Annotated in this window: 49 protein-coding genes, 1 tRNA gene and 1 riboswitch (2 of these 51 only partly in view); of the genes, 27 read left to right on the top strand and 23 right to left on the bottom strand. The window is 69.9% G+C overall.

The features are described 5' to 3' along the window. On the bottom strand, nt 1–1,165 hold the 5' portion of the coding sequence (locus ACWD01_RS02280) for a nicotinate phosphoribosyltransferase (RefSeq protein ID WP_451157159.1). Its footprint begins 164 nt before the window's first position; only the first 1,165 of its 1,329 coding nucleotides appear in the window; the start codon lies at nt 1,163–1,165; its stop codon lies off the left edge, out of view. Nucleotides 1,166–1,310: 145 nt separating this feature from the next. Here ACWD01_RS02280 and clpS point away from each other — a divergent pair, with 145 nt between their 5' ends. The 8 genes from clpS (at nt 1,311) to ACWD01_RS02240 (ending at nt 7,297) form a co-directional block, all read left to right on the top strand. Continuing rightward, nucleotides 1,311–1,607 carry an ATP-dependent Clp protease adapter ClpS gene (gene clpS / locus ACWD01_RS02275; RefSeq protein WP_356890206.1) on the top strand — a complete coding sequence of 99 codons (297 nt, stop codon included), beginning with the start codon at nt 1,311–1,313 and terminating at the stop codon, nt 1,605–1,607. After that, a complete protein-coding gene (locus tag ACWD01_RS02270) occupies nt 1,607–2,200 on the top strand; it encodes a DUF2017 domain-containing protein (RefSeq protein ID WP_356889382.1) in 594 nt (197 codons plus the stop codon). The genes clpS and ACWD01_RS02270 overlap by 1 nt, the downstream gene beginning before the upstream one ends. Nucleotides 2,201–2,599: 399 nt before the next feature. Beyond that, nucleotides 2,600–4,147, top strand: a complete 1,548-nt coding sequence (locus ACWD01_RS02265; protein ID WP_451157157.1) for an alanine/glycine:cation symporter family protein — start codon at nt 2,600–2,602, stop codon at nt 4,145–4,147. A gap of 223 nt (nt 4,148–4,370) precedes the next feature. Then, nucleotides 4,371–4,793 (top strand): Mov34/MPN/PAD-1 family protein, encoded by a 423-nt coding sequence (locus ACWD01_RS02260; RefSeq protein ID WP_451157155.1) that lies wholly within the window; start codon nt 4,371–4,373, stop codon nt 4,791–4,793. 88 nt (nt 4,794–4,881) lie between these two features. Then, the gene (locus tag ACWD01_RS02255) at nt 4,882–5,004 is read left to right on the top strand and encodes a putative leader peptide (RefSeq protein ID WP_451157153.1); all 123 of its coding nucleotides are present in this window, start codon (nt 4,882–4,884) and stop codon (nt 5,002–5,004) included. A 104-nt stretch (nt 5,005–5,108) separates the two neighbouring features. Continuing rightward, nucleotides 5,109–5,396, top strand: a complete 288-nt coding sequence (locus ACWD01_RS02250; protein ID WP_356889390.1) for a MoaD/ThiS family protein — start codon at nt 5,109–5,111, stop codon at nt 5,394–5,396. A 6-nt stretch (nt 5,397–5,402) separates the two neighbouring features. Continuing rightward, nucleotides 5,403–6,353: a PLP-dependent cysteine synthase family protein gene (locus ACWD01_RS02245; protein WP_451157151.1), complete on the top strand. Its 951-nt coding sequence runs from the start codon at nt 5,403–5,405 to the stop codon at nt 6,351–6,353. 191 nt (nt 6,354–6,544) lie between these two features. After that, entirely contained in the window at nt 6,545–7,297 is a 753-nt protein-coding gene (locus ACWD01_RS02240) for an MBL fold metallo-hydrolase (RefSeq protein WP_451157149.1), read from the top strand. Nucleotides 7,298–7,393: 96 nt separating this feature from the next. On the opposite strand, the gene ACWD01_RS02235 is transcribed toward ACWD01_RS02240, so the two are convergent. Both ACWD01_RS02235 and ACWD01_RS02230 read right to left on the bottom strand, forming a co-directional pair. After that, on the bottom strand, nt 7,394–8,662 hold the full coding sequence (locus ACWD01_RS02235) for a PTS transporter subunit EIIC (RefSeq protein WP_451157147.1): 1,269 nt from the start codon (nt 8,660–8,662) through the stop codon (nt 7,394–7,396). Between the two features lie 258 nt (nt 8,663–8,920). After that, the gene (locus ACWD01_RS02230) at nt 8,921–10,192 is read right to left on the bottom strand and encodes a PTS transporter subunit EIIC (protein ID WP_451157145.1); all 1,272 of its coding nucleotides are present in this window, start codon (nt 10,190–10,192) and stop codon (nt 8,921–8,923) included. A 154-nt stretch (nt 10,193–10,346) separates the two neighbouring features. Between ACWD01_RS02230 and ACWD01_RS02225 the strand changes: the two genes are divergently transcribed. From ACWD01_RS02225 to rdgB, 4 genes are all read left to right on the top strand, one after another. Continuing rightward, nucleotides 10,347–10,679 carry a glucose PTS transporter subunit EIIB gene (locus ACWD01_RS02225; protein WP_451157143.1) on the top strand — a complete coding sequence of 111 codons (333 nt, stop codon included), beginning with the start codon at nt 10,347–10,349 and terminating at the stop codon, nt 10,677–10,679. Between the two features lie 94 nt (nt 10,680–10,773). Beyond that, on the top strand, nt 10,774–11,508 hold the full coding sequence (gene rph, locus ACWD01_RS02220; RefSeq protein ID WP_451157141.1) for a ribonuclease PH: 735 nt from the start codon (nt 10,774–10,776) through the stop codon (nt 11,506–11,508). Between the two features lie 132 nt (nt 11,509–11,640). Further along, nucleotides 11,641–12,027, top strand: a complete 387-nt coding sequence (locus tag ACWD01_RS02215; protein WP_451157139.1) for a hypothetical protein — start codon at nt 11,641–11,643, stop codon at nt 12,025–12,027. Between the two features lie 8 nt (nt 12,028–12,035). Then, on the top strand, nt 12,036–12,638 hold the full coding sequence (rdgB, locus tag ACWD01_RS02210) for an RdgB/HAM1 family non-canonical purine NTP pyrophosphatase (protein WP_451157137.1): 603 nt from the start codon (nt 12,036–12,038) through the stop codon (nt 12,636–12,638). A 61-nt stretch (nt 12,639–12,699) separates the two neighbouring features. On the opposite strand, the gene ACWD01_RS02205 is transcribed toward rdgB, so the two are convergent. After that, nucleotides 12,700–12,772 (bottom strand) — tRNA-Leu (locus ACWD01_RS02205). Nucleotides 12,773–12,920: 148 nt separating this feature from the next. Continuing rightward, nucleotides 12,921–13,388: a thioredoxin-dependent thiol peroxidase gene (bcp, locus tag ACWD01_RS02200; RefSeq protein WP_451157135.1), complete on the bottom strand. Its 468-nt coding sequence runs from the start codon at nt 13,386–13,388 to the stop codon at nt 12,921–12,923. Between the two features lie 144 nt (nt 13,389–13,532). Between bcp and ACWD01_RS02195 the strand changes: the two genes are divergently transcribed. The 3 genes from ACWD01_RS02195 to ACWD01_RS02185 all read left to right on the top strand — a co-directional run bounded on the left by ACWD01_RS02195 (nt 13,533) and on the right by ACWD01_RS02185 (nt 14,736). Next, nucleotides 13,533–13,853 (top strand): DUF3618 domain-containing protein, encoded by a 321-nt coding sequence (locus ACWD01_RS02195; protein ID WP_451157133.1) that lies wholly within the window; start codon nt 13,533–13,535, stop codon nt 13,851–13,853. Nucleotides 13,854–13,896: 43 nt separating this feature from the next. Beyond that, complete coding sequence (locus ACWD01_RS02190; protein WP_451157131.1) at nt 13,897–14,253, top strand: GroES family chaperonin; 357 nt, start codon at nt 13,897–13,899, stop codon at nt 14,251–14,253. 58 nt (nt 14,254–14,311) lie between these two features. Next, a riboswitch (guanidine-III (ykkC-III) riboswitch) is annotated at nt 14,312–14,375 on the top strand. Nucleotides 14,376–14,415: 40 nt separating this feature from the next. Beyond that, entirely contained in the window at nt 14,416–14,736 is a 321-nt protein-coding gene (locus ACWD01_RS02185; RefSeq protein ID WP_451157129.1) for a DMT family transporter, read from the top strand. Here ACWD01_RS02185 and ACWD01_RS02180 read toward each other — a convergent pair. Continuing rightward, entirely contained in the window at nt 14,730–17,315 is a 2,586-nt protein-coding gene (locus ACWD01_RS02180) for a transglycosylase domain-containing protein (RefSeq protein ID WP_451157127.1), read from the bottom strand. The genes ACWD01_RS02185 and ACWD01_RS02180 overlap by 7 nt on opposite strands. A gap of 141 nt (nt 17,316–17,456) precedes the next feature. Between ACWD01_RS02180 and ACWD01_RS02175 the strand changes: the two genes are divergently transcribed. Genes ACWD01_RS02175 through ACWD01_RS02165 form a run of 3 tightly spaced genes read left to right on the top strand, consistent with a single transcriptional unit; the run spans nt 17,457 to nt 20,017 of the window. Further along, nucleotides 17,457–18,257 carry an ABC transporter permease gene (locus ACWD01_RS02175; RefSeq protein WP_451157125.1) on the top strand — a complete coding sequence of 267 codons (801 nt, stop codon included), beginning with the start codon at nt 17,457–17,459 and terminating at the stop codon, nt 18,255–18,257. Beyond that, nucleotides 18,250–19,053 (top strand): ABC transporter permease, encoded by an 804-nt coding sequence (locus ACWD01_RS02170; RefSeq protein WP_451157123.1) that lies wholly within the window; start codon nt 18,250–18,252, stop codon nt 19,051–19,053. The genes ACWD01_RS02175 and ACWD01_RS02170 overlap by 8 nt, the downstream gene beginning before the upstream one ends. A 7-nt stretch (nt 19,054–19,060) precedes the next feature. Further along, a complete protein-coding gene (locus tag ACWD01_RS02165; RefSeq protein ID WP_451157121.1) occupies nt 19,061–20,017 on the top strand; it encodes an ABC transporter ATP-binding protein in 957 nt (318 codons plus the stop codon). Between the two features lie 82 nt (nt 20,018–20,099). On the opposite strand, the gene argG is transcribed toward ACWD01_RS02165, so the two are convergent. After that, nucleotides 20,100–21,548, bottom strand: coding sequence for an argininosuccinate synthase (gene argG / locus ACWD01_RS02160; protein ID WP_451157119.1), 1,449 nt, complete (start codon nt 21,546–21,548; stop codon nt 20,100–20,102). Nucleotides 21,549–21,680: 132 nt separating this feature from the next. On the opposite strand from argG, the gene ACWD01_RS02155 reads away from it, so the two are divergent. Next, entirely contained in the window at nt 21,681–22,382 is a 702-nt protein-coding gene (locus ACWD01_RS02155) for a DUF1707 SHOCT-like domain-containing protein (protein ID WP_451157117.1), read from the top strand. Nucleotides 22,383–22,874: 492 nt separating this feature from the next. Here ACWD01_RS02155 and ACWD01_RS02150 read toward each other — a convergent pair whose 3' ends face one another. Next, nucleotides 22,875–24,119, bottom strand: coding sequence for an SGNH/GDSL hydrolase family protein (locus ACWD01_RS02150; protein WP_451157115.1), 1,245 nt, complete (start codon nt 24,117–24,119; stop codon nt 22,875–22,877). Between the two features lie 114 nt (nt 24,120–24,233). Here ACWD01_RS02150 and ACWD01_RS02145 point away from each other — a divergent pair, with 114 nt between their 5' ends. After that, complete coding sequence (locus tag ACWD01_RS02145; protein WP_451157113.1) at nt 24,234–25,643, top strand: DUF445 domain-containing protein; 1,410 nt, start codon at nt 24,234–24,236, stop codon at nt 25,641–25,643. Nucleotides 25,644–25,931: 288 nt separating this feature from the next. On the opposite strand, the gene ACWD01_RS02140 is transcribed toward ACWD01_RS02145, so the two are convergent. Together ACWD01_RS02140 and ACWD01_RS02135 are read right to left on the bottom strand one after the other, a co-directional pair. Beyond that, nucleotides 25,932–26,234 (bottom strand): hypothetical protein, encoded by a 303-nt coding sequence (locus tag ACWD01_RS02140; RefSeq protein ID WP_451157111.1) that lies wholly within the window; start codon nt 26,232–26,234, stop codon nt 25,932–25,934. A gap of 134 nt (nt 26,235–26,368) precedes the next feature. After that, the gene (locus ACWD01_RS02135; protein WP_451157109.1) at nt 26,369–27,307 is read right to left on the bottom strand and encodes a CHRD domain-containing protein; all 939 of its coding nucleotides are present in this window, start codon (nt 27,305–27,307) and stop codon (nt 26,369–26,371) included. 231 nt (nt 27,308–27,538) lie between these two features. Here ACWD01_RS02135 and ACWD01_RS02130 point away from each other — a divergent pair, with 231 nt between their 5' ends. Next, a complete protein-coding gene (locus ACWD01_RS02130) occupies nt 27,539–28,153 on the top strand; it encodes a COG4315 family predicted lipoprotein (protein ID WP_451157107.1) in 615 nt (204 codons plus the stop codon). A 24-nt stretch (nt 28,154–28,177) separates the two neighbouring features. Here ACWD01_RS02130 and ACWD01_RS02125 read toward each other — a convergent pair whose 3' ends face one another. The 3 genes from ACWD01_RS02125 to ACWD01_RS02115 form a co-directional block, all read right to left on the bottom strand. Continuing rightward, nucleotides 28,178–29,017 carry an excalibur calcium-binding domain-containing protein gene (locus tag ACWD01_RS02125; RefSeq protein ID WP_451157105.1) on the bottom strand — a complete coding sequence of 280 codons (840 nt, stop codon included), beginning with the start codon at nt 29,015–29,017 and terminating at the stop codon, nt 28,178–28,180. A 213-nt stretch (nt 29,018–29,230) separates the two neighbouring features. Beyond that, complete coding sequence (locus tag ACWD01_RS02120) at nt 29,231–30,430, bottom strand: damage-control phosphatase ARMT1 family protein (RefSeq protein ID WP_451157103.1); 1,200 nt, start codon at nt 30,428–30,430, stop codon at nt 29,231–29,233. Nucleotides 30,431–30,490: 60 nt separating this feature from the next. Then, the gene (locus tag ACWD01_RS02115; protein WP_451157101.1) at nt 30,491–30,865 is read right to left on the bottom strand and encodes a DUF1304 domain-containing protein; all 375 of its coding nucleotides are present in this window, start codon (nt 30,863–30,865) and stop codon (nt 30,491–30,493) included. A 168-nt stretch (nt 30,866–31,033) separates the two neighbouring features. On the opposite strand from ACWD01_RS02115, the gene ACWD01_RS02110 reads away from it, so the two are divergent. Next, complete coding sequence (locus ACWD01_RS02110) at nt 31,034–31,525, top strand: GNAT family N-acetyltransferase (protein WP_451157099.1); 492 nt, start codon at nt 31,034–31,036, stop codon at nt 31,523–31,525. Nucleotides 31,526–31,531: 6 nt separating this feature from the next. Here the strand turns inward: ACWD01_RS02110 and ACWD01_RS02105 are convergent, their stop codons facing one another. Further along, complete coding sequence (locus tag ACWD01_RS02105; protein WP_451157097.1) at nt 31,532–32,869, bottom strand: tetratricopeptide repeat protein; 1,338 nt, start codon at nt 32,867–32,869, stop codon at nt 31,532–31,534. 140 nt (nt 32,870–33,009) lie between these two features. On the opposite strand from ACWD01_RS02105, the gene ACWD01_RS02100 reads away from it, so the two are divergent. Then, the gene (locus tag ACWD01_RS02100; RefSeq protein WP_451157095.1) at nt 33,010–33,669 is read left to right on the top strand and encodes an ATP-binding protein; all 660 of its coding nucleotides are present in this window, start codon (nt 33,010–33,012) and stop codon (nt 33,667–33,669) included. Between the two features lie 70 nt (nt 33,670–33,739). On the opposite strand, the gene drmB is transcribed toward ACWD01_RS02100, so the two are convergent. From drmB to ACWD01_RS02080, 4 genes are read right to left on the bottom strand one after another with little or no spacing between them, the layout of a single operon-like run. Further along, nucleotides 33,740–35,602, bottom strand: a complete 1,863-nt coding sequence (gene drmB / locus ACWD01_RS02095) for a DrmB family protein (RefSeq protein ID WP_451157093.1) — start codon at nt 35,600–35,602, stop codon at nt 33,740–33,742. Next, nucleotides 35,599–38,859 carry a helicase-related protein gene (locus ACWD01_RS02090; RefSeq protein WP_451157091.1) on the bottom strand — a complete coding sequence of 1,087 codons (3,261 nt, stop codon included), beginning with the start codon at nt 38,857–38,859 and terminating at the stop codon, nt 35,599–35,601. Before ACWD01_RS02090 ends, drmB begins: the two co-directional genes overlap by 4 nt. Next, nucleotides 38,856–40,760, bottom strand: coding sequence for a UvrD-helicase domain-containing protein (locus ACWD01_RS02085; protein ID WP_451157089.1), 1,905 nt, complete (start codon nt 40,758–40,760; stop codon nt 38,856–38,858). Before ACWD01_RS02085 ends, ACWD01_RS02090 begins: the two co-directional genes overlap by 4 nt. Next, complete coding sequence (locus ACWD01_RS02080; protein ID WP_451157087.1) at nt 40,757–45,511, bottom strand: DEAD/DEAH box helicase; 4,755 nt, start codon at nt 45,509–45,511, stop codon at nt 40,757–40,759. The genes ACWD01_RS02085 and ACWD01_RS02080 overlap by 4 nt, the downstream gene beginning before the upstream one ends. Before the next feature lie 783 nt (nt 45,512–46,294). Here ACWD01_RS02080 and ACWD01_RS02075 point away from each other — a divergent pair. From ACWD01_RS02075 to ACWD01_RS02065, 3 genes are read left to right on the top strand one after another with little or no spacing between them, the layout of a single operon-like run. Beyond that, nucleotides 46,295–48,442, top strand: a complete 2,148-nt coding sequence (locus tag ACWD01_RS02075; protein ID WP_451157371.1) for a helix-turn-helix transcriptional regulator — start codon at nt 46,295–46,297, stop codon at nt 48,440–48,442. Further along, nucleotides 48,439–49,434 carry a hypothetical protein gene (locus ACWD01_RS02070; protein ID WP_451157085.1) on the top strand — a complete coding sequence of 332 codons (996 nt, stop codon included), beginning with the start codon at nt 48,439–48,441 and terminating at the stop codon, nt 49,432–49,434. Before ACWD01_RS02075 ends, ACWD01_RS02070 begins: the two co-directional genes overlap by 4 nt. Next, complete coding sequence (locus ACWD01_RS02065; RefSeq protein ID WP_451157083.1) at nt 49,431–50,309, top strand: DUF6339 family protein; 879 nt, start codon at nt 49,431–49,433, stop codon at nt 50,307–50,309. The genes ACWD01_RS02070 and ACWD01_RS02065 overlap by 4 nt, the downstream gene beginning before the upstream one ends. A gap of 10 nt (nt 50,310–50,319) precedes the next feature. On the opposite strand, the gene ACWD01_RS02060 is transcribed toward ACWD01_RS02065, so the two are convergent. From ACWD01_RS02060 to ACWD01_RS02045, 4 genes are all read right to left on the bottom strand, one after another. Next, entirely contained in the window at nt 50,320–51,885 is a 1,566-nt protein-coding gene (locus ACWD01_RS02060) for a DNA cytosine methyltransferase (RefSeq protein WP_451157081.1), read from the bottom strand. Between the two features lie 45 nt (nt 51,886–51,930). Continuing rightward, nucleotides 51,931–52,917, bottom strand: coding sequence for a DNA cytosine methyltransferase (locus ACWD01_RS02055; protein WP_451157079.1), 987 nt, complete (start codon nt 52,915–52,917; stop codon nt 51,931–51,933). Then, nucleotides 52,910–53,356, bottom strand: a complete 447-nt coding sequence (locus ACWD01_RS02050) for a very short patch repair endonuclease (protein ID WP_451157369.1) — start codon at nt 53,354–53,356, stop codon at nt 52,910–52,912. Before ACWD01_RS02050 ends, ACWD01_RS02055 begins: the two co-directional genes overlap by 8 nt. Nucleotides 53,357–53,502: 146 nt before the next feature. Then, the gene (locus tag ACWD01_RS02045) at nt 53,503–54,522 is read right to left on the bottom strand and encodes an SEC-C domain-containing protein (protein WP_451157077.1); all 1,020 of its coding nucleotides are present in this window, start codon (nt 54,520–54,522) and stop codon (nt 53,503–53,505) included. Between the two features lie 213 nt (nt 54,523–54,735). Here ACWD01_RS02045 and ACWD01_RS02040 point away from each other — a divergent pair, with 213 nt between their 5' ends. Next, the gene (locus ACWD01_RS02040; RefSeq protein WP_451157367.1) at nt 54,736–55,440 is read left to right on the top strand and encodes a class E sortase; all 705 of its coding nucleotides are present in this window, start codon (nt 54,736–54,738) and stop codon (nt 55,438–55,440) included. 21 nt (nt 55,441–55,461) lie between these two features. Here ACWD01_RS02040 and ACWD01_RS02035 read toward each other — a convergent pair whose 3' ends face one another. Further along, on the bottom strand, nt 55,462–56,563 hold the 3' portion of the coding sequence (locus ACWD01_RS02035) for a sugar ABC transporter substrate-binding protein (protein WP_451157075.1). It continues 14 nt past the right edge of the window; the window shows 1,102 of its 1,116 coding nt (coding positions 15–1,116); its start codon lies off the right edge, out of view; the stop codon is at nt 55,462–55,464.

The raw sequence follows: 56,563 nt of genomic DNA, 5'->3' as shown, positions 1-56,563 counted from the left end.
CGAGTTCCGCAGGGAGTGCGCCGACGCCGACGACCTCGGCCTCCGCGATCCCGTCGGCGTCCCGGCGGCGGGCCGCCCACTTGCGGCCGCCGACCGACATCTTTCCGCCCAGGGACTTCTTGGCCACCGGCTCCAGCGGCGCCGCCGGATCGGCGGACCGCGCGCGGGCCACGAGCTTGTAGACCATCGAGCAGGTGGGGTGGCCGCTGCCGGTGACCAGCTGCGTGCCGACCCCGTACGCGTCGACGGGGGCCGCGGCCAGCGAGGCGATCGCGTACTCGTCGAGGTCGGAGGTGACCACGATCCTGGTGTCGGTCGCGCCCAGCTCGTCGAGCTGCTGGCGCACCCGGTGCGCGACGAGCAGGAGGTCGCCGGAGTCGATGCGTACGGCCCCGAGCTCGGGGCCGGCGATGTCCACGGCCGTACGGACGGCCTCGGCCACGTCGTAGGTGTCGACCAGCAGGGTCGTGCCCCGTCCGAGCGAGTCGACCTGGGCCTGGAAGGCGCCGCGCTCGCTGTCGTGCAGCAGGGTGAAGGCGTGCGCGCTGGTGCCGACGGTGGGGATGGCGTACCGGAAGCCGGCCGCCAGGTCGGAGGTGGAGTCGAAGCCGCCGACGTACGCGGCGCGGGCCGCGGCGACGGCCGACAGCTCGTGGGTGCGGCGCGCGCCCATCTCGATGAGCCGGCGCCCGCCCGCCGCCGCCGACATCCGCGACGCGGCGGCGGCGATCGCGGAGTCGTGGTTGAGGATGGAGAGGATCACGGTCTCCAGCAGCACGCACTCGGCGAAGGAGCCCTCGACCCGGACGATCGGCGAACCGGGGAAGTACACCTCGCCCTCCGGGTAGCCCCAGATGTCGCCGCGGAAGCGGTAGCCGGCGAGCCACTCGAGCGTGGGCTCGTCGACGATGCGCTGCTCCCGCAGGAAGCCGAGGACGCCGGCGTCGAAGCGGAAGTTCTCGACGGCGTCCAGCACCCGGCCCGTTCCGCCGACCACGCCGTAGCGCCGGCCCTCGGGCAGGCGGCGGGTGAAGACCTCGAAGACGGATCGCCGCTCGGCGGTGCCGGCCTTCAGCGCCGCCTGCAGCATCGTGAACTCGTACTGGTCCGTGAAGAGCGCGGTGGACGGCACGTCGACCGGCAGCCCAAGGTCTGCAGCGTTCATGACGCGATGCTAGCGCACATTTCGTCACTCTGACGAGATGTCGCCGCGGAGCGGGTTCCCCATCCGGTTTCTGACGGGTCGTCCCATCCGGGCCGGGCCGTTTGTGCGATGCGGCCCCCCGGGTGGCAGCATGGGTTGAGTGACGATGCCCGTAGAGATCGAACGACCGGAGTCGGCGGAGGAGACGCATGTCGTCCCCGAGCCCGATGTGCCCTGGGTGACGCTGGTGCACAACGACCCGGTCAATCTGATGAGCTATGTCACCTACGTCTTCCAGGCTTACTTCGGCTACTCGAAGGACAAGGCGCACAAGTTGATGCTCGACGTCCATCACAAGGGACGCGCCGTCGTCTCCAGCGGCAGCCGCGAGGAGATGGAGCGTGACGTGCAGGCGATGCACGGATACGGACTGTGGGCGACGCTCACCCAGGACCGCGGCTGATGAGCTCTCACTTCGAGCCGCTCGACGGCGGCGGGGCGGCCGTACGCCTGGACGAGGTCGAGGTCGCGATCCTGCGCTCGCTGGCCGTCCAGCTCCTGGAGCTCATCGGGCCCGGCGACGAGCCCGCGGAGGGCGAGGACCCGCTGGCCGCCCTCTTCGCAGAGGGGCCGAGCGAGCCGCCCTCCGACCCGGCTCTCGCCCGCCTCTTCCCTGAGGCCTACGCGGACCCCGAGGCCGGCGTGCCGGACGAGGAGCTGCGCGCCGCGTCCTCCGAGTTCCGGCGCTTCACCGAGAACGACCTGCGCACCCGTAAGCGCGAGGACGCCCTCGCGGTCGTGAAGACCCTGGACTCCCTGGCCCCCGTCGGCGACGACGGAGCTGTGCTGGAACTGGACTCCAACGACTGCCTCCACTGGCTCGGCGCCCTCAACGACCTGCGGCTGACCATCGGCACCCGCCTCGACGTCGGCGAGGACGACGAGAACGACGCGCTGTACCGCCTACCCGACTCCGACCCGCGCAAGCCCATGGTCATGGCGTACCTGTGGCTCGGTGCGCTCCAGGAGACGCTCGTCGAGACGCTGCTGCCCTGAGGGTCGCTTACCGGCCGCCGGCGGTCGACGCCGTCCGGAATCCGTGCATAGGGCAACTGGTGGGTCCGTTCGCTCAGCGAATGCTCAAATCCGGATAACGATCCCATCACCGCGCCCGGGTTTCTCCTGCCCACGGGCCCTTGACGCGAACATGTGTGATCTGCGTCACTAACCACTCGGCGCAGCACGTGGTAGAACTTCGCAACTTGTCCGCCCCCTCAACCTGTTCAACCGCGGACAGGTCCGAAACCCGTCGTACCAACATCCGAACCACCGGCATCCGAGTCCGCGGACGCGCCTGGTGGGCAAGGCCGCCGCCCGGACTGCGGCGTCCATTCGGAATCCGTCACCTGAACTGCTGCGCCATGCCAGCACCTCCCCCGCTCACGAGGTAGACACATGTCACTCGAGTCCATCACCACTTCGATCGACGATGCCGTCAGCGATTTCGTCGAACCGATCGCCACAGCGCTCGGGAAGATCGTCTTCTATTCCGTGAACGTCAACGGCGCGGAAGTACCCCTCATCGTCGCGTGGCTGGTTCTCGCCGGTCTCGTCTTCAGTAGCTGGTTCGGCCTGGTCCAGTTCCGCAGGTTCCGCCTGGCTGTGGACGTGGTGCGCGGCAAGTACGACGAGAAGGGGTCGGCGGGTGAGGTCAACCACTTCCAGGCCCTGACCGCCGCGGTCTCCGGCACCGTCGGTCTCGGCAACATCGCGGGTGTCGCCGTCGCCGTCTCCATCGGCGGCCCCGGTGCCACCTTCTGGATGATCCTTTGCGGTCTCCTCGGCATGGCGACCAAGTTCGTCGAGGTCACCCTCGGCGTGAAGTACCGAGAGGTGCACGCCGACGGCACCGTCTCGGGCGGTCCGATGCACTACCTGCCCAAGGGCCTCGCGGAGCGGTTCGGCTCCGGCGGCAAGGCGTTCGGCAAGGTCCTCGCGGTCCTCGCCTCGATCATGCTGCTCTTCTTCGGCCTCTTCGGCGGTAACCTCTTCCAGGTCAACCAGAGCTATGCGCAGCTGGTCTCGGTCTCCGGCGGAGAAGGTGGCGCCATCGGGTCCTCCACCGGTGCACTGATCTTCGGTGTGATCATCGCAGTGCTCGTCGGCATCGTGCTGCTGGGTGGCATGAAGTCGGTGGCCTCGGTCACCAGCCGGCTCGTCCCGGCCATGGCCATCATCTACATCGCCGCCTGTCTGGTCGTCATCCTCTTCAACGTGACGGAACTCCCCTCGGCCGTCTCCACCATCATCAGCGGTGCCTTCAGCCCCGAGGGTGTGGTCGGTGGTGTCCTGGGTGCCCTGATCCAAGGATTCAAGCGGGCCGCGTTCTCCAACGAGGCCGGCCTCGGCTCCGCGCCGATCGCCCACTCGGCCGTGAAGACGAAGCACCCCGCCAGCGAGGGCCTGGTCGCCCTGCTGGAGCCGTTCATCGACACCGTCGTTATCTGCACGATGACCGCGCTCACGATCGTCATCGCCAACCCGGCCAGCTGGGCCGAGGCGCGTGCCGGCGAGAGCGTCGGCGGCGTGGTCATCACCTCCGACGCCTTCGAGACCGCGATGCCGTGGTTCCCGTACGTCCTGACCGTCGCGGTGCTGCTGTTCGCCTTCTCCACCCTGATCACCTGGGGCTACTACGGCCTCAAGGCCTGGACGTACCTCTTCGGCCGCAGCAAGGCCAGTGAGAACACGTTCTTCCTGATCTACGCGGTGATCGCCGTCTCCGGTTCGCTGCTGACGCTGCAGACGCTGATCGACCTCGCCGACGCCGTGCTCTTCATGCTCGCCGTGATCAACATCATCGGCCTGTACCTGCTGGCACCGATCGTCAAGCGGGAGCTCAACATCTTCCTCGAGTTCGTCCGGGCCAGGCGGGCCGGTGAGCCCGAGGGCGAAGAGTCGGAGGGTGAAGAGTCGGAGGGTGAGACCGTCAAGGCCCTCTGACGCCGGCCGTACCGCTTCACCGACTCCGCCCGCGCCGGTCCCCGGCGCGGGCGGAGTCGTCTGCGCGTTTCCGTTCGCAGGCAGCCCGGCGCCGGCAGATCCAGTCGGCCGTGAACGGCGGCGCCATCGACGCCCGGCGTCCTCCTCGGAGCGGGCGGTCCACCATCCGGGCAGCGCCGTACCGCCCATCGGTACGGCGCCGGCGTCTGCTTATCCTGAGCCCATGCTGACCATCACCCAGGCCCTCTTCGACCAGATCGTCGCCCACGCCCGCGAGGACCACCCCGACGAGGCCTGCGGCGTCGTCGCCGGACCGGAGGGGACCGACCGCCCCGAGCGCTTCATCCCGATGCTGAACGCGGCCCGGTCGCCCACGTTCTACGAGTTCGACTCCGGCGACCTGCTCAAGCTCTACCGGGAGCTCGACGACCGCGACGAGGAGCCGGTCGTCATCTACCACTCCCACACGGCCACCGAGGCGTACCCGTCCCGCACCGACGTCAGCTACGCCAACGAGCCCGGCGCCCACTACGTGCTGGTCTCCACCGCCGACACCGACGACGCGGGACCGTTCCAGTTCCGCTCGTTCCGCATCGTGGATGGCGTGATCACGGAAGAGGACGTCAAGGTCGTCGAGGCGTACTGAAACACCCCTGCCCGCATACTGAGCGGCCGAGGTCCACGATGCGAGATCACACTCCGGGATGCGGACCGGGAATCGATACGATGAGCGCATGGTTCTCCCTGACGTGAGCGACAAGACGCCGAGCATGCTGCTGCTCGTTGCGCGGCTGCACGTCGACCTGTGCCGCCTCGCCAGCGCGATGTGTACGGAATTGCGCCCCGTCCGCCCGTAACAGCTCAGCCTGACGTACGAGCGCACCACCAGCCAGCACGACCCCCACGCGCGGGGGCCAGAGCCGCGCGCCCCTACGCCACCACGACAACAGGAGCCCCTGTCATGGCCATCGAGGTCCGCATCCCGACCATCCTCCGCACCTACACCGACGGCGCCAAGGCGGTCGAGGGCAACGGGGACACGCTCGCCGAACTCTTCGCCGACCTCGAGAGCCGCCACAACGGCATCGAGGAGCGCATCGTCGACAAGACCAACGGCGACCAGCTGCGCCGCTTCGTGAACGTCTACCTCAACGACGAGGACGTCCGCTTCCTCGACGGCATCTCCACCAAGCTCTCCGACGGCGACAGCGTCACCATCCTCCCGGCCGTCGCCGGCGGGATGGTCTGATCCCCGATGCGCTACGACTCCCCGCTGGCGGCCGTGGGCAACACGCCCCTGGTCCGGCTCCCGCGCCTGTCGCCCTCCGGTGACGTCCGGATCTGGGCCAAGCTCGAGGACCGCAACCCCACCGGCTCGATCAAGGACCGCCCCGCGCTCCACATGGTCGAGCAGGCGGAGAAGGACGGCCGCCTCACCCCCGGCTGCACCATCCTCGAGCCCACCAGCGGCAACACCGGCATCTCGCTGGCGATGGCGGCCAAGCTCAAGGGCTACCGCATCGTCTGCGTCATGCCGGAGAACACCTCCCAGGAGCGCCGGGACCTGCTCAAGATGTGGGGCGCCGAGATCATCCCGTCCCCCGCGGCGGGAGGCTCCAACACCGCGGTCCGCGTCGCCAAGGAACTCGCCGGGCAGAACCCGAGCTGGGTGATGCTCTACCAGTACGGCAACCCGGACAACGCGGGCGCCCACTACGCCACCACCGGCCCCGAGATCCTCGCCGACCTGCCGTCCGTCACCCACTTCGTCGCCGGCCTCGGCACCACGGGCACGCTCATGGGCGTCGGACGCTATCTGCGCGAGCACCGGCCCGACGTGAAGATCGTGGCCGCGGAACCGCGCTACGACGACCTCGTCTACGGCCTGCGCAACCTCGACGAGGGCTTCGTCCCCGAGCTCTACGACGCCTCCGTGCTGACCACCCGCTTCTCGGTCGGCTCCGCGGACGCCGTCATCCGCACCCGTGAACTCCTCCAGCAGGAGGGCATCTTCGCCGGCGTCTCCACCGGCGCGGCGCTCCACGCCGCGATCGGCGTCGGCAAGAAGGCGGTCAAGGCGGGCGAAACGGCCGACATCGTCTTCGTCGTCGCCGACGGCGGCTGGAAGTACCTGTCGACGGGCGTCTACACGGCGGAAACCACCGAAGCGGCGATCGAGACCCTGCAGGGGCAGCTCTGGGCCTGATCGCACCGGTACGCACCGGTCACAACTTCACACGAACTGCGAGATGTCACCCCTCGTCCCACCCTCGGGACGGGGGGTGACATCGCACACAACACGGGGCGGCTGAGGAGCGACCGGCCCTTTCGCGCCTTACGCTCGACGGACCGCACGACCTTCCCCCAGCCCTCCCCGTCCACGGAGGTTCCAGCTCCATGAAGCTCACCGTCGTCGGCTGCTCCGGGTCGTTCCCGTCCGCGGAATCGGCCTGCTCGAGCTACCTCGTAGAGGCCGACGGCTTCCGGCTGCTCCTCGACATGGGCAACGGCGCCCTCGGCGAGCTGCAGCGCCACTGCGGTCTCTACGACCTCGACGCCATCTTCCTCAGCCACCTGCACGCGGATCACTGCATCGACATGTGCGGGTACTTCGTCGCCCGCTACTACCGCCACGACGGCGGCCGCTGCCCCGCCATCCCGGTCCACGGCCCCGAAGGCACCGAGCAGCGGCTGACCACGGCCTACGCCGACACGCCCTCCGCCTCCTCCATGAGCGAGGTGTTCGACTTCCGCACCCTGAAGCCGGGGCACTTCGAGATCGGCCCGTTCTCCGTGCGCACCGAACGGCTGGCGCACCCCGTCGAGGCGTACGGCATCCGGCTGGAGCACGGCGGCAGGACGCTCACGTACTCCGGCGACACCGGCGTCTGCGACGGCCTGGACGACCTGGCCGCGGGCGCGGACCTGTTCCTGTGCGAGGCGTCCTTCACGCACGGCAAGGAGGACATCCCGGACCTCCACCTCAACGGCCGCGAGGCGGGCGCCTACGCGCAGCGCGCGAACGCGGGCCGGCTGGTGCTGACCCACATCCCCCCGTGGACGGACCCGAGCCGGACCCTGAGCGACGCCACGGCCGTCTACACCGGCCCGACGGACGTGGCCCACCCGGGCGCGGTGTACGAGGTCTGACGCCGCATCTTCGACGTACGAACGCCTCGGCCCCCGCCCTGTTCTCCAGGACGGGGGCCGAGGCGTTCACCAGGGGCGTTCACCAGGCCGTGCGGCCTACTTCGCCTCTGCCTTCTGCAGCTCGGCGAGCTCCTCGTCGGACTCGCGGCCCGGCGTCGGAAGGTTGAACTTGGTGATCGCGAAGCGGAACACGACGTAGTAGACCGCCGCGAAGCACAGACCGACCACGGCCAGCCCCCACGGGTTGGAGGCGATGCCCAGGTTGAGGGCGAAGTCGATGGCACCGGCCGAGAAGCCGAAGCCGTCCCTCATCCCGAGCGCCCAGGTCAGCGCCATGGACACACCGGTGAGCACCGCGTGGATCGCGTACAGCACCGGCGCGATGAACATGAAGGTGAACTCGATCGGCTCGGTCACACCGGTGACGAACGAGGTCAGCGCCAGGGAGAACATCATGCCGCCGACGACCTTGCGGCGCTCGGGACGGGCGCAGTGCACGATCGCGAGGCAGGCGGCCGGGAGGGCGAACATCATGATCGGGAAGAAGCCGGTCATGAACTGTCCGGCGGTCGGGTCACCGGCCAGGAAGCGGGCGATGTCGCCGCTCTTGCCCTCGTAGGAGCCCGCCTGCAGCCACGGGAAGGAGTTCAGCAGGTGGTGCATGCCGACCGGGATCAGCGCGCGGTTGGCGACACCGAAGATGCCCGCGCCCACGGCGCCGGAGCCGACGAGCCACTCACCGAGGTTGTGCAGACCGGTGCCGAGCCAGGGCCAGATCAGCCCGAAGACGATGCCGATGAGCAGACCCGCGAAGGCCGAGAGGATCGGGACGAGACGGCGGCCGCCGAAGAAGCCGGCCCAGTCGGGCAGCTTGGTGCGGTAGAAGCGCTGGTAGAGCAGGGCGACGACGATGCCCATGACCACACCGCCGAGGACACCGGCGTTGACCGCCTTCTCGACCATGACGATCTTGCCGTCGACGACGATCGCTTCCTCAGGAAGGCTGCCGTCGGTGAACGTCCCCAGTACGGCCTTGAAGACCAGGTAGCCGGTGACGGCCGCCAGCGCCGTCGAACCGTCCGACTTCTTGGCGAATCCGATCGCGATACCGACGGCGAACAGCAGCGCCATGTTGTCGAGGAGCGCGCCGCCGCCGGCGGACATGTACCCGGCGATCTTGTTGATGAAGTCCGGGAAGGACTCCTTGCCGAGCATGTCGGGCTGGCCGAAGCGCACCAGGAGCGCGGCGGCGGGCAGCACGGCGACCGGCAGCATCAGGCTGCGTCCGATGCGCTGCAGGACAGCCATCACCCGCGCGCCCGTCTTCTTCTTGTCCGCCTCGGGGGCGGCGCTGGCCGTGGACATCAACTTCCTCCTGTGGGCAAGGCGCCGCCGGAGGACATGACTACGGGGAGGGCGGCGTCTCAAGGGGAATGCGGCCTGTGGTCTGGACCGCATGGTCTACACCACTCAGTGGTGTAGACCTGTTGTAGCACGGTGAGGGTTAGATAAGGAACCTTCGGATTTTCCGGACCGGATAACGATCCGGACAACCCATGCGAAGACCCCCGGACCGGCACGGCCCGAGGGCCCGCTCACCTGCCCTTACGGGCGGAAAGGCGGCTACTTCGTCGCGTCGCGCTCCATCTCCTCCTGGACCTCCTCCGGCTCCCGGCCGGGCGTAGGAATGTTGAAGAAAGTGATCGCCAATCGGAAGACGACGTAATAGATCACCGCGAAACACGCGCCGATCGGCAGGATCAGCCAGGGCTTCGTACCCAGATGCCAGTTCACGATGTAGTCGATCAGGCCCGCCGAGAAACTGAACCCCGCGTGCGCGCCCAGTGCCCAGGTGATCGCCATCGACGCGCCGGTCAGCAGGGCGTGCAGCCCGTACAGCAGGGGCGCCACGAACATGAACGAGAACTCGATCGGCTCCGTCACCCCCGTCACGAACGACGTCAGGCCGACCGAGAACATCAGGCCGGCCACCCGCTTGCGGTGCTCGGGGCGCGCGCAGTGGGTGATGGCCAGCGCGGCCGCGGGCAGGCCGAACATCATGATCGGGAAGAAGCCGGACATGAACAGGCCCGCGTCGGGATCGCCCGCGAAGAAGCGAGTCAGGTCGCCCTGGACCACCTCGCCGTCCGCGCCCCGGTACTCGCCCGCCTGGAACCAGAAGAAGGTGTTCAGGAACTGGTGCATGCCGATCGGGATCAGCAGCCGGTTCGCGAGACCGAAGATCCCCGCGCCCCAGGCGCCCAGGTCGATCAGGCCCCGCGAGAAGGCGGTCAGTCCGTCGCCGACCGGGTCCCAGAGCAGGCCGAACAGCACGCCCAGCACACAGCACAGGAACGCCATGATGATCGGGACGAGCCGCCGGCCGTTGAAGAAGCCCAGCCAGTCGACCAGCTTGGTGCGGTGGAAGCGCTGCCAGACCACGGCCGTCAGCAGGCCGATCAGGATGCCGCCGAGTACGCCCGGGTTCTGCGGGGTGCCCTCCGGCAGCTCCGCGGTCACCGTGCCGTCCACCGGGAACGCCTTGAGCACGTTGTAGTAGACGAGGAAGCCGGCGACCGCCGCGAGTGCGGTCGAACCGTCCGACTTCTTGGCGAAACCGATCGCGACCCCGATGCAGAAGAGAAGGGGAAGCCCCAGGCTGCCGTCGAGAATGCCGCCCCCGCCCAGGATCAGGACCTCCGAGGTCCTGTCCCAGAAAGCCCCGTCGAGATACGCCTCGAACAGCCGGCCGAGGCTGACGAGCAGCCCCGCCGCGGGCAGCACCGCGACCGGGAGCTGGAGGCTGCGGCCGACCTTCTGGAGTCCCTGGAAGAGGCCGTTCCACCACTTCTTCGGCGGCTTCTTCCGCGGCGCGGCCGCGCTCTCGGAGCTCATCGGGGTCCTCCCGGAACTGGCCTGGTTTGGCAGGTGTTGCAGACTGGTGTAGACCAGTCGCGGTACGGTCCTGGGGCCCGGTCGCACGACAGGGCGCCGGTGATCGTCATCTTTCGGTACAAGACGGTTACTCGCCCGTGAAGATGGGCCAACCGTGCGTTACCGTGACAAACCCGGCCTACGGTGGGCCGGGGCGGCAGCCCGCGGCGGTGGGCCACGCAGCGCTCAACGCTCCGAACGCAGGGAGAAAGACATGGCCAGCAAGGCTGAGAAGATCGTCGCCGGGCTCGGCGGTATCGAGAACATCGAGGAGATCGAGGGCTGCATCACCCGTCTGCGGACCGAGGTCGCCGACCCCGCGCTCGTCGACGAGGCCGCGCTCAAGGCCGCCGGCGCCCACGGAGTCGTCAAGATGGGCACCGCCATCCAGGTCGTCATCGGAACCGACGCCGACCCGATCGCCGCCGACATCGAAGACATGATGTGAGCTGACACCTCACCCACCACACCAGCACCACGAGGGGCCTGATTCCGACCGACCGGAACAGGCCCCTCACCCGTCTGCCGATAGGCTCGGCACCATGTCTCGAATCGACGGCCGCACCCCCGAACAGCTCCGCCCGGTCACCATCGAACGCGGATGGAGCAAGCACGCCGAGGGCTCCGTCCTCATCTCCTTCGGAGACACCAAGGTCTTCTGCACCGCATCCTTCACCGAAGGCGTCCCCCGCTGGCGCAAGGGCAGCGGCGAAGGCTGGGTCACCTCCGAGTACTCGATGCTGCCCCGCTCCACCAACACCCGCGGCGACCGCGAATCCGTACGCGGCAAGATCGGCGGCCGCACCCACGAGATCAGCCGCCTCATCGGCCGCTCCCTGCGCGCCGTCATCGACTACAAGGCCCTCGGCGAGAACACCGTCGTCCTCGACTGCGACGTCCTCCAGGCCGACGGCGGCACCCGCACCGCCGCCATCACCGGCGCGTACGTCGCCCTCGCCGACGCCATCGCCTGGGCGCAGACGAAGAAACTCATCAAGGCGGGCAGGCAGCCCCTCACCGGCACCGTCGCCGCCGTCAGCGTCGGCATCGTCGACGGCACCCCCCTCCTCGACCTCTGCTACGAGGAGGACGTACGCGCCGAGACCGACATGAACGTCGTCTGCACCGGCGACGGCCGCTTCGTCGAGGTCCAGGGCACCGCCGAGGCCGAGCCCTTCGACCGCAAGGAGCTCAACGCGCTCCTCGACCTCGCCACCGGCGGCTGCGCCGACCTCGCCGCACTCCAGGTCGAGGCACTCGCCCGCAGCGCGGAGTAAAGCCGCACCGCGGAGTAAAGCCGCACCGCAGAGTAAAGAAGCAACCAAGAACGCCCTCAGGGGCGTCGTAGTACACACGGGCGCACGGGCCGAACCGTGCGCCCGGCCGTAACCCGGGGAGGACCGTTCCACATGTCTGCGCGCCGCCGTACCGCACTCACCATCGCCGCCGCTGCCCTCATCCTGCCCGCCGCCGTCGGCTGCAGCGCCCTCGACAAGGCGCTCGACTGCGTCGAGACGGCCGACGCGATAGCCACCAGCGTCAGCAAGCTCCAGGAAGCCGTCTCCACCGCCACCGAGGACCCCACCAAGGCCCGCGAAGCGCTCGACGACATCGACCGCGAACTCGACAGCCTCGGCGACAAGTCCGACAACGCCGACCTCAGCAAGGCCGTCGACGACCTCGGCACCGGCGTCGACAACGTCCGCAAGTCCATCGAGAACGGCGACGCCACCCCCGACATCAGCCCCGTCACCGACGCGGCCACCGAGATCGGCAAGGTCTGCACGCCCGGATAATCGAGCCCATGACCCGACTGATCCTCGCCACCCGCAACGCCGGAAAGATCACCGAACTCAGGGCCATCCTCGCCGACGCCGGTCTCACCCATGACCTCGTCGGCGCGGACGCCTACCCGGAGATCCCCGACGTCAAGGAAACCGGCGTCACCTTCGCCGAGAACGCCCTCCTCAAGGCCCACGCCCTCGCCAGGGCCACCGGCCTGCCCGCCGTCGCCGACGACTCCGGCCTCTGCGTCGACGTCCTCGGCGGCGCGCCCGGCATCTTCTCCGCCCGCTGGGCCGGCCGCCACGGCGACGACCGGGCCAACCTGGAGCTCCTGCTCGCCCAGCTCCAGGACATCGACACCCCCCACCGCGGCGCCCACTTCGCCTGCGCGGCCGCGCTCGCCCTCCCGGACGGCACGGAACGCGTCGTGGAGGGCCGCCTCACCGGCACCCTCCGCCACGCCCCGCAGGGCACGAACGGCTTCGGCTACGACCCGCTCCTCCAGCCCGACGGCGAGTCCCGTACCTGCGCGGAACTGACCCCGGCGGAGAAGAACGCGATCAGCCACCGCGGCAAGGCCTTCCGGGCGCTGGTCCCGGTGGTGAAGGAGCTCCTGGGCTGACGCCCGGTGCAATGCCGAGGGCCCGGTTCGCGAAACTCGCGAACCGGGCCCTCGGCATTCGTGCGCCCGGTCGGATTCGAACCGACAAACACGACCACCTAAAGATCGCCGCTCAGCCCTTGGCGTACGGGCGCATGCGCGCGCGACTACTGTACTGGGCCGTGCGGAGGTCGTTGAGTCGAACCCGTCTACGAGGTCCTCCCTCGCCCACCCCTGCACCAAGTGCTGGTGACCGCGTGGCAATTGGCCCGCCCCGCTTGTCGGGGCGGGCCGGCGGTGGGGTCAGATGCCGAGGTCCTTGATGATCTTGGCGACGTGGCCGGTCGCCTTGACGTTGTAGAGGGCGCGTTCGACCTTGCCGTCCTCGTCGACGACGATCGTGGAGCGGATCACGCCGGTCACGGTCTTGCCGTAGAGCTTCTTCTCGCCGAAGGCGCCGTACGCGGTGAGGACCTCCTTGGAGGGGTCGCCGACGAGGGTGACCTTGAGGTCCTCCTTCTCGCGGAACTTGGCGAGCTTCTCCGGCTTGTCCGGGGAGACGCCGATGACGTCGTAGCCGGCGCCGGCCAGCAGTTCGAGGTTGTCGGTGAAGTCGCAGGCCTGCTTGGTGCAGCCGGGGGTGAGGGCGGCGGGGTAGAAGTACACGATCACCTTGCGGCCCTTGTGGTCGGCGAGGGAGATCTCGTTGCCGTCGGCGTCGGGCAGGGTGAAGGCGGGGGCGGTGTCGCCGGGCTGGAGTCGCTCGCTCATGGTTCTCCTCGGTGGGGCTGCGGTGCGCGCGGTCGGAATCGGTGTACGGCGTCGAGCGTAATGGGGGTGCCGCCGGGTGCAGTCGTGGCTCAGCTGACAGACTGTCGACGAAGGATTACCGGACACGACCACGGAGGCAGCGCGGTGTCGGATGCCAGGACCCCTGCGCAGATCGAGGCGGACATCGTCCGCAGGCGCGAGCAGCTCGCGGAGACGCTCGACGAGATCGGTGTGCGGATGCACCCGAAGACGGTCATGGGTGACGCGAAGGCCAGGGTCGCCGGGGCGGTGGACCGGACGGCGGGGCGCGCGTTCGTCGCGGTGAACCGGACGGTCTCGGACGTGAAGGAGAAGTTCGTGTCCGAGGACGGGTCGCCGAGGCTGGAACGGGTGGTGCCGGTGGCGCTGGTGGCGGTCGGTCTGGTGGGTCTGCTCGCGATGTCGGCGCGCAGGCGCCGTTCGTGACCCTGGGGCGCTTCGGGGGCCGCCGGGCAGGTAAGTTCGTCGTGTGAGCGCCAACAGCCATGAGCACAGCCCCCAGCACGACAAGCTGCCCATCCGGATGCTGCACGACCGGGTCCTGGTGAGGACCGACATTCCGGAGGGGGAGCGGCGTTCCAGCGGGGGCATCGTGATCCCGGCGACCGCCGCGGTGGGCCGGCGTCTGGCCTGGGCCGAGGTGGTCGCGGTCGGGCAGAGCGTGCGGACGGTGGAGCCGGGGGACCGGGTGCTGTACGACCCCGAGGACCGGGCCGAGGTCGAGGTGCGGGGAGTGGCGTACGTGCTGATGCGGGAGCGGGATCTGCACGCGGTGGCGGCGGACCGTTTCCAGGGGTCGGAGGACTCCACGGGGCTGTATCTGTAGCAGCGGCGTGAGGGCTGGTGGCCGGGGTCACCGGCCCTTTGTGCTGCCCGGGCCGGGTGGCTTGTTACGTTGGAGGGACCCCGACGAGACGCGCCGTACCGGGCAGGCAAAGACGACGCACCTGTTGTCGTTCGCGTTGGTCCGCGTCTCGGAGGTGCCGTCATGGCCTGGGTTCTGCTTGTTGTCGCCGGTCTGCTCGAGGTGGGCTGGTCGATCGGGATGAAGTTCACCGAGGGGTTCACCCGGCTGTGGCCGAGCGTGTTCACGGGTGCCGGGATCGTCGCGAGCATGCTGCTGCTGTCGCACGCCGCGAAGACGCTGCCGATCGGTACGGCCTACGGCGTGTGGGTCGGGATCGGGGCGGCGGGTGCGGCGGTGGTCGGCATGGTGGTGCTGAACGAGCCGGTGACCGCCGCCCGGATCTTCTTCGTCTGTCTGCTGCTGGTCGCGGTGGTCGGTCTGAAGGCGACCTCGGGTCACTGAGCCCGCCCGGCGGCCACGCCGGGAGTGGACGGCGCCGGCGGTGTCGAGGCGGGTCCGGTCGGTGCGGTGCTGCCCGGGGTCCCGCCGGGTGCGGTTCCGGGCGCGCCGGGGTGCCGGCTGGTGCCGGGCCGTGCGCCGCCGGAGCCGTACGGGCCGCTGTCGCGTCCTTCGCCGGCCTGCTCGCCCGGGTCGCGGGGCCGGTAGGCCTCCTCGGGGTCGCCGGAGCCGCTCGGGTCGTTGGGGTCGTTGGGGTCGCTGGGGTCGCGCCGCTCCGGGGGCGGGTCGTCGGCGCCGGGTGCGAGCCGCAGTTCGAAGTCGCGGACCGCGGTGCCTTCGAGGGCGGCTGCGGTGTACTGCCCCCAGATCTCGGCGGGTGCGCCGCCGCCGTTGATGCGTGACATGCCGAGCGCCCCGTACAGCGATGTCTGGGTGCCGGTCTTCGGGTTCTGCCCCATGACGGCGACGACGGTGGCGAGTTCCGGGGTGTAGCCGGCGAACCAGGCGGCCCTGTCCTCCTCGGCGGTGCCGGTCTTGCCGGCAGCGGGCCGGCCGGCGGACTGGGCGGCGGAGCCGGTGCCGCCGTCGACGACGCCGCGCAGGACGTAGGTAGTGGTGTCGGCGGCCTCGCGGCTGACGGCCCGCACGGTGCGGGTCTCGGGGATCGCGACGTCGACGCCGTTCTTGGTGATCTTCTCGACGAGGGTGTACGGGGTGTGCCTGCCGTGGTCGGCGAGACTGGCGTACGCGCCGGTCATGTCGAGGACGCTTGCGGTGGCCGGGCCGAGGGCGATGGAGGGCGAGGGGCTGAGGTCCGGGGTGGTGCTGGGCAGGCCGAGGGCGATGGCGGTGCTCATGACGCGGGCGGGGCCGACGTCGACGGCCATCTGCGCGAAGACGGCGTTGACGGAGTTGTCGGCGGCCTCGCGGACGGGGATCGGGCCGTACGAGACGTCGTCCTCGTTCTCGGGGGCGTAGCGGGGGCCGTTCCAGCCCTGGACGGGGCGTTTGCTGTCGCCGACGTAGATGGCGTTGGGGGCGATGGGCCGGCCTTCCTGGGTGACGGCGTGGTTCTCGAAGGCGGCGGCGAGGACGAACGGCTTGAAGGTGGAGCCGACCTGGTAGTCGCGCCGGGTGGCGTTGTTGACGTACTGCTGGGTGTAGTCGATGCCGCCGTACATGGCGACGACCTTGCCGGTGCCGGGTTCGATGGAGGCGCCGCCGACGCGGACGTCGCGGTCGGCCTCGCGTTCGCTGTCGAGTTTCGAGATCACCCGGTCGTTGACGGCGGCGGTGAGCGCGTCCTGTCTGGGGCGCTGGAGTGTGGTGGTGATGCGGTAGCCGCCGGTGGCGAGGGTCTGCTCGTCGAGGATGCCGCGGGCGGCGAGATGGCCCTCGACGGCCTGGACGATGTAGCCGCCCTGGCCGGACAGTCCGCTGGAGGGCCTTGCCTGACGGGGCATGGGGAACGTCAGGTCCTCGCGGTCCTCGCGGCTGAGCCACTTCTCCTTGACCATGCCGCCGAGGACGTAGTTCCAGCGGGCGACCGCCGCGTCCTTCTTCTCGGGGTGGGTGGCGGCGTCGTAGGAGTTGGGCGCGTTGAGGAGTCCGGCGAGGTAGGCGCCCTGTGCGACGTCGAGGTCCTCGACGTCCTTGCCGTAGTAGGCGTGGGCGGCGGCCTGGATGCCGTAGGCGTTGCGGCCGAAGTAGCTGGTGTTGAGGTAGCCCTCGAGGATCTCGCGTTTGCTCTGGTTGCGGCCGAGCTTGATGGCGATGAAGAACTCCTTCACCTTGCGGGTGACGGTCTGTTCCTGGCCGAGGTAGTAGTTCTTGACGTACTGCTGGGTGATGGTGGAGCCGGACTGCTTGCCCTTGCCGGTGACGGTGTTCCAGGCGGCGCGGACCATGGCCTGGGGGTCGATGGCGGGTTCGCTGTAGAAGTCGCGGTCCTCGGCTGCTAGTACGGCCTGCTGGACGGGGAGCGGGATCTTGTCGAGGGAGACGTTCTCGCGGTTGATGTCGCCGTCGCGGGCGATGTGGGTGCCGTCCGCGTAGAGGTAGACGTTGGTCTGGGCGGTGGCGGCGGCGTTGGCGGGCGGGATGTCGACGAGCAGGTAGCCGGTGACGAGGGCGCCGATGCCGAGCAGCGACGCGATGAGCAGGCTGCCGACGGTGATGCGCCAGGTGGGGACGGCGCGGCGCCAGCCGGTGCGCCGGGGGCGGCGTTTGCGGGTCTTCTTGGCGCCTGCGCCTGCGCCGTCGGCCGCGGTGGTGCCGGTGGCCGGCGGCCCGTCGTCGCCTGGCCCCGATTCGGCGTCGGGGTCGTCGGCCGTGTGGGTGGCGTCGGCCGTGGCGGAGTCCTCGGGGGCGTCCGGATCGGGGTCCGGGGCCGGGTCCGCGTCGGGAGCCTCGTCCGCCTCGGCCTCGGGCTTCTTGCCCTTGGCCCTGCCGCCCTTGCCCGTATCGGGGCCCTTCTCCTCGGCCCTGTCTTCGGCCTTGTCGTCGGCCTTGTCCTTGTCGGACGGGTCGGCTGCCGTCGCGTCCCGGGGTGTCCAGCCCTGCTGCTGCGGCTCGTCGCTCATGAACACATACTGCACTTTTTCGCCCGCTGTCCCCCGTATTCGGGGGCTCCCGGCACCGGAAATCCCCTCGCGGTGGCCGACCGCGCTCGGCTAGGGTCGTGCGCTTTGGTGCCCGGGCGGTCGCGTGGAGGGGGAGTGGTCGTGCGGCTCTATGCGGTCGTCGCGGCGGGTGGGTTCCGGCGCTATGCGACGTACCGGGTGGCGACGGCGGCGGGGGTGTTCACCAACACCGTCTTCGGCTTCATCCTGGCGTACACCTATACAGCCCTCTGGGACGCGCGTCCTCAGCTCGGCGGATACGACCAGTCCCAGGCGCTCACCTATGTGTGGCTGGGCCAGGCGCTGCTGATGACCTGCGCCATGATGGGCGGCGGCTTCGAGGACGAGCTGATCGAGCGCATCCGCACCGGAGACATCGCCATCGACCTCTACCGCCCGGCCGACCTCCAACTGTGGTGGCTGGCCGGGGACCTGGGCCGGGCGGCCTTCCATCTGCTGGGGCGGGGCATCGTGCCGATGGTGCTCGGCGCGCTGGCCTTCGATCTGGCGCTGCCCGCCTCGCCGTTGACGTGGCTGGCCTTCCTGGTGTCCGTGGCGCTGGGCGTGGTGGTGAGCTTCGCGGTGCGGTTCCTGGTGGCGCTGTCGGCGTTCTGGCTGATGGACGGCGCCGGGGTGATGCAGATGTGCTGGCTGGCCGGCCTGTTCTTCTCGGGGATGCTGCTGCCGCTGAACCTCTTCCCCGGGCTGCTCGGCGAGGTGGCGAGGGCCCTGCCGTGGTCGTCGCTGCTCCAGGTCCCCGCCGACGTGTTCCTCGGTGCGTACACGGGCTGGGGCCTGCTCCGGGCGTACGCCTTCCAGGGCGGCTGGGCGCTGGCGCTGCTGGCCGCCGGGCGGATGCTCCAGACGGTGGCGACGCGCCGGGTGGTGGTCCAGGGTGGCTGACGCGCTCAGGGCGTACGGGCTGATCGTCGCGATGTGGGTACGGTCCACGATGGCGTACCGGGCGTCGTTCGCGATGACGGCGCTCGGGAACTTCGCGGCCACCGGCCTGGACTTCGTCGCGATCCTGCTGATGTTCTCGCACGTCGACACGCTGGGCGGCTACACGCTGCCGGAGATCGCGTTCCTGTACGGGACCACCAGCACCGCCTTCGGCCTCGCCGACCTGGTGATGGGGTCGATGGACCGGCTGGGGCGCCGCGTACGCGACGGGACGCTCGACACGCTGCTCGTGCGGCCGGTGCCGGTGCTCGCTCAGGTCGCGGCGGACCGGTTCGCGCTGCGCCGCCTCGGGCGTATCACCCAGGGACTGATGGTGCTCACGTACGCGCTGGTGAGCGTCGACATCGAGTGGACGGCGGCGAAGGTGGCGATGATGCCGCTGATGCTGCTCTGCGGCAGTGCGATCTTCGCGTCGGTGTTCGTGGCGGGCGCGGCGTTCCAGTTCTTCGCGCAGGACGCAGCCGAGGTGCAGAGCTCCTTCACGTACGGCGGGAACACCCTGCTCCAGTATCCGCCGTCGATCTTCGCGAAGGACCTGGTGCGCGGCGTGACGTTCGTCGTGCCGCTGGCCTTCGTCAACTGGGTGCCGTCGCTGTACGTGCTGGGCCGCGACGACCCGATCGGCCTGCCCGACTGGTTCGCGCTGCTGCCGCCCGTCGTCGCGGCGGGCTGTCTCGGGCTCGCGGCGCTGGCCTGGCGGGCCGGGCTCCGTTCGTACCGCAGTACGGGAAGTTGAGGGCACAGTGGATTTCATCGAACTCGACGGCGTCGAGAAGGTCTTCGACGTACGGCGCAGGAAGGGCCGGCTGCGCAGGGAGAGGCACCAGGTGCGGGCCGTGGACGGGATCAGCTTCACCGTCCCGCGCGGTGAGATGGTCGGCTACATCGGCCCGAACGGCGCCGGCAAGTCCACCACCATCAAGATGCTGACCGGCATCCTCACCCCCAGCGGCGGCAGGCTCCGGGTCGCGGGCATCGACCCGTCGAAGGAGCGGACCCGGCTGGCGCAGCGGATCGGGGTGGTCTTCGGGCAGCGCACCACGCTCTGGTGGGACCTGCCGCTGCGCGACTCGTACCGGCTGATGCACCGTATGTACCGCATACCCGACCCGGTGTTCCGGCGGAACATGGACCGCTGCGTCGAACTGCTGGACTTGGCTGAGCTGTTGAACGTGCCGGTGCGTCAGCTGTCGCTGGGGCAGCGGATGCGCGGCGACATCGCGGCCGCGCTGCTGCACGACCCGGAGGTGCTGTACCTCGACGAGCCCACGATCGGGCTCGACGTGATCTCCAAGGCCAAGGTGCGGGGGTTCCTGCGCGACCTGAACGCGGAGCGCGGCACGACGGTCCTGCTGACCACGCACGACCTGACCGACATCGAGCAGCTGTGCAAGCGCGTGATGGTGATCGACCACGGGCGGCTCATGTACGACGGGGCGCTCGCCGGACTGCACGAGATCGGCGAGAGCGAGCGGACCCTGGTGGTGGACCTGGAGCGGGAACTGCCGCCGATCGAGGTGGCGTCGGCGCGGACGCTGAAGGTGGAGGGGCCGCGGCAGTGGCTGGCGTTCCCCGCCTCTGCGTCGGCGGCGCCGCTGGTGGCCGAGCTGGCGCAGCGGTATCCGCTGGTGGACCTGTCGGTGCGGGAGCCGGACATCGAGGCGGTGATCGCGAAGATGTACGCGGAGCGGGCGGGGTGACGTGCGTGCGGGCGGCTCGGCTCGGCCTTGTGTGCGGACCGGCCGTGGTCCGCACACAAGGCTTGTTGACCGGGCGAGGTGCTCAGTCGGTGCCGAACTCCATCGCGGCGCGGTCGAGCATCTCCTCGTCGCCGGAGACCTCGCCGCGGGAGGCGATCGCCTCGGCGCCACCCTGCGGCATCGCGCCGATCAGTCCGGTCGAGGCCGCCTGCGCGGCGCCGACAAGCGCGGCCTGGCCGGTGCCGACCATGCCGAGGCCCGCGTACTGCTCGAGCCTGGCGCGGGAGTCGGCGATGTCGAGGTTGCGCATCGTGAGCTGGCCGATCCGGTCCACCGGGCCGAACGCCGAGTCCTCGGTGCGCTCCATCGACAGCTTGTCCGGGTGGTAGCTGAAGGCGGGGCCGGTGGTGTCGAGGATCGAGTAGTCCTCACCGCGCCGCAGCCGCAGCGTCACCTCGCCGGTGACCGCCGAGCCGACCCAGCGCTGCAGCGACTCGCGCACCATCAGCGCCTGCGGGTCCAGCCAGCGGCCCTCGTACATCAGCCGGCCGAGGCGCCGGCCCTCGTTGTGGTACTGGGCGAGGGTGTCCTCGTTGTGGATCGCGTTGACGAGGCGCTCGTACGCCGTGTGCAGGAGCGCCATGCCGGGCGCCTCGTAGATGCCGCGGCTCTTGGCCTCGATGATCCGGTTCTCGATCTGGTCGGACATGCCCATGCCGTGGCGGCCGCCGATCGCGTTGGCCTCCATCACCAGGTCGACCGGGGAGGTGAACTCCTTGCCGTTGATCGTGACGGGCCGGCCCTGGTCGAAGCCGATCGTCACGTCCTCGGCGGGGATCTCCACCTCGGGGTCCCAGAACCGCACGCCCATGATCGGGTTCACGGTCTCGACGCCCGTGTCCAGGTGCTCCAGGGTCTTGGCCTCGTGGGTGGCGCCCCAGATGTTGGCGTCGGTCGAGTACGCCTTCTCGGTGCTGTCGCGGTAGGGCAGCCCGTGGGCGAGCAGCCACTCCGACATCTCCTTGCGGCCGCCGAGCTCGGTCACGAAGTCCGCGTCCAGCCAGGGCTTGTAGATGCGCAGGTGGGGGTTGGCGAGCAGGCCGTAGCGGTAGAACCGCTCGATGTCGTTGCCCTTGAACGTCGAGCCGTCGCCCCAGATCTGTACGTCGTCCTCGAGCATCGCCCGGACCAGCAGGGTGCCGGTGACGGCGCGGCCGAGCGGCGTCGTGTTGAAGTACGCGCGCCCGCCCGAGCGGATGTGGAAGGCGCCGCAGGCGAGCGCGGCGAGGCCCTCCTCGACCAGGGCCGCCCGGCAGTCGACCAGGCGCGCGATCTCGGCGCCGTACGCCTTCGCGCGGCCGGGCACCGAGGCGATGTCGGGCTCGTCGTACTGGCCGATGTCGGCGGTGTAGGTGCACGGGACGGCACCCTTGTCGCGCATCCAGGCGACGGCGACGGAGGTGTCGAGGCCGCCGGAGAAGGCGATGCCGACACGCTCGCCGGTGGGCAGTGAGGTGAGGACCTTGGACATGGTAAGAGTATGCATGGTCTCGCATGATCATGCAATATTTGGTCGGCATGGATGGGGTCGAGGGGCTCGACGGTTCCCGCGGGGCGGCGCTCGCCCGGCGAATTTCCCGGCCGGTTTGACTAGGCTGACGGTATGACGAGCGAACTCCCCGAGATGCGTGCCTCCGATGCCGAACGGGAGCGGGTCGCCGAGCAATTGCGGGACGCCGTCGCCGAGGGCCGGCTCGACATGGACGAGTTCGATCAGCGCCTGGACGCGGCGTACCGGGCGCGTACGCACGGCGACCTGGAGCCGCTGGTACGGGACCTGCCGGCCCCGGCCGGCTCCGGCGCCACCATCGCTCCCCTCTCCGGCCCGGCGCCGGACCGCGGCTCGTGGTCCGGGCGCGTCGGCAGCCCGGCGACGTCGAAGGGCGCGTTCTCGTTCTGCGGGGGCTTCGCGCGGCGGGGTAGCTGGACGATCGGCCGGAAGTTCACCGCGTTCACGCTGATGGGCGGCGGCGAGCTGGACCTGCGGGAAGCCCGCTTCGAGGACGCCGTGACCGTGATCGACTGCATCGCGATCATGGGCGGCATCCAGGTCACCGTGCCGCCCGGCCTGAACGTGGAGGTCAAGGGCATCGGCCTGATGGGCGGCTTCGACGAACACGGCCGCGTCGACGCCGACCCGGACCCGGCCGCACCGCGCGTGATCATCAGGGGGCTGGCGCTGATGGGCGGCGTGGGTGTGGAGCGCAAGCTCACGAGAGCGGAGAAGCAGCGGCTGAAGGCGGAGCGTGAGCGGGAGCGGAAGTTGACGAAGGGGAACGACCGGAAGGAACTGGGCGAGACGTAGCCGCGCGGGTCGCGCTGCGGGTGCGTGTCCGCTGCGCGGGGCGTGTTCCCCTACCCGCCCCTTCCCGCTGTACCGAATTTGCGGCTCCGCCGCGTGGGGGCTCCGCCCCGAACCCCGCGCCTCAAGCGCCGGCGGGGCTGGATTTGCCCGGTTCCGTGCCGGGTGCGGCGGTTTGAGCGCTGGTGGGCCGGGAGGTTGCCCGTCTTGTCGGGGCGCTGCCCCGAGCCCCGCGCCTCAAACTCCCCCTACGGCCTGGCGGCCGTGGGAGGTGCCCCCAGCGAGGCTGGATGTGCCCGGCTCGGGCTGGTTGCCGCGCAGCGGTATTTGCAGCCCGGCCGGCGATTGAGGCCACCGCGCGGAGCGCGGTACCGGGCAGAGCCCGGCCCGCCCGCCGCCCGCAGGGCGGCACGGGGTCCGGGGCTTGCCCCGGTTTCGGGAAGCGGGGAGGGGAACAGCCCGCCGCAGGCGCCACGCACCCGCACCCGTCGCCCGCTACAGCGCCCCCACATCCACCACGCTCCCCATCCGCACATACCCCGCATCGCTCGGATGCAGATGATCCCCCGAGTCGTACACCGGCCTCATCCGCCCCGGCGCGTACGGATCCCGCAGCGCCGCGTCGAAGTCGACGACCGCGTCGAAGATGCCGTCCGAGCGGATCGCCGTGTTGATCTTCAACCGTTCCGCCTGCGCGGACGCCGTGCAGCGCGGGTGGCCGCCGCACGGCGTCAGGGTGGAGCCGATCACGCGCCAGCCGCGGGCGTGCGCGCGGTCGGCGAGTTCGGTCAGGCCCGCGGTCACGTTCGCCGCCGTGGGCGCGTGGGGCGCGCGCAGCACGTCGTTGATGCCGATGGCGACGATCACGGTCCGCGCGCCGGACCGGGCCAGGACGTCGCGGTCGAAGCGTTCCAGCGTGCTGGGGCCGCGCCCGTACTCGAGCAGCCGGTTGCCGCTGATGCCCTGGTTGAGCACCCCGTAGCGGCCGCCGAGCCGGTCGGCGAGGATGTCGGGCCAGCGCTGGTTGGAGCCGGGGGTCGAGAGCGCGCCGTCGGTGATCGAGTCGCCGACGGCGACGATCGCGCCGCGCGCCTGCGAGGTCAGCACGTCGACGGCGGTGATGTGGTGCCAGGAGCTGGTCCGGTCCTCGTACTCGGCGCCCGTCTCGTCCTGTGTGGCGTCGCCGTCCGCGACGTAGGACGTCTGGAGGGCGTACGGGTGGGTGGTGACCGGCCCGCCGGGCCCGGGGGTGTGGACGGAGACCAGCAGGTCGTCGTCGTACGGGATGCGCAGTACGACCGCGTCGCTGACGATCCGCCCGCCCGGGTCGACGGTCACCTCGTACGCCCCGCCGAAGGTGATCCGGCGCAGGCTGCCCTCGACGGCGGCTGGGCCGGCGCCCGCCCGCACCGCGAGCGACGCGCCGGTGATCCGCAGCGGCTCGGTGCCGTACAGGTTGGAGAAGGTGACGCGGGCGGCGGTGCCGCCGATGCTGGTGTGGACCACGTTCCGTGCGGAGCGGCCGTCGCGTCCGCTGGGCGTGCCGACCACGGAATCGGCCGGGGCGGCGTCGACGGGGCTCGCGGACCAGGTGCCGATCCACTGGGGCACGGCCGACGGGGGAGTACGGACCTCGGGCTTCTTCTTGACTGCACCGACACCGAGGTAGATTCCCCCGCATATGAGGGCAACGGTGGTCATGAGGGCTGCGAGGTTCACATACCCCTGCCGCTTGTTCATGCCCACATCATCTCGCACGGTCCGGGAACTCGATGTGCCGCCCAGGAGTACCTGAGGTAGGGACGAGTGACAGGGGCGTCATCGGATGGACGCGGTCGCGGACGGGTGGAGTAGATGGAACGAACAGAACCGGGCGAGTCGGGCGGGCCGGGCGACGGCGAACGGGCCGCCGGCACCGGCGGCGGGGGCGTGAGCACGGACGCCGTGGCCGTGGAGGCCGGCCGCCGCGGTACCCGGCCCGCGCCCTCCACCGCGCTGCCCTCGTTCGCGTACACCGAGGCCGACGAGGAGAAGCGCCGCGGCGTACGCCGGATGAAGACCACCGCGACCGCGCTGCTGGTGCTCGTCGCACTGGTCTTCGTCCTCGCCACTTGGGCGAAGAACGCGGGCCTGGGCGACTGGACCGGCTACGTCGCGGCCGCCGCCGAGGCCGGCATGGTCGGCGCGCTCGCCGACTGGTTCGCCGTCACCGCCCTCTTCCGCCACCCCCTCGGCATCCCCATCCCGCACACCGCGATCATCCCGAACAAGAAGGACCAGCTCGGCGCCTCCCTCGGCTCGTTCGTCGGCGAGAACTTCCTCTCCTCGGACGTCGTACGGGTCCGGTTGCGCGCCGTCGGCATCGGCAGCCGGCTGGGCGCATGGCTCGCGGAGCCCGCCCACGCCGACCGGGTCACCGCCGAACTGTCCACCGCCCTGCGCGGCGCGATGACCGTGCTGCGCGACTCCGACGTCCAGGCCGTCGTCGGCGAGGCGATCACCCGCCGCGCCGAGGCCGCCGAGATCGCGCCCGGCATCGGCCAGACGCTCCAGAAGGTCGTCGCGGACGGCGCCCACCACCGCGCCGTCGACCTGATCTGCACCCGCGCGCACGACTGGCTGGTCCTGCACTCCGACTCCGTGATGGACGCCGTCGAGGGAGGGGCGCCCGGCTGGACGCCGCGCTTCGTCGACCGGAAGATCGGCGACCGCGTCTACCGGGAGCTGCTGCGCTTCCTCGCCGAGATGCGCGACATGCCAGGCCACCCGGCGCGCGGGGCGATCGACCGGTTCCTCGGCGACTTCGCCGCCGACCTCCAGTCCGACACGGACACCCGCGCCCGCGTCGAGCGCATGAAGTCGGAGCTGCTGTCGCGCTCCGAGGTGCAGGACGTGATCGCGTCGGCCTGGTCCTCCGTACGCGCCATGATCATCTCGGCGGCCGAGGACGACCGCAGCGAGCTCCGCCTGCGGGCCCGGGCCTCGCTGCTCTCCCTCGGCTCACGCCTCGCGACGGACAGCCGGCTCCAGGCGAAGGTGGACGGCTGGGTGGAGGACGCGGCGGTGTACGTGGTGACGACGTACCGCGGCGAGATCACCTCGCTCATCTCGGAGACCGTCGCGAGCTGGGACGCGGAGCACACGTCCCGCAAGATCGAGGCGCACATCGGCCGTGACCTGCAGTTCATCCGGATCAACGGCACGGTGGTCGGCGCACTGGCCGGCCTCGTCATCTACACCGTCGCCCATGCGCTGGGCGCGTGACCGGTCCCTGCCCGACCGGTCGCGCGCCCAGCGCCTCATGGGGAGGTACTGATGAATACGTGCGGGGCGCCGGAAGCGTTCAGCCGGGTCCGGGGGAGTCTGGATCCGAGGTTTCCGTGGCCTGGCCGTGTGTCCGGTCCGAGGGCCGGGCTCCGCGGCTCCCGGGTCCGGAACGGGCTTCCGGGTCGGCCCGGTCCGAGGGCCGGGCTCCGCCGCTCCCGGGCCCGGCCGTGCGTTCGGCCCGGTCCGGGGAACCAGCATCCCGGACCGGGCCGCTTCCGTGGCCGGTCAGTGACCGCGGCGGGTGACGGTCCACGAGGCCAGCGCCACGCCGGCGGCGACCGTGAACACCGCCGGCCACGCGCCGACCTTCTTGGCGAGCGGATGCGACCCGGCGAACGCGGCCAGGTACGCGGCGCTCAGCCCGACCGCCGCCCCGGGCCCGGCGTCCTGGTGCCACTGCCGGGCGGCCACCGCCCCGGCCGCGCCGAGGGCGAGCCCGCCGAGGGGACGCTGCCTGGTCCATCGGGCCACCGCGTACCCGCCGACGAGTCCGCCTGCCGCCACCGCCGCCGCGGGAACCCTGGCCATCGCTGCCGCCTTTCGCGTTGTCGCTGTCACCGTTCGTCCCGAGCGTAGAGCGTCGTCCTCGTCCTCTTCCTCTTCGTCCGCGTCGTCCTCGTCGCCCGGTGGATCGGGTGGGCGGATCGGATGGGCGGATCGGCCTAGTGGAAGAGCTGGCCGCGGACGGCACCGTCCGGGAACTCCTCGGTGTGGATGTTGGAGTAGAAGGCCCACGGGTTGTCGCGGATCTCCTTCACCACTCCGGCGTGCTGGTCGTTCAGCCGGCCGGAGACCGCGAACAGCCCCTCGGGCACCGGCTTGTCGAAGAAGCCCAGCACCACGTCGCCGTTCTTGCCGAACTCGCCCTTGTGGATGTGGGCGGCGCTGGGAGCCTTGATGTCGACCCAGGCGAGCGAGAAGTCGACCGTCTTCCCCTTGGGGTGCAGGAACGTCACCGCCTTGCCGTCCCGGTCGTTGACCTTCGTCGCGTCGTTGTTCGCGACCTCCTGCGCGCCGTTGGCGAGGGCCCGCAGCTTCCCGCCCTTGATGATGTGCAGCGGGTTGATGTTCTTGTGCAGCAGCTTCAGCTGGCCGCGCACGGCCCCGCCGGGGAACTCCTCGCTGTGCAGGTTCATGTAGAAGCCGGACGGGTGCTCGACGATGCTCTTCGCGAGCGCCGCGTCGGTGAAGGTGGTGTGCCCGGCGGCCGAGTGCAGCGAGTCGGGCATCGCGGTGCCGAACAGCGGCACCTTGACGTCGCCGTTCTGCCCCGCGGCCCCCTGGTGGATGTGGCCCTGGCTCGGTACGAACCCCTCCCACTGCATCGCGAAGACCACGCGGTCGCCCTTCACCTGCATCAGGGCCACCGCCTTCCCGTCGGGGTCGTTCACGGCGGCGCCGGTCGCGTCGGGCACCTCGTGCGCGCCCGTCATGACGACGGCGAAGGTGACGGCCTTCCCATGACTGGGCTTCGTGAACGTGGCGGCGGTCTGCGAGGTACTTCGCCCCCCTCCGTGGCTGTCGTTCGCGACGGCTGGGACGACACCGGTCACGGCCAGCGCGAGGGCGGCGGCCGGCACGGCGAGAGTGCGCTTGTGCATTGCGGATGGACCTCTCATTGGGGGCCGACCCGGTCCGGTCGGTCGCGGTCTTGTACGCGACGCCCGCGCGGGCCGTTCAATCCGGAAAGCCGCCGAATCCAATTGAACGGCCGCGCAGTTGCCCTCGTACCACCCGCCGTACGGCGCACCACTCGTTTACGCGACGCCGTTGTACGGAGCGCCGTCGTACGCAACGCCCGTCACCGCACCGGAAGCCGAAGGACACACACCATGCGCAGCACCCGGAAAAGTGCCCGGACCAAGGCCCTGATCGCAGCACCGCTGACCGCGCTGGTACTGCTGACCGTGACCGCCTGCGAGGACTCCGGCGGGTCCGGTTCTTCGTACGGCGCCGGTGCCGCCGGGGAGTCGGCGGACCGGCAGGCCCCGGCCGAGCCGCCCGCGGACGCGCCCGCCGACGCCGCCCCGTCCACCGGCGACGAGCCCGCCACGGGCGGCGACCAGCCGGCCAAGCAGGCGCCCGCCCCCTCCGTCTCGGTCCGGACGGCCGAGTCGGAGCTCGGCACGATCCTCGTCGACGACCAGGGCCGCACGCTCTACGGCTTCACCAAGGACAAGCCGGGCCAGGCCAACTGCGACGCCGACTGCATCGCGGTCTGGCCCGCGCTGATCTCGGCCAAGGACGTGACGGCGGAGGGCGGTGCCGACGCGTCACTCCTCAAGGAGGTCAAGCTCGGCGCGGGCGCGGAGCAGGCGGTCTACGGCGACTGGCCGCTCTACTACTACGTGGGCGACGTGACGGCCGGGGACGTCAACGGCCAAGGCCTGGACGGAGAATGGTTCGTGATCGCGACCGACGGCAAGCTGATCAAGTCCGAGGTCTGATCAGCCCGCGGCCCGGCCGTCGCGTCACTCGCAGCCGACCCCGTCCCCGTCGCGGTCCAGGTGCCGTCCGTATCCGGGGTCCCCGGCACGGACCGGCGCGGCCCCGGCGGCCCGCGCGGCGCTGCAGTTGGCGTAGTACGTGCTGCCCGACCCGCCCCCGGTGGTCCCGCCACTGCTCCCGCCGCTCGTGCCGCCGCTGTACGGCTCGCAGCCGACGCCGTCGCCGTCCCGGTCGAGGTGCGGCCCGTACCCGTACTCACCCCTGTGGACGGGGGCGGCTCCGGCGGCGCGGGCGGCGTCACAGTTGTCGTACATGAATGCCGGCTTGGGCTTCGGCTTGGGCTTCGGAGTGGGGGTGGGCGTCGGCTTGGGTGCCGGCTTCGCGACCGTGATCCGTACGACGGCGGTGGCCGAGACGGCCTCGGCGCCGTCCACGCCCTTCACCTCGACGCGGTACGTGAACTCGTCCTCGCCGCCGTACCCGGCGGTGGGCGTGTACGTGATGCCGGTGCCGTCGACCGCGGCGGTCCCGTGACCGGGCGGGCTGTCGACGGTGAGCGCGTGCTCCGCGCTGTCCCAGGCGTCCGCGAGCGGTCCGGCAGGGGCTCCGTCCAGGGCGAGCGTGTCGTTGTCCAGCACTTCGACCACGATCTCCTGGCCGGCCCTGGCGCTCTCCGTGTCGTCCTCGAGGCCCAGTTCGGGCTGCGGCGAGGCGGTCGGCGTCGGCGACGGGGAGGGCGTGGCGCTCACGGTCGCGGCGGCGGGTTTGGCGTCCTCGCCGTCCCCACCGCATCCGACGAGCGCGGCGGCCATTCCGACCGCGCAGACGACCGGCACGACCTTACGTATCCCGCTTGCTCTCATGTGCCCCCCAAGGCTGTCCGAAAAAGATGAACGAGACCTGGATCGTGCCACCTTGGTGAAGGCCGTGTGGTCGTGATGGCGAACTTGTGATGAAAGTGTGTGCGGGCAGGGGTGGGGGGAGGATCATGCTCCCCCCGGTCACCCGTCCCGCTCGAACCCGGTACGGCCCGGTCCATGTGCTGAGCCGCTGCTGAGTCCCCTCGACGGGACCGGTCAGCGGGACCGGGTGGCGACCTGGACCAGCGCATGGGTTCCGCTGGTGCGCCACGCTTGGCCGCTCGCCTCGAGCGTGGCCAGGACGCCCTGGTCCAGGCCGGTGATGACGTCGGACTTCAGGGTGCGCAGCGCGGCCACCGGGCCCGGGAAGTACGCGGTCCGCTCGGCGAAGGGCGTGGTCGGCTCCCAGAGCCGGTCGCCGACGAGGCGGCGGTAGTTCAGGTCGCCCTTGAGGACCGTCACGGTGGCGGCCGCGAACTCCTCGCGCAGGCCGTCGGGCATCGCGTCGTAGCCGAACGGCGCGCAGAAGAACTCGTGCGCCCGTACCGTGAGCCGCCCGTCGGCCATCGCGCCCCACAGCCGCCGCCCGATCCGGGCGGCGTAACCGGCCGCGGGCGCCTGGGCGAGCCGGCGCATGCCGTCGACGACGTCCGACATGGTCGCGTCGGAGATGTAGTACGGGTGCGGCTTCACATGAAGGACCACGTGCGCGGCCCGCTCCGAGTGCAGCAGATGGTCGATGAGGACGAGGTCGGGGATGAGTTCCCGGCCCGCGTTGTCCGCGACGAGATGGACGGCCGCCGCGCCGCCGGGCGGCAGGAGGGACCACAGCCGCGCACTCTCGTCGGCGACGAGCCGCGAGTCCGCGCCGGTGCCCGTCGACTCGTGGGCGCCGCCGGAGTCGAGCCGGAAACCGAGGTCGGCGCGGTTGCCCCACAGGGACGCGCCCAGGAGCGCGGGCCCTTGGACGTCGGCGGGCCGCCCGGCCAGGTCGTCGAGCGCGGCGAGCTCTTCGTCGACGGTCGCGCTGCGCAGTTCGGCGGCCTTGAAGGGCCCGAAGACGTCGATGCCCTGCCACGGGCCGGGCCCGAAGTGACCGAGCGCGCCGAGCAGCCGGCGGTAGAAGTAGCTCTCGGCCCACAGGAACGGCACGTCGAACCACGACCGCCCGAAGTACCCCTGCCCCCACGCCGCCCACCGCGCGCGGTCGTGCGCGTCCGCGGCGAGCGGCTCGATCACCCCGCCGGCGGTCTCCTCCAGCAGCGCGTCGAGCGCCGCGTGCTGCGCGGGCCCCCAGGGGAACGCCTCCCGGACCTGCTCGATGAGCGCCGGATGCCGCTTGGCCAGCACCCCCCAGGCGAACGACCCGGGCTCGCTGCTCAGGATCACGGGTGCGTCTTCGGCGCTTACGGGCATGGCGTCACGTACTCCTCTGTCGGCTGCCCTCCATCATGACGACCGGGCGGGGGCCGGAGGTCAGACGACATCCGCGAGCAGGACGACGGCCGGGGGCACGGCCTGCCCGAGCGAGCCGCGCCAGAGCTTGGGGTCGGAGACGAAGAGCACGATGCCGCCGCCGATCATGAAGAACGAGAGGTAGACGATCAGCGTCCGCCCGACCGTCTCGTGCCCGAGCTGCAGCGCGACGAACCCGGCGATCATGCCCAGCGCGAGAAACAGGTTGTAGAAGCCGACGTTGAACCGCCACAGCCGCACCTCGGGCGCGTCAGCGGCACTCCCGGTGAGAAACACCCGAACCTGCAGCCGCCCGTAGAGAAAGCTCTCCAGCGGCCACACGACGACGTGGACGGCCGCGGCGATCAGGGCGAAGACCTGACTGACGACGTTCATGCGCCCATGCTCGACCGCCGGGCACCCGCCGGTGAGCCGACACGCTCACCTGCTCACCTGCTCACCTGCCGACAACGACCATGGCGTGGAGGAAGCACCCGCCGAGCGGAATCAGTGTTGCGCCACGGTTTGATCGGCATGGATGCTGACTCGCCGGAGGTGCTGAATATGACGGACGTTGTGCTGCGGCTGTCGGCACGCGACATGGTGCCCGCGGACCTGGAGTCCTGCCACGGCTGGGCCGGATCCGCCCACCACCTGGCGGGCGTCGCCAGGCAACTGGATCGCGCCCTCGCCGGTGAGGTCGACTACCTCGTGGTCTGTCCCCTGACGAACGTGCCCGTAGCCAAGGGCGGCATCGACTACCGGGTCACGGAAGACGCCGGCTTCCTCTGGCAGCTCACCGTCCACCCGGCACTGCGCTCATGCGGCGTCGGCACCTTCCTGGTCGCCGCCGCGGAACTCCGGATCAGGGCCCGGGGTCTCAACCACGCCGAGCTGGCGGTCGAGGAGAACAACCCGCGGGCGCGGGCGCTGTACGAACGGCTGGGTTACGTCGCGTACGACCGCCGCCCGGACGCGTGGGACGAACAGACCCCGGACGGCTCACTGCGCCGGTACGAGACGGTGTGCACGCTGATGCGAAAGCGGCTCGCGTAGAAGTGGCTAGGCCGCCACCGGAGCCAAAGTACGGGCGCGTTCGTACAGATCGCGCGCGTGCCCGTTTCGCAGGTGGGGACGGATGGCGGACATCATGCTCCGGTAGCGGTCGTCGCAGCGACCCGACTGCACGTGCCCGTAGTCGTCGAGCATCCGGTGCCAGTCGCCACAGGCTTCCTCCAGCCTCCCCAGCCGCAGCTTCCGCTCCGCGAGCGTCGCGCCATGACGAACACGGGCGCGGCGATAGACCGGCTCCCGCAGCCGGTTGGACTCCTCGAAAGCGTCCACAGACCCGGCGATATCACCGAGCTCATAGCGGACCTGTCCGATGTGGTAGCTGAGTGCGGCCGGGTCGTACGAGCCGAACGCCTTCGCCCGTGACTCTGCCCGGTCCATCGCTGCCTCCGCCTCGTGGATACGGCGCAGCGCGACGGTCCGGTCGCCGGTCTGGGCGGCAGCATGGGCCTGCTGCCCGGCGAGAAACGCCAGCATGCGGGGACCGGCCTGCGGGGACACGGCGGCGGCGGTGTCGGCGAGCTCGAGGGCCTTGGCCCCGTGCCCCAGGTCGACGGCCTGCACGCTCATGCCGCGTAGCGTCGTGCAGTAGGTGAGATGGTCGTCGGCTCCGCCGGCGAGCTCCAGCGCCTTCACGTAGTAGCGCTGGGCGAGCCCGTCGACTCGTTCGTCCATGGCCATGTAACCGGTCAGATAGCAGTGGTCGGCGGCGGCCGACAGCATCGCCTTGCGTACGCGCTCGGGGCCGTCCGCCTTCAGATAGGGGGCGATGGTGTTGACGAGGAACGCCGCCGCCATGGGCCGCGCGTGGCGGCCTCCGAACATGTCGTCGATCTCGCTGATTCTCTCGGACATGGCGATGACGGCGTCGACTTCACCCTGCCCGATGCGCATCCGCGGGTTGCGCCGGTGAGCTTCGAACCGGCCGACGAGGTCAGTGAATCCCGGGATCAGGGCCGCTACGGAGTAGAGACCGGCGCTGCCGAGTACCGCTCTGCGGGATGGGTCCATGTCCACGCTCCCCAGTTCGACCAGTCCCGTCACCGTATCCGGGTCGCTCAACGCGAAACCGGCCACGGCTGTGAACCCCAGTTCCTTCGCCGACACCGGCCGCGACAGCCGCCGCGAGAACGCCTCCACGAGGGCCGGCTGCACTCGCTTGCGTGGCGTGGTTCCGGTCAGCCAGTGGCAGACGGCGGAGTCGTCGTAGCGCAGGGTCAATCCCAGCTCCGCGCCGACCTTGTTGACAGCGTGTGCCGTCTCGCCGTTGGTCCAGCGTGCCTCGACGATGAGGGCGGCCAGGGCACGGTTCGGTGTGCGGTTGCTCATGAGGTGGCCTTCCCTGAAATTCAGGACTTTCAACGCCCCGCCGCCCACGGGCAATACCCACCCGCTGTGCCGGTCGGTTGACTGAACGTTAGCGCGCCCGGATGTCGGGCGGCACATCGCGAAGCGACTCGGAGCGGCTGATGGACCTGAACGTATGCCGGAGCGAAGTGCGGCGAAAGGCATGGGAGTTGCCGTTCCTGGCCGAAGCAGGGGAACTTGCCGCACTGCGCCGCATCATGGCGCTGCACCTTCGTCAGTGGGGCCTGCGGCACCTCACCGATGCGGCCTCGACCTGCGTTACGGAGCTGGTGACCAACGTGGTCCGTCACGTCGGAGAATTGACCCCCACCACGCTCACGGTCTCGATGAACGGCACCTACCTGCGCCTGGAGGTCCAGGACCCGGACACCCGGGCCCTGCCCACGCTCCTCTCGGCGCAGCCCGAGGACGAAGCGGGCCGGGGCATGGCTCTGGTCGACGCCACGGCTGACCGTTGGGGTGTGGTCCTGCGTGCGGACAGCAAGGTCACCTGGTGCGAACTGGCCACCGGCCTCACGGCGCCCAGCGGCCACGTCAACGACCCGGGTGTCACACGCGCCGAGGCCCTGATCGGCCTCTACGGTTCCGTCCGCCGGCACCCCGCGGGTCCGGGGCGTACCCGCTTGAGTGTTGCCACAGCCCAGGAGTCGGCGATCGAGGTGATCACCGACCTCCTCCTCTGGCTCCGCGCCCACGGCTGCGACCCGGACGAGGCCCTGGACCGGGCGCAGTTGCACTGCGAGGCGAACACGGCATGCTGAGGCGAAAGGGAACAACGGCGCCAGTGGCCCACAGCGCGGTCCCCGGTGTCGTCCGGCCTCCCACTGGACCTCAGGCAGCCACAACGTTTGCGAAGAAGCCCACTTGAAGGTCGTCCGGCGTGCCGATGAGCAGTGCACGGTCCAACAGGATGTTGTTGTGCTCGCAGCTGGTCTCAGGAAGCATCACACAGGCGTGGCAGGCGGCGAGGTTGGTGCCTCCGGTCCCGGATGCCTCGGACTCGATGCACAGTGGGTCGGCGGAGCACCATGCGGCGCGGCGCACGGAGGAGCGGATCGTGTGCTCCAGGCGTGTCGGTTCGCCCTGCGCGACGAGTCCACCGAGGCTTCCGGCGGAGTCGCTGGTCGCGGTGTACACCAGCACACCGGCCATGTGCTCGTCGGCGTAGAGGCGTTCGCGAAGGGCGGCGGCAGGGTAGCCAGCGTCGAGGCTCCACTCGTTGATCAGTACATGGGCCAGTGTGTGGAGGAGCACCATGCGGGGGGTGGCCGGGGAGAGTGGTACATGGGTCGGGTCGGAGGCGCGTTGATCCATGCTCCGCTGATGCGCGGTGCGGATCCGCTCTACGCGTGCCGCCACGGTCGGGAGGTTCTCCCAGGTCGTCAGACGCTCCTCGTCGAGACGCAGGAAAACGCCTTCGCCGTGCACCTCCATGGCGGGGAGCCAGGCCGGTGGATTCGCGGAGAGGGCGGCCTCGTCGGCTTCCTCGGCCGTGTCGGGATCGGCGAGCCGGGTGAATGCCTTGAGGGCGCGTACCTCGCGGAGCTTCTTCACTAGCATGGGGCCGGCGACGCCGAGCGGACGGAGGACGGCGGGGTCGCCGAGAGGCCTCTCGCAGATGAACTGCTCGGCGCGGGAGCGCTCGCGTTCGTCGTTACCGGCACGGAGGCGCTCGTACTCCTTGTTGCGCAGGGCCTGATAACGGTGGTCAAAGGTGGGTTCCTGGTCACCGGTGGGGTCCTCCTCCTGCTCGGCGGCCAGCAGTTCCATCACCTCGTCGACAGGCACCGGACTCTCACCCTTGAACGCGAACTTGAGGCACATCTCGACCTCGTCGCGGCTGCTCAGCTTGCGGAGCTCGTCCCAGTGCTCGGCGAGCGGGTCGGCGCGTCCGTCGCTCCACGGCGGAATGGAGAGCGCCGACTTCAGCACCGGTTGCCACACGGCGGAGGAGCCTCGCTGGAGAGTGCGCGGGGTGAGGCCGCAGGATTCGGCGGGAACCGAGGTACCGAGCCAGGGGCGTGTGCCGCGGCACCGGAGCCCGAGGTCCTTGAGTGCGCTTCTGCGGAACGAGCCCTCCATCGACGCCTCGGGTACCCCGCAGGAGCAGGAGATGATGATCGAGCGGAGGGAGGAGCTGCGACCGGAGGAGCGCAGCTTGAGGGTTCCCGAGCAGGGGCCTGTACCGGTTGTGCCGCGGCCCGATGAGCGATGCACCCACTCCCGGTAGGGAAACTCGTCGAGGTGTCCCGCCTCGCAGGCGATGACGAATCGCGAAGGGACCAGGTCGGCGTCGCAGGCACCGCATGCGCTTTTGCCGGCCGGCGGATTGAACTCACGGTGCCGCCGGAGTTCGTTGCAGTCGGGGCACGAGTGCATCAACGGGAATCGGCGGACCCGCATGCCGTCCTTGCTGGTGTCGCCAGAGGCCGGTGGCAGCCGGAAGTGCTGCACGCCGAGGAGGCGGGCGAGCCGTCGTTCGTAGATGCGCGGAGACTCGGCTGCGCTCCAGTGCTGTTCCGCACCGTCGAGGCCGGAGACGATGAAGGACTCGTGGTCGACGGCGATCAGAGAGCCGACCCCGTACGTGGTGATGGCCTGTGAGCGGCGGACGGCGCCGCGCCGGGGCAGGTTGTGGGCGGGGGCCGGGCCGTCCGTGCCGTTGCGGCGGCGGCGTGCGGGGGGCGGGGTCATCGGGATGCCTCCATGAAAAGGGCGGACTCGGCGTCGACGTCGCGCAGGCTCCAAAGGGTGGGCCATGCCTCCGCGTCCTCCGTCTCGTCGTCGTACGACTTGAGCACCGACGGGGAGCGGTTGGCTCCCCTGCGGGGTTCGAAGACCAGGCCGCTGTGGATGTCGGCCTCGGCGCACCACCAGTCGACGAACTCGTCGAACGCCCGCGAGACGGCGTCGGTCTCGTCGGGAGTGATGGTGCGGACACGGTCGACGAGGACACGCTTCACCCTCGTGCGGAGCTGGTACTCGTACGACTCGACGTGGCCCGCGGCTTCGTTGGGCCGTGCTTCCGGGATCAGGATGCGCGCCAGGGCGACGATCACCGCGTGCAGTCCCCGCTCGCGGGCGCGGGCCGAGAACGGCGTGACGGAGGTGGACTCGACCTCGCGGTACAGGGCGGAGTGGAAGTGGAGGAAGTTCTCGTAGTGGGAGCGGTCGCGGGAGCGGGCCGCGTTGAGCATGACGGCGACCAGTCCGGGGTGGGCGCGGCCAACGCGGCTCGTGGCCTGGATGTACTCGGCGGTGGTCTGCGGTTGGCCCATTACCGCCATCAGACCGAGCCGGTCCACGTCGACGCCCACCGCGATCATGTTGGTGGCCAGGAGGACGTCGACCACGTCCTCCTGGGGTAGCTTCCGCTCGATGCCCTTGAGGCGTGCCGGGATCTCGCTCGCGTCGATCCGGCTCGTCAACTCCGAGTAGCTGGCGGTCGATCGGACCGCGACGCCCTCACGCTCGGCGAGCAGTTCCAGGTAGGCCACTACGTCGTCGTGGACCTGGAGTTCGGCGGCGGACAGCAGACGGAGGCTGTTGAAGTAACCGACCAGGCTCCAGTACGCATCGCGCACCCCGGCCTCGGTCTGCGCGTGCTTCGCCCGATGCAGCAGGGTGGCGTACGTACGGATGAGGAGCGTGGACTGGCTGGTACCGGGGGCGAAGAGGCCGACATAGCGGCGGCTCGCCTTCTCCTCGCGGGGGGTCTCGACGGCGAACCAGGAGTCACGGGAGTCGAGCCCGGCCGGCGGAAACTGCCGCACCTGCCGATCGAAGAGGCTGAGCCCCTGCTCGGCGGCGCGTCGAATGGTCGCGGTGGAGGCGATCACCTTCGGTCGGCCGGCGAGGGCATCCACGGCGGTCTCGTAGAGGCCCGTCAGGGTACCCAACGGGCCGGAGATCAGGTGGAGCTCGTCCTGGACGATCAACTCCGGGGGCGGCGTGGGATCATTCGGGTCGACGCGGTTGAACAGCGCGGCGGTGGCCGGACGCCACGGCATCGAGGCGAACTTGTCGACGGTGGCGATGACCAGCGTCGGGCGGGCGGCGTACACCGCCTCGTCGATGAGATGGACGGGTAGCCCGTCGGCGAAGTCGCAGTCGTCGCCGGGACAACGGACGTGCATTCGTACGGCGTCCTCGTCCACCTCGTAGGCGCGGGCGTCGAGGCGGGTGCCGCACCATGGACAGGCGTGCAATTGGACGGGATTCTCGGTCGCGAGACGCTTGTCCAGGTCGCGGCGGAGATCGGCGAGCTTGCCACCGGCGACCTTCAGGGTGTTGGGAGTGGCCGACCTGCCGACCCACATCCCGATCGAGAACTCCTCCGTCCCCAGCTCCGACGGAGCGTCACGGCGCATGAGTTCCATCGCACACAGGAGGATCGAGGCACGCTCGAACTGCTGGAGCGTGAGCAGTCGCAGGGTGTAGCGCATGAGGACGGTGACGCCGCCACCCTCCGCACCGCGCCTGATCCGGCGGAGGAAGGAGGTGAGGGCGATCAGGCCGAGGTAGGCCTCGGTCTTGCCACCGCCGGTGGGAAACCACAGCAAGTCGGAGATCTCGCGGTCGGGGTGGCCCGGGTCGTCGACTCCGGCCATGCAGAGCAGGACGAACGCGATCTGGAACGGGCGCCAGTGACCGGCTGCCAGGTCGGGGGAGCCTTTGCGACCGTTCTTCACCCAGGCGCTGCGGGCACGCTGGTCGGCCATCGCCCGATTGGCGAGCCGGAAGGCCTGCATCAGGTCCGGCTTGTCGGCCAGGAGCGAGATGCCCTCGCGGATCCGGCCCAGCGCCTCACGACAGGCCTGGACCTGGTCACGGGCAGGCTTCTCGTGCAGAGTGCCCACCAGGGCATTTGCCTCGGCCTCCTTGTGATCGATCCACCGCTCGTAACCGGAGGCGAGATTCCGCAGAGCGGCGAGTACCTCGGAATCGGGGTTGTCGGCCAGGCCCAGCATGGACAGGGCGGTGCTGTCGATGTCCGGGTTGGAGTCGGTGAGCAGCACCTCGACCGTGGGCACGAACTCGCTCCGCACCTCCGTGACGGCGGCCCGATCAGCGTCGGTCATGCCGATCGGTGGCGGTGCCCAGTCCCATTCGGCCGCGCAGCCGTGACCGACGGCGAAGGTCGGGGCGTGGCGGTGCAGCAGCCGGCTGGTGGCCACCTCAGGATCGTGGGCGGCGACGGGGGCGGGTCGTTCCACGAAGGCGCTCGACCCGTCGACCGCGCGAACGACGAGACCGCACTGGAAGAGGGAGTACGCGTCCTGGAGCTCCCGCTCGCCGATCCGATGGGTATTGACCAGCGTGACCGTGATCGTGACCGTGCCGGTGGTCGGGTCGGGCCGTCGGGCATTGACGCGCAGTGCGACACCCTCCGCAAGGTCGACCTTCAGGTTGGGGGTGGGCTCTGCGATGTCGATCGTGGTCGGGGGCAGCGTCAGCTCCTTGCGCCGCCAGTGTTCCTGTTGGTCGGAGGTGGTTCGGGCCTCCGCGCGGCGGGCAGGGACCGGATTGCCGTCCGCGTCGGTGGGTTCGTAGACGGCGGCCCTCGCACGAACCGTGATCGCGGGGCTTATGGCCGGGTCGATCGCGAAGGTGAGACCCATCGAGGACGGGCGACGGGAGCCGGCCGCGCCGAGGTCCTGTGCGGTGCCGGACTCCTCGATGTTGTCGTGGGAGCGCAGAGGAGCGACGTCCAGACCTTCCTGCTCGGCGTCGTCCTCGCGGAGCCGCTGCTCCCCGGCCGGACTCGCGGGCCTCGGGTAGAGGACTCCGGTCAGGTACCGATCGATCGGTGCGTCCCGGCTGAGCACCTCGTGCCGATCCTCGGGCGCCGCGTCGGACGCCGGGCCGAGGAGTTCGCGGCGGAGCCCCACCAGGATCTCCTCGTCGCGGACCCGGTAGTGCTCGGCGTGCCGGCCTTCGATGCGAGTCATGCGCGCTGCTCCTCGTTGTCGGTTGCCCGTCGGTACCTGCCGATGCCGGTGATCCGGGGCGCGATCCATACGCCCCGGTCGCCGAGGCCGGCGTTGGCGCCGCCGGCGGTGCTGCCCGCCACGGTCTCCAGGGTGTCCACCCGGAGGCCGCGGATCTCGTCGGGCCACCAGGGGTCCCACGTGCGGTTCACCTTCTGCACCTGGAACAGCGCCTCCCGGAAGCGCTCCGACGCTTCACCGACCACCCGCCCCTCGTGCAGCAGGACGTACGGCGGGCTCTGCCACTGGCCGAGCGGCAGGTCGTGGTGCCTGCGCAGCACCACGTCGTGACCGGGACTGACACGGTGCAGGAGGTACTCCTGGGTGGCGACCGCGTCGGCGTCGTGGCCCGGCGGGTTGTCCCGGCAGACGTCCGCGGCCTCGGCCACGATGCCGAAGCGATCGTACGACCGCCAACCGCCGATGTACCGACGGCCGTTGCTCCTGCCGCCGGACCTCCTGACGATCGGCAGTTCGGGGGAGTCCGCGAAGTACAGGTCCTGCCGGGCGCGGGTCATCGCCACGTACAGGGCGCGGGCCTCCGCGGGCAGGTCCAGCTCGTCCTTGTGCTGCTTGCGCAGCTCGGCGACGGACGGCGGAGCCAGGACGACCACCCGGTCGAACTCCAGGCCCTTCGCCCGGTGCACGGTGGTCACCGTGACACGTGCCGTCTCGGGGTCGGCGAGCTCGTCCGGGAAACGGCCGTCGGCCACCAGCCGCCGCAGTCGGTCCAGGTCGACGACGGCGCGCCCGGCTCCGCGGGCGGCGCGCCGCAGCACGGACCACAGGACTCCGGGATCCGCATCGTACGGCAGAGGTATCCCCTCGAGGAGGGACCGGAATCGTGCCTCGACGAGGGTGGTGGTGTCGGTGCGTCGCAGCAACTCGGCCACCCAGTACGGGACGGGGCGTTCCTCCAGGGGGCGACGCAGTCGGTGCTCGACACCGTGCTCGTGGAGCAGTTCGGAGACGACCAGGGCCTGCCGGTTGTCGCGCGTGAGGATCGCGCAGGTGTCGGGGAACGTACGCAGTCCGTCCAGGACGAACGGGTCGGTGAGTGCGCCGAGACCGTTTACCGGATCGAGGAGCAGGTCGCCCAGCTCCTCGTAGAGCGGCGCGGCCTCTTCGGCCGCGGTGACCTGCTGAAGGAGCGGGCCGTGCGCCAGGGCGATCCTGGCCTCCGGGGTGGTGGCTCGAAAGTTCTGGGTGAGGCGCAGCTCCACCAGATCGTCCGGGAACGAGGCACGCAGCCAGTCGAAGAACCGGTTGGTCTCGTCCGCACGCTCGGCCAAGTCCTCGATCTGGAAGCCGTACACGGACTGGGCCGCGTCACCGACCACGGTGAAACCACAGCTCTCCTGGTAGCGGTCGAGCAGCGTCTCCACCAGTTCCCGCCGGTCGCCGACCAGGTCCTGCACCTCGTCGATCACCACATGCGCGGGCGGCACGGCGTCGCCTGCCTCCAAAGCTCCCTTCTCGATGGCGCCGGCCGCGGAACGGATCCGTTCGTCGAATCCGGTCGCCGTCCAGTCGTTGTCCGGGTACGCCTGGACGAGAACGCCGTACGCCCAGGCGTCGAAGGTCTGAGCCCGGACCCGGCGGGCCCGCTCCCCGTGCCGGGCGATCCGCTCGCGCAACTCGCGGGCGGCCGCACGGGAGAAGGTGAGCACCAGGATCTCGGCGGCTTCCAGGGACTCCTCGGGATCCTCGTGCCCACACAGCGCGTCGAGCCGACGGACCAGCGTGTGCGTCTTGCCGGCCCCCGCCCCGGCGGTCACCAGGACGCGTGCGTCCCAGGGCTGTTCGACCACGGCCCGCTGCTCGTCGGTGAGCGGAGGGCTGTCGAGATAGGGGTCGGTCACCGACGGCTCCAGAGGTGTTCGAACTGGGTGAAGGCGAGCTTGGTGTCGAAGTTCGCGATGTTGTCGCTGACGTTGAGGATCAGGCAGGTGTCCTTGCCGCCGTTGCGCGGACCGCGCAGGCCACGGCCGATCATCTGCTGGTAGACGTTGGTGCTGTAGACCGGGCGGGCGACCACCACGGCACGGGTGGCGGGGGCATCGAACCCCTGGGTGAGCACGCCGTAGTTGGTGAGGACGCGGATGCGTCCGGTGCGGAAGTCCGCGATCCGGCGGCGGCGGTCGTCGGTGCTCGTGGTCGAGTCCACGGCGGCGGCCCGGATCTTCCGGTCGTTGAGCATTGCCGCCAGGTACTTGGCGTGGTCGACGGAGGTCGCGAACACCAGGGTGGGCCAGTCCTCCGGAAGGCCGACGATCTCCTCCACGATCCGTCGGCTGCGGGCGTGGTCGTCGGCAAGCCGCTGTTCGGCGGCGCGGGAGAGGACGGCCATTCGTTCCGCGTGCACCTTCTCGTCGCGAGTCAGCTCGATCTCACCACCCTCCAGGGTGCGGTGTTCGACCTGCGCGAGCATGCCCCAGTTCTGGAGATCCCGGTACGGGTCGCCGGACGGGAACACGCCCTCGTCGAGCCGGCGGTTACCGAAGCGGTTGATCAGTCGACGCGTCTCGTCCTCGTTCGTGTTGCGGAACGGTGTGGCGGTCAGGCCGAGCAGATGACGCCCGGTCTCGTACTGGGTGAGGCCCAGATCGCTCAGGATCCCCGTGTAGCGCTTGGATACGGCGGTGTGAGCCTCGTCCACGATCACCAGCGCGGCCTTGCGCAGCCACGCGTACTGCTCGGTGCCCAGGCAGCGCTCCAACTTGGCGTCGGTCGCGACCACCAACTGTGGCTGGTCCACGACCTCGCCCACCTCGTTGCTGCTCCACAGCCGGCTGATGGACAGAGCGCGGTCCGCGCCCACCTTGCCCCACACGAACTTCCAGCTCTGGACAGCCTGTTCGCACAGTTCCTCGGTCTGCGCGATCCACAGGATCGGCCCCTGGAGATCGCCGACCCGCTTGACCCAACGGATCACGGCCTCGGAGGTGACCCGGGTCTTTCCCGCGCCGGTGGGCAGTGAGAGCATGCCGCGCTGCGGTGCCAGCCGGTCGAGCAGCGTGGAGATGTTCCGGACCAGGTCCTCCTGGTAGTCGTGAAGACGAGGAAAGTCCTTCGGCCCCTCCACGTTCTCGGAAGAGGGCGGCGACGGGGTCCGGGAGCCGGCGAACGCCACCGGCAGCCGTAGATCGGAGACGAATGAGACGGCAGAGGACGAACCCGTGTAGCCGACAGGGGCGTTGGGGAACCTTGCTTGGATGTCCCGGGCGTGCTGGTGCAGGACCCCGTCACCGTGAGCGTTGAAGGCCATCTGTGCGATGCGGTGGCCCGACGGCTCCGTGCCGTCGTTCGCGTCCAACTCGGCGTCCATCAGCCCTTCGGGCAGACCTGCCCGAAGAGCGTCCGCTCCGATCAACAGCTCGATCTTGGCGACGACGTCGTCGGTCTCCCGGACGGCCTTGATCGCCGCCTGTAGAGCGCTGTCGCGTTCCATGCGCTCCTGATGATCGAGTACCGCCCGGCAGCCGGCCGGGCCGAGGCGCAGCGCGAGCTCGCGGTCGATCAACCGCAGCATCGGCTCACGGTCGAGCGGGACACGCACCTTGATTGTGGAGCCCTGCCGTACGGCGTCCAGTGGGGTGGGCTTCGTGCCGTTGGGTGTGCGGGTGACCTCCTCCAGTTCGCTGCACCGCTGAACCAACGCATTGCGGGTGGAGCTGTCGAGGCGCTGCCGCAGCGACGGGTAAAGCTCCACCAGCGGCACCGGTTCGCCGTCCGTCACCTCGCGGGTCTCTTTGCTGATCACGTCGGCATAGCGGAGCATGCCCCACTTCTCGACCATCAGCTCGGCGTCCGCGGCCGTCGGCACGAGAAGCGCGGGCAACTGCTCGGCGCGCAGCGCCCGGTACTCGGTGGCGCCGACGGCAAGTGTGATCTCTTCGTCGGGGCGGGTGCCCCAGGAGTCACCGATCCGGCAACGGGTCAGGGAGTCTTCGGGGAAGTCGGCCTCGAAGCGGGTCAACATCACATAGGTGGCGCCGACGAACGTGTCGTCCTCGCTGCGTGAAACCTCGGTCAGCAATGCCTGCCAACGGTCACCGGGCACCTCGTCGACGGTGGTGGGCAGGCCGAGCTTTCGGGCCTTCTCCTCGGAGATCGATTCGGCAACGGGCAGCACGTCACGGTGGGAGGCGAGCTGTGGGCCGACGGCTTCCTTCAGCGGTTTGATCCCCTGGGACGTGACGACCGTTCCGTATTTCCGGAGCAGCCAGCGGATCGGGGAGACCACGGACTGACGGGAGTTGACCCGGGAGCCGTAGTGCCGGGTCCAGTGGTCCACCACCGCCGTGTCGGGCAGGGTCTTCAGGAAGGCCGCGCGGGATTCCTCGGACAGCACGCGGAAGAGGTGGAGCGGTCCGCCGATCGGCGACCCTTCCGCCTTCATGGTCTTCAGGCCGGGGCGGGGCGCACGCTCGTCCAACTTCCGCAGATAGGACGAGTGGATCGCCTCACGGTACTCGTCGAACCACTCTTCGCCCTCCTGCGGCCGTACACCGGTCACCGGACGCTCCCGCAGACCCACCATCGCGAAGAAGGTGGTGTCGTCGGAGTGGAAGGCCATGTCGACCGCGACGGACGGGTCACGGTCGCCGGTCACCACCGGGCCGGGCAGCATGCAGTCCCGGATCGGTCGCCACTTGCCGTCGGCCGTCCGCACCCGCAGGGTCTCGCGTGGTGTGGGGACTTGCTTCATCACCCGGTCGCCCAACCGGCTCTGACCGGCCTGGCGGAACAGTTCCCAGAACCGCTGCCAATCGGTCTCCCCGTAACCCTCGAGGCCCTGGTCGAGCACGCTGACGAAGCGACCCTCGACGTCGGCCTCCCGGATGCCGAGCAGGTTCAGAGCATGTCCGAGCGAGAGGTCCTCGGCCAGCTCGTCCACCACGTACACCAGGGACTCGCGCAGCCCGCCCTGCTCGGCGCGACGGAACACGTGGCCGGCCACCGGGGCGACCAGGCCGTGCTCCTCGGTGAGCACGATCCGCGCCTTGCGCGCCTCGTCGGCGTACGGGGCCTGCACCTCGACCATCTCGGCGACGATCCGGATCGCCACCGCGGACGCCTCGGCGGTGCCGCATTCGACCAGCGCTTCCAACCACTCCCGCACGGCGGCGCGTTCGAGCTTGGCCGCCTCTCGGATGTGCTCGACCTTGCCGGAACGGAGGGAGTCGGTCTCGACGCTCGGATGCAGCCAGTCCGAGGGCCGGCCGGGGCATTCGTGCCACATGCGGAGCCAGCCGTCGAGACGCCGCAGGTCCTTGTCGAGGCGAGGGTGCAGCCGCAGCTCGGAAGGTATGCGGAGGACACCGTCCTGGTCGGGCAGCGAGGGGCGGACCGCCGCGCGGGCCCAGATCTCACGGATCAGGAAGTCGTCGGCCCAGCTGATCGACTCCTTGGTGCGGCCAGGGAGCAGAGGGAGGTAGGCGCCGGGATCCTCGGGCGGGGCGAGTCGCGGCAGGGAGTCGACGACCAGCGCCGCCGAAACCTTGATCATCTCCTGGTTGAAGGGGGACGAGTCCAGGAGGTTCTGGCGGTCCTCGTTCGTCTTCCATGCTCCGTTGAGGATGCCACTCAGGGACATTTCATACTTGGTGGGGAAGAAGGACCAGAATCGGCCTCGACCGCGTATCCGGGGGCTGCCGTACAGCCCGCTCTTCGGGTCCTTCTCCAGAACGGGAACAGCCCAGGAGACATCGAGGGTGACGCGGTCGTGCAGCTCACCGGCGTCGGCGCGGGCGGCCGGCCCGGGAGCATGGGTGAAGGTGAAGACCCTCCAATCCTCGGAGGTCGCCGCCTTCCCGGTCCGCGCTTCCCACACGGTGCGGACATCACCGACCTGGCGTGTTGTCAGGGTCCGACGGGCCATCGGGCGCGGCCGGCGGTCCTCCAGGACGACCTTGGCGACATGGGGCGAGAAGAGCTGGAACCCGGGCGGGAACTCCTCGCGATCCGACGAGCCGCCCCCGTGCATGTCCTTCCCCAACCGGCCGTTCGCTTCGTTGAGCAGCGGCAGTCGCACGACGGTCGTCGCCCAGCCCAGCAGTTCGTCGAGGATGGGGTCGGCGGCGCGCTCGGCCGCCTCGTCCAGGGGGCGGGCTGTCCGCAGCACCGGCGCGTCGAAGCTCGAGCCGTACCGGTCGGTCACCCCGGGGACGGCCTTTATCTGCTCGAAGGACCAGGCCCGGTCGAATCCGAAGCTGCCGCTCCGGCTGAAGAATTCCGGCGCGTCGGTCACCACGAGAACCGATTTCACACCTACGCCGAATCGACCGATCTGGCCTCCGCGCTTCTTCGACATGCTCATTCGAAGAATGGTCTCCGCGCCTTCCGGAGTCACGGGACTTCCTTCGTTGGCGCAGTAGAGATTGGTTTCCGTGAGGACAACCTGAATTTTGCCGCCCGGTTGGCCGGCGATTTCGTCAGCCGCGTTCTGGACGAGTTCGAAAAGCTGCCGGTCGCCGTATCCGCCTTGAGTGATACGGCGTTCGCCGTTGGCGTGCTCGGCGACGAGACCGGGGTCCACCGCGTAGGTCTGCAGCACTCGGGACGACTGGTCGAGGACTGTTCGGACGACCGGGCGGACGGGCTGGGGCATGACTTCGGACTCCTGGGTGAACGAGAGCGGACTGAAGATGCGATGCGTCGACGCTTCCCTTGGTGGCCGGTCGCCGGGGCGGCCGGCCACCAGGGGAAAGGCGACACGACCTCGCCACGGGCAACTTCCTTCGCAGGGCGCCGACATGTGCTCGAGCGAGTCGTGGGGGAGAGAGCGGAGCGGGTGGTTCGTCACCGTGCCGGGGTGACGACACCGTGGTTCGGTTCACGTGCAGAGGGCGGACTCTCGTCGAGGGAATCCACGACGGTGGTCCCGTGTCCGTGGGGGACATCGCCCTGCGAGGTGGCAGTCGCGGCCACCTGCTGGTTCAGGAAGTCGGCGCTCAACTCGCGCATCGACTTCAGGTCGTGATTGCTCCAGCTCTCTTCTATCGCATTCTCCGTTCACCGGGTGAGAAGTCGGGTGAAGCCGCCCGGAGGTACACCTCACCCCCGGGTCGCCCGGATTCCATTCGGAACTTTCCTGGCGAGACAGCGCTGCTGCTGAACTCGACGCTAGCGGTGCATGACCGGGTCCTGTCAACCCTCATCTCTGTCCGGCTTTTGCGAAATCGACTTCCCTCACAAGTGGACCTTCGGATTCCGGTTGGCTCCCCGTGAATCGCGAACGTAATCCGCGAAATCGGACAGATTGGACAGGTTGATGGAATGGATGATCGAGTAGCCCTGTTAACTTTTGGTTGACGGGGATCGGTGTGTCAAATTAGCCTCTGGTCATCAAGCACGCAAGAGACTCGCGAAGCATGGAAAGCGCAGGTTGCACGTGGATGCAGGCGAGGAGTTCGGGCCCTGGCTGGCCCGTCAACTCAGGCTCACCGGAAAGACCCAGGCGGAACTTGCCGAGGAACTGAAGTTGACCCGAGCCGCGGTCTCCGCGTGGATCACGGGACGCTCGGTGCCCCGCCCCACCGTCATGGCGCAGATCGCCGAGGCGCTCGGCACCGACGTGGGCACGGTGCACACCAGGACCGCTGACACCCAGGTCGGGCTCCCCGTCACCTGGTACCACCGGCCCGGCTACCGCGACGGCGGGCGCGACGGTGGCAACGCCGCGGCCTTCGCCTTCGACGCGGATGTCCAGGTACTCGCTCGCGAGACCTGTCAGAACAGTCTCGACGAGCGGCTGACGGAGAACGGCCGTCCGGTCCGCGTGCGATACACGATCCACGAGTTGACCGGCGAGTCGTTGGACACTTTCCGCCGGGCCATCCTCTGGGACGATCTGCAGCCTCACTACCTGGCGGTCTCGGAGTCGGCCTCCCAGCAGAAGGTCGGACGTGTCGTCGATGCCGGTGTCCGTGACATGTTCGAAAAGGGCCGGCTGGTCCTCCTGCGGATCGACGACTACAACGCTTCCGGTCTCACCGGCGACGACTACGACGACGGCAAGTTCGCAGCCGTTGTCCGCCGCCAGTTGGAAAGCCTCAAGTCAGGGCGGGGCGCGGGCGGTTCCTACGGTCTCGGCAAGGCGACGCTGTGGGCGACCAGTGCACTCGGCATGGTTCTGATCAACTCCACGCTGTCCGTCCCGCACGAGGGACGCACCGAACGCCGTGTCATCGGACGGCTGGAACTGCCATGGCGTTCCGTCGACGGGGTCCCCTACGCGGGGCCCGCCTGGCTCGGACGCCCCGACCCGGACACTCCGGGTGCGGAGGTGGCTCGTTCCTGGTGGGCTGACGAGGAATCCGTCGAGCGACTTCACCTCGCGCGTGAAAACGATGAACCGGGCACCTCCTTCCTGATCGTCGGAGCCCATGACGTGGCGAGTCTCGACCAGGGCCCGGCCGACCTCGACACCGATGACGAGGACGGGGCCGACGAGGACGGCACCCGGGACATCAGGGCCATGCACCGAAGGTTGGTGGAGGCACTCGGGCAGGACTTCTGGGCAGCGATGACCGGTGGCGGAAGCCGACTCCCCCTGCTGGAAACCTCGGTCCGGACGCTGCGCAACGGTCAGGTCGTCATCGAGGAGGAGAAGGTCGACCCCACCGTCGCCCAACCTTCTCGGACTCGGGCGCTCCGCGCCTTCTACGACGGGACCACTGTGGACCGGCTCACTGAGGCAGGTCAGGTCGTCCTCCGCACGGTCCCGCTCCGGCTGCCCCTCTACGGCGGGCGCCGCGGCACACTCGGCATCCATCCGGCCGTACTGCTGGTCACGGAGGCCGAGGACGCGGACGGCATCTCGAACCAGGTCCACTCGCTGCGCGGCAATCGCATGACTATCAAGAAGTCCGGCGTCGCAGGCCTGCCGCTGGGCGTCAACGCCTTTCAGGCTGTTCTTCTGGCGGGCCAAGCGGCCGGTGAGTCGGTGCCCTTCGCCGAGGAGGCCGAGGACTTTCTGCGTGCGGCCGAGCCTCCCGAGCACGACCGCTGGGGCCAGACCGAGGAGTTGACACTTCGCTGGTCGCACAGCGCGCACCATCGCATCGCCAGGTTGACCACGGAGGTCAACGCCGCGGTGAAGGAGTTGGTCGCCCGCCCCAAGCGTGCCGGCGGCGAGGGAGGTGCGAAGTTGCGGAAGGCGCTGACCGTGCCGCGCAAGACCGTGCCCAGGCGTGGCTCCGGGCCTTCCCTGCCGGAACTGGACGGACTCAAGGCGGAGATCGGCGCGGACGGGGAGTGGCGGATCACTGCCGAGGTGAAACTGCCCCGCGCGGAGGAACTGCCTGTCATGACACCGGTCGTTCTGCTCGACGTGCGGTCGGGCAGCCGCCCCAGGCTCGACTGGGCTGAGCTCGTCGCCCTGGAGGGCTGCGAGGTCGAGGACGGTGTGCTCCGCTTCACGCCCGGTGCGCGCCGAGCGTCCTTCCGGGGTGCCACCGATGTCGCCGGCCATCCGGTCCGTACTGCGCTCACCCGGCTCGTTCTCGAACTCCGAGCCGGTAAGGGGAGTGAGGCATGAAGTTCTACCCGTACAAGAGGCTCAACCGCCCGATCTCCCTTCGGGTGACGTCGGCTTCCCTCAAGCTGCCCGACGGCTCCCGGGACCATCTGGACACTTCGGCATATTCCACTCAGCAACGAACCGTGGCCCTGGGAGTGGCGCAGCACGAGGACTGGGTGTCGGCCAGGATCGGCCTGTCCGCCACTCTGCCGCCCGGCGCCAACGCCCCCGATGCTCCGTGGAGCGATCTGCGTGTCCTCGCCGTGCTCACCGACGGTGAGACCAACGTGCGTACTGCAGTCGACCTCCGACAGGACGCCCCCGACAGCAAGGAGTGGTCCGGCGACATTGAGGTGTTCCGCGACGAACACGTGGGACGCGCCGGCCTCGCGGCCCATGCTGTCGCCACGGTCGACGACGTGCCCGGCCGGGCGATCGCCGAGACGGACGACGACTGGACGGTCGACGTGTGCGCCGAGGAGCCGCTCGGTGGTCTGCGCCTCGATGTGAAGCAGACGAACTTCTCGAAGAGCGCACGGGAGTGGCTGCACGCCTACTCCGACGTGCCCTGGATCGTGGATGCCTCGGGCCGGCTGCCGACGGTGCTGGTCAACACCGACATCGAGGGGTTCTCCGATCTTCTCGGCGGCGAGAGTGGAGGCATCGAGAGCAAGGTGCACGAGATGCTCGTCTCCCAGATGGCCACCGACGTATGGACGGCGGTGTTCCACAGCTCTGTCGGTGACCTGGAGGTCGAGCCGGACGGTTCGCCGGTCTTCCCCACCGATTGGCAGGGCGAAGTACTGAGGGAGATGCTCCCCGACGTGGTGTCGGGCGTCCATGTGGAGGAGGCGCTCCGGCAGGTCCACCACCGGCGCACGGGCGACGCGGGATGGGTGGAACTCCAGACCCGAATCCACTACGCGGCCGTGCGCCGCGCCGGTGCGAGCAAGGCACTCGCCAACGCCCTCCGCGGACTGCAGCAGATGAACCGAGGGGACAGAGCATGATCGAGAGGCCGCACCATCTTCCTCAGCGGCTGGGCCTGTTGTCCGCGACGGCGGCCGACCCCTTCCTCACGGAGGACCTGCTCCAGGGGATGCAGGGCCACGGAGGTGTCGATCTCGCCAAGGTCGTCGAACCGTTGCCGGAGGACGACCCCCGATGGGAGGTCGAACCGCTCAGGGAACTCATGGAAGATGCCATGCACGAGTTCCAGGACAACCGCACCGGCGCAGACGGCTGGCTGGCGCCCCGACTGCATGCGGCTCTCCGCCTCACCCGCCGGGAGGCCGCGGACCGAAGGCTTTGGAACCACCTTTCGTTGGCCGTCGCTCCGGATTACGTGGTCTGGCGCCACCTCTCGACGCCGAAGTCGGATCAGGGCGAGCCGCGCACAAACCCGGCCCGATTCAAAGGACCGCTGGACCGTCAGTGCTTCTCGCGTCTGTGGTGGGCAGCCGAGATGTTCCGCAACGGCAAGGACTACTCACCGGTGGTCGCTGCCTGTACCAACCAGGACCTCATCCATTCCGCGCTACGGCGGGACCTTCTCGATCACCGCCCCACTGCTCAGGCTTTGGTGCGCGTCATGGAACGCGGGGTCGCCACCACCGGTCGTGAAATCGAGGGTCTGATGACGGCCATCAATGCCGCCGGTGCGACCCTGATGTACGACGTGCTGGCCACCGACGAGCAGCGCGATCCCGAGGTGCTGCGCCAGTGGGTGGCGGATGCCGAATCCGCGCCGCCGGTACCGCGGCACTCGCTGCCGGACGGGCCTGACGAAGAACCCGTTCCGGAGAAGTCGGTGATCGCGCTCACCGACTACTTCGCCGACCTCTTCGAGACGGCTCCGGTCCGGGGTCGGAAGCCCCAGGAGTGAGTCGGGAGGGTCACCTGCCCGTGAGCGGGTGACCCTCCCAGTCGCCGTGCCGGCGGATCTCCACCGGCACGGCGGGCTTCCATGTTTCCAACTCGACGGTGGCCTGCCGCAGCCTGATCTCCGCCTCGTCCTTGCTCAGTTCGGGTTCGAGCACGTGCCGCAGCACGTGCAGGGCGAGCCTGGGCGGTACGGCGTTGCCGATCTGCTGCGACACGTCGTTGCCGCCCCAGGGATATGCGACGGGGAAGGTCTGGAGCGCCCCTGCCTCGGCAGGGGTGAAACGGTCCAGGTCCTTGTCGGTGCCCTTCTCGACCACGCGGTTCCGCGAAACCTTCCCGGTGATCGTGGCGGAAGGGGCGTCGTGGTCGCGTCGGCCGCGCGCCTCGGGAACACCGCCCGTCCCGTAGTTCGACACGACGGTGAAAGCTGGACGATCAGGCAGCTCCGGCTTGATCTCCCTTGCCCTCTTCAGGGCCTCTTCCATGGAAACCCAGGCCGCCTTGGGTGGCTCTTCCGCGTTCTCGTCCGAGGTCTCCAAGGGGAGGATGTTCATCACGTGCCCTGCCGTCGCCGGTACGGTGGGACGGCTCGCCGACCGGTAGCGCTCATGTGTTTCGGACACTTTCGGGAGGTCGCCGGGGCGAAGTTCGACCTTGTTCGGGTCGGCGGTCCCATCAAGCCGGGCCATGAGCACCGCGCGCCGCCGGGTCTGCGGCACGCCAAAGGCCTCGGTGTGCATCATCTGTGTCGCGGTCCGGTAGCCGAGGGTGGCGAGCACCTCGGCGTATTTCGTCCACACCGGCATCACTGCGGGCACCTGCTCCAGCACAACGGCTTCGTAGGGCTCCGAGCCGGGTCGCCGGCTCCGTTCGATCACCCACCACAGGGGCTGCAGGACCAATCCCGTCCGTTCGTCGCCCAACTCCTCGAGCTTGTCCTTCAGCTTGTCGAGCCTGTCGTTCAGCTCGCCGAACTGCTGGAGAAGGCCGTTGAGTTCGTCATCCGGGTAATCGACGATCTGCGGTGCCTCGAGTTTTCTCAGAACGTTGTTGACGTCGTCCGTGGAGGTCCCGAGTTGCGCCAGTCTGATCTTCATGGACCTGCGCTTCGTGGCCCTGAGCTCCTCGACCTTGCGCTTCTCCGCCTTGACCTCTTTTGCTTCGAGGTCCCTCAGCCTGAGTTCCTCGGAAATCTTGCGCCAGGTTCGGAAGATCTGCTTCCAGTCCTGGCGGGTTTCCGGGTGTACGGCACGGTGCAAGCGCTCGATGTACTGGATTACCTGGTCCAGCGCCCTGCGGCCCGCCCCGTGTCCGGCGACTGTGAATGTCTGGCACGGAGGTCCCCCGGTCAGCACCTGAGCATGGGGGAAGAAGGCTGCGCGGTACTTTCGGACGTCACCGTGGAAGGTGTCCATACCTGCCGCACTGCGAGTGGCGCATGCTCCCGCGTCCCATTCGATGCCGGTGACCCGGTGCCCCAGGACGTCGGCCGCCACATCCAGACCGCCCGGCCCCGCAAACAGGTCCAGGATGCGGAAACCCGCAGGTGAGGGGTGTTCGTTCTCGATGTGGCTCATGGCCTTGAAGTGTAGCCGGCGAACGGGGATGCAATTCCGGCTCTTCTACGCGCGGGCAGGTGACCGTAGCGCGGTCGCGATGGCCCCGCCGAGCGCCCTGCCCACCGGCGGCGGGGTTGCATGTCCGATCTGTCGATATCGGGCCGTCTTCCGTCCCGTGACCTGCCACTCCGCGGGGAACGCCTGGAGAAGGGCCGCCTGGTCCACCGTGATCTTCGGCATCCGGGCCGGATCGTCGGAGCGTGGCCATACGTAATCCGGCCCCGGCACCTCGTCGGCCAGTGCGCCTGCGTTCACCCCCATCCGCGCCCAGGCGCGTTTCGTGCCGGACGGACCGAGATCCGCACCGCCACGATTTTCCGAGCCGCCGACCAGAGTGGGTGCGACAGCCAGCGCCTGGGCCGCCCAGATGTCGGCGTCGCGCCAGCCACGAGCCGCCATCGACCGCCGCAGCGCACGGCCGACCGGGACATGCTTGTCCACCGTCGGCCGGGGCGGGGTGAAGGCGTGGAACCACGGCTCCTTGAGGGCCACGAGAATGCCCTGTCGGCGCTCCTGCGGCACACCGAAGTCCGCGGCGTTCAGCACGAACCAGTGGTACCGGTAGCCGAGATGCGCCAGTTCGGCCTGGACGAAGTCCCTGATGCCGGCGTACGCCGCCGACTCGACGAGAGCGGGCAGGTTCTCCAGCAACAGGGCCCGCGGCTGGATCGAGTGGACCAGATAGACGGTGGCCGTGAGAAGCCGCAGTTCCTGGTCACTGTCCGGGCGCCCCACCGCGGCCGAGGCTTTCACCCGCGGCAGGCCGGCCGACAGCAGATCGACGTCCAGGCTCTCCGGGTACTCGTCCGGAAGGAAATCGACAAGGTCCTCACAGACCACGTTCCAGTGCGGTCGGTTGGCGATGAGCGTCTCGCACGCCTGGCGCTTGTTGTCGAGCAGGAGCATTGGCGAGAAGCCCGCACCCTCCAGTCCTGACGCCAACCCGCCCGCGCCGGAACACAGGTCCACGAAACCGAGTTGATCAGCCATCAGCTTCCCCTCGGCTCTTCGCGGGGCCCTGCTTCCGTGCCGACTGCTTCCGCCGGTGCCGATCCCGCTTCTCCCGGTCCACCGCCGCACGTACCGTCGCTGCGACTTCCTCCGCCGGTACGTGCTCCCAGAATCGAAGGACCGTCCAGCCCTCCTCGGTGAGGTGGCTGGTGGTCTCGACGTCCCGCGCCGTGTTCTTGTCGAGCTTGGTCCGCCACCACTCCGCATTGGCCTTGGGCTGGGTGGCGTGCTGGGGGCAGCCGTGCCAGAAGCAGCCGTCCAGGAAAATGGCGATCTTGATCGCGGGGAAGACGATGTCGACCGTGCGTCGGGGCATGCCCGGCACCGGGACGTTCACGCGGTAGCGGAGACCGGAAGCGTGCAGCAGCCGGCGAACCGCCAGCTCCTGAGCCGTGTCGCGAGAGCCCTGGCGGCTCATGCGGGCGGACACTGCGGCGGAGGAAGGGACGGCATCGGGCACGTGTGCATTGTGCCGGCGGGCTCGCGGCAGCGTGAACCGGTTCGGACCCCGGCCCGCAAGGAACAGCCGTGGTGCCTCGGTGCCTGGACGAGGAGTGGCGCGGCCTACCCCCCGTGGCAGTCCCGGTACGCCGTCCCCGACCCGCACCAGCACGGCGCGCCCTTGGCCGGCGGCCAGGAGGTGGCGCGGCCGCGGGCCGCGAGGGTGGTGGCGTACTGGGGGAGCAGGTCCGTGTTCGCGGGGGAGGACTGTTCGGAGGCCGCGAAGGCCTCGTAGGACGGGACCGTCGCCGTCACGATGCCCAGGTTCTCCGTGCCCGTCGCCGACAGGTCGCGCAGGGAGGCCTCGATGTCCGACAGGTGGGCCTTGTGGCTCGGGTACTCGGACTCGAGCTGGGGGTACGCCTCCAGCAGCTCGGTGAGTTCCGCCTCCGGCCAGTGGAGGACCGCGACCGGGAAGGGGCGGGACAGCGCCGAGCGGTAGGAGCCCAGTTCGGAGCGGAGGCGGGCGATCTCCGCCTTCAGCTCGGCCGGGTTGTCCGAGCCCAGCGCCCACAGGCGGTTGGGGTCGTGGAGTTCGTCGAGCGTGACGTCCGGGGTGTGGGCGGCGTGGACCCGGTCGGCCGTGGAGTCCCAGTCGTCGTGGGGCAGGCCCAGCAGGCGGCGGACGCGGTGGCGGCCCGAGAGGAGGGACCGGGTGGCGTACGGGACGTCCTCGTCGCCGTCGGCCAGGAGGATCGTCAGCGCCGTCGTGAAGCAGTCGTGCGACGCCTCGAGTTCGTCGTGGTGCTCCAGCGTCTCCGCGATGATCTCCCACGGCGCGGCCTCCGTCGGAGCGGCCGCGCGGACCCCGTCGATCAGGGCGCGGGCCTCGGCCTCGTGGCCGTACTCCCAGAGGTTGGCGGCCTGCAGCGCCTTGACGAGCTGCGGGTGCTCGGGCTGCCCGGGCAGCACGGACGCCAGGAGGCGGTCGTAGAGGGTGGAGGCTCGGCCGCGTTCGCCGGCGAGTTCCAGGTGGGCTGCGGCCTGGAGGAGCAGCGGCTCGGCGTCTTCCGGATACTGCTCGGCGGTACGCAGCAGGCGCTCGGCTTCGGCGATGTGGTCAGCAGGCGTGTCGGGGCGCATGCAGCACACCGTACTGCCGTACGGGGTACGGCCGGCAGGCCGACCCGGTCCCCGGTACGGGGGCACGCCGGACCCCCGCCGGCTGCCTCGCGGGTCGCGACGCTGGTGACTTGAGGGCCGCGGCCCTACCCTGCGCGCGTGCGGAGGCAGTGGGAGCGGCGGCGGACACGGCATCGGGAGCGCAGGCGGGTGTGGCTCGCGCGCGGGCTGTGGATGGCCGCGGAGGCCGCCGTCACGCTCGGGGCCGTCGTGCTGCTCCTCGTCGTCCACCAGCTGTGGTGGACCAACCGGCAGGCGGGCCAGGGTGCCGAGCGGCAGGTGAGGGCCCTGGAGCAGCGCTGGGCGCAGGAGCGGGAGCCGGCGGAGCGGGGAAGGGTGCGGGAGCCCCCGGAGGCCGTCCCCGAACCGGGCCCGACCCGGGTGCCGGACCAGGCCCGGGGCCGCGAGCCCTCGCACGCGCCCCGCTGGGACCAGGCGTACGCCGTCCTCCGCATCCCCCGGCTCGGCGTCGTCGCCCCCGTCGCCGAGGGCGTCGGCAAGCGCCGTGTCCTCGACAAGGGGTATGTCGGGCACTACCCCGCGACCGCGCAGCCCGGCCGGGCCGGGAACTTCGCCGTCGCCGGGCACCGCAACACCCACGGCGAGCCCTTCCGGCGCATCGACCGGCTCCGCCCCGGCGACACCGTGGAGGTGGAGACCCGGGAGGGCGTGTACGTGTACGCCGTCGACCGGACGCTCGCGCGGACCCTGCCCGGCGACTCGGGTGTGATCGACCCGGTCCCGCGCAGCTCGGTGCGGCCCGCCGCCGGATACCGAGCGGAGGGCCACTACCTGACGATGACGACGTGCACGCCCGAGTTCAGCTCCAGATACCGGCTGGTGGTGTGGGGGCGACTGGCCGCCGTACGGCCGCGGTAAGCACGGTGGGCGCCCCGCGGGCTACGACGTGAGCCCGATCTCCTTGCACGCCGCGCGCACCTCGGGGACGCAGATCTGGTCCACCGTGTAGAGGCCGTCCTTGACGACGGTCTCCTCGATGTTCTCCTGCGTCAGTGCGATGACCGGGATGCGCACGGTCGGGACGGACTCCTCGGTCGGGGTGTCGATGTCCGTGTGCGCGGCCGCCCCGAGAGACATGTGCCGGGCGAGCAGGATGGCCATCTCGGCGGCGGCCGCCGCCTCCGGCGCGTACTGCTTGTAGACCGTCATGTACTGATCTCCGGCGACGATGCGCTGCACCGCGGCCAGTTCGGCGTCCTGGCCGGTGACGGGCGGGAGGTCGGTGACGCCGGCCGACTTGAGGGCCTCGATGATGCCGCCCGCCATGCCGTCGTTGGCGGAGTAGACGCCGGTGATGGCGTCCTTGCCGAGGGAGGCGATCGCGGCCTCCATGTTGGCCTTGGCGTTCTCCGGCTTCCAGTCCTCGGTGTCGTACTCGAGGCCGATCTCCACCTTGCCGTCGAGCTCGGTGTGGGCGCCCTTCTTGAACATGGCGGCGTTCGGGTCGGTCAGGGCGCCGTTGACCATCACGATCTTGCCGGACGCGGCGTCGGAGCCGGTCCCGGCCTGCTTCTTGAGGGCCTCCAGCAGGGCCTTGCCCTGGATGTGGCCGACCTGTTCGTTGTCGAAGGAGACGTAACCGTCGATCGGGCCCTCGGCGAGGCGGTCGAACGCGACGACGGGGATGGCGGCCTCGTCGGCCTTCTCGATCGCACCGGCGATGGCCTTGGAGTCCACCGCGTCCACGATCAGTACGTCGACGTCGTCCTCGATCATGGCTTCGAGCTGCTGCGTCTGCAGATCGGCGTCGTGCCTGGCGTTGGCGTAGAGGACCCGGCCCTTGTTGTTGGTGAGGCGGGCGATACCTTCCTCTATGACCGGTTTGTCGAACTGCTCGTAGCGAGCGGCCTGGTTCTCCGGAAGGAGCAGCCCGACGACGATGTCGTCGGTCAGCCTGACACCAGGCTCCGCATCGGTCCCACCGCAGCCGGAGAGCGGTATGAGCACGGCGGTGGCGGCGGCTGCGACGGCGGCACGACGC

Source organism: Streptomyces sp. NPDC002835 (assembly GCF_053591995.1).
This window is presented reverse-complemented; position numbering and strand designations above follow the sequence as displayed.

Coding starts and splice junctions, on each gene's coding strand:
- clpS (WP_356890206.1), top strand. CDS start 1,311: ATGCCCGTAGAGATCGAACGACCGGAGTCGGCGGAGGAGACGCATGTC.
- ACWD01_RS02270 (WP_356889382.1), top strand. CDS start 1,607: ATGAGCTCTCACTTCGAGCCGCTCGACGGCGGCGGGGCGGCCGTACGC.
- ACWD01_RS02265 (WP_451157157.1), top strand. CDS start 2,600: ATGTCACTCGAGTCCATCACCACTTCGATCGACGATGCCGTCAGCGAT.
- ACWD01_RS02260 (WP_451157155.1), top strand. CDS start 4,371: ATGCTGACCATCACCCAGGCCCTCTTCGACCAGATCGTCGCCCACGCC.
- ACWD01_RS02255 (WP_451157153.1), top strand. CDS start 4,882: ATGGTTCTCCCTGACGTGAGCGACAAGACGCCGAGCATGCTGCTGCTC.
- ACWD01_RS02250 (WP_356889390.1), top strand. CDS start 5,109: ATGGCCATCGAGGTCCGCATCCCGACCATCCTCCGCACCTACACCGAC.
- ACWD01_RS02245 (WP_451157151.1), top strand. CDS start 5,403: ATGCGCTACGACTCCCCGCTGGCGGCCGTGGGCAACACGCCCCTGGTC.
- ACWD01_RS02240 (WP_451157149.1), top strand. CDS start 6,545: ATGAAGCTCACCGTCGTCGGCTGCTCCGGGTCGTTCCCGTCCGCGGAA.
- ACWD01_RS02235 (WP_451157147.1), bottom strand. CDS start 8,662: ATGTCCACGGCCAGCGCCGCCCCCGAGGCGGACAAGAAGAAGACGGGC.
- ACWD01_RS02230 (WP_451157145.1), bottom strand. CDS start 10,192: ATGAGCTCCGAGAGCGCGGCCGCGCCGCGGAAGAAGCCGCCGAAGAAG.
- rph (WP_451157141.1), top strand. CDS start 10,774: ATGTCTCGAATCGACGGCCGCACCCCCGAACAGCTCCGCCCGGTCACC.
- ACWD01_RS02215 (WP_451157139.1), top strand. CDS start 11,641: ATGTCTGCGCGCCGCCGTACCGCACTCACCATCGCCGCCGCTGCCCTC.
- rdgB (WP_451157137.1), top strand. CDS start 12,036: ATGACCCGACTGATCCTCGCCACCCGCAACGCCGGAAAGATCACCGAA.
- bcp (WP_451157135.1), bottom strand. CDS start 13,388: ATGAGCGAGCGACTCCAGCCCGGCGACACCGCCCCCGCCTTCACCCTG.
- ACWD01_RS02185 (WP_451157129.1), top strand. CDS start 14,416: ATGGCCTGGGTTCTGCTTGTTGTCGCCGGTCTGCTCGAGGTGGGCTGG.
- ACWD01_RS02180 (WP_451157127.1), bottom strand. CDS start 17,315: ATGAGCGACGAGCCGCAGCAGCAGGGCTGGACACCCCGGGACGCGACG.
- argG (WP_451157119.1), bottom strand. CDS start 21,548: ATGTCCAAGGTCCTCACCTCACTGCCCACCGGCGAGCGTGTCGGCATC.
- ACWD01_RS02155 (WP_451157117.1), top strand. CDS start 21,681: ATGACGAGCGAACTCCCCGAGATGCGTGCCTCCGATGCCGAACGGGAG.
- ACWD01_RS02150 (WP_451157115.1), bottom strand. CDS start 24,119: ATGAACAAGCGGCAGGGGTATGTGAACCTCGCAGCCCTCATGACCACC.
- ACWD01_RS02145 (WP_451157113.1), top strand. CDS start 24,234: ATGGAACGAACAGAACCGGGCGAGTCGGGCGGGCCGGGCGACGGCGAA.
- ACWD01_RS02140 (WP_451157111.1), bottom strand. CDS start 26,234: ATGGCCAGGGTTCCCGCGGCGGCGGTGGCGGCAGGCGGACTCGTCGGC.
- ACWD01_RS02135 (WP_451157109.1), bottom strand. CDS start 27,307: ATGCACAAGCGCACTCTCGCCGTGCCGGCCGCCGCCCTCGCGCTGGCC.
- ACWD01_RS02130 (WP_451157107.1), top strand. CDS start 27,539: ATGCGCAGCACCCGGAAAAGTGCCCGGACCAAGGCCCTGATCGCAGCA.
- ACWD01_RS02125 (WP_451157105.1), bottom strand. CDS start 29,017: ATGAGAGCAAGCGGGATACGTAAGGTCGTGCCGGTCGTCTGCGCGGTC.
- ACWD01_RS02120 (WP_451157103.1), bottom strand. CDS start 30,430: ATGCCCGTAAGCGCCGAAGACGCACCCGTGATCCTGAGCAGCGAGCCC.
- ACWD01_RS02115 (WP_451157101.1), bottom strand. CDS start 30,865: ATGAACGTCGTCAGTCAGGTCTTCGCCCTGATCGCCGCGGCCGTCCAC.
- ACWD01_RS02110 (WP_451157099.1), top strand. CDS start 31,034: ATGACGGACGTTGTGCTGCGGCTGTCGGCACGCGACATGGTGCCCGCG.
- ACWD01_RS02105 (WP_451157097.1), bottom strand. CDS start 32,869: ATGAGCAACCGCACACCGAACCGTGCCCTGGCCGCCCTCATCGTCGAG.
- ACWD01_RS02100 (WP_451157095.1), top strand. CDS start 33,010: ATGGACCTGAACGTATGCCGGAGCGAAGTGCGGCGAAAGGCATGGGAG.
- drmB (WP_451157093.1), bottom strand. CDS start 35,602: ATGACCCCGCCCCCCGCACGCCGCCGCCGCAACGGCACGGACGGCCCG.
- ACWD01_RS02090 (WP_451157091.1), bottom strand. CDS start 38,859: ATGACTCGCATCGAAGGCCGGCACGCCGAGCACTACCGGGTCCGCGAC.
- ACWD01_RS02080 (WP_451157087.1), bottom strand. CDS start 45,511: ATGCCCCAGCCCGTCCGCCCGGTCGTCCGAACAGTCCTCGACCAGTCG.
- ACWD01_RS02070 (WP_451157085.1), top strand. CDS start 48,439: ATGAAGTTCTACCCGTACAAGAGGCTCAACCGCCCGATCTCCCTTCGG.
- ACWD01_RS02065 (WP_451157083.1), top strand. CDS start 49,431: ATGATCGAGAGGCCGCACCATCTTCCTCAGCGGCTGGGCCTGTTGTCC.
- ACWD01_RS02060 (WP_451157081.1), bottom strand. CDS start 51,885: ATGAGCCACATCGAGAACGAACACCCCTCACCTGCGGGTTTCCGCATC.
- ACWD01_RS02055 (WP_451157079.1), bottom strand. CDS start 52,917: ATGGCTGATCAACTCGGTTTCGTGGACCTGTGTTCCGGCGCGGGCGGG.
- ACWD01_RS02050 (WP_451157369.1), bottom strand. CDS start 53,356: ATGAGCCGCCAGGGCTCTCGCGACACGGCTCAGGAGCTGGCGGTTCGC.
- ACWD01_RS02045 (WP_451157077.1), bottom strand. CDS start 54,522: ATGCGCCCCGACACGCCTGCTGACCACATCGCCGAAGCCGAGCGCCTG.
- ACWD01_RS02040 (WP_451157367.1), top strand. CDS start 54,736: ATGGCCGCGGAGGCCGCCGTCACGCTCGGGGCCGTCGTGCTGCTCCTC.